This is a genomic window from Bifidobacterium coryneforme, assembly GCF_000737865.1.
GTDB lineage: Bacteria > Actinomycetota > Actinomycetes > Actinomycetales > Bifidobacteriaceae > Bombiscardovia > Bombiscardovia coryneformis.
This window is the reverse complement of record NZ_CP007287.1, coordinates 57672-115342: the sequence shown is the minus strand read 5'-3', so window position 1 is coordinate 115342 and position 57671 is coordinate 57672. Positions and strand designations below refer to the sequence as shown.

Below are 57671 nucleotides of genomic sequence, written 5' to 3'. Positions count from 1 at the left end.
GGCCGAGAAGGGGTTCTCAATCATCATGGCGGCCGCGCTCTGAGTACCGGAGGTCTGTGGCATGGGCACGGCCTGGGCACCATAGGAGATCTTGTTCAGGGCGGACGCCAGGGCGGCCGGATCACCGGTCAGGCGGCTCCCATCCTCATCAGCGTCATATTCACGTGTACGGGAGATGGCCATCTGAATCAGGGAGGCGCCCAGAGGGGCCAGGATGGAGCTGATCAGAACGCCAATCAACCCCAGGGCTCCTGTCGAATTATCCCGGTCACGGTCGCTACCGCCGCCGAAGTACATCAGGGAGTACCCCAGATACGTGATGACCGTGGCCATGGCCGAAGCAATTGCCGAGGTCAGGATGTCGTGGTTGTAAACGTGCATGAGTTCATGCCCCAGCACGCCCCGAATCTCGCGTTCGTTGAGGATGCGCAGGATTCCCTGGGTGCAGCAGACGGCTGCATGGCGCTCATTGCGGCCGGTGGCGAAGGCATTGGGCGATTCGGTCGGGGCAACGTAAATCCTGGGCATGGGCTTGCCTGCACGGCCCGAGAGTTCCCGGACAATCCGATAGAGCTCCGGGGCCTCCTGTTCACTGACCGGCTGGGCGTGCATGGAAGCGATTGCCACCTTGTCGGAAAACCAGTAGGACCCGAATGTGGTGGCCAGACCGACGATGATGTAAACGCCCAGGGTCCCCTGCCGACCTCCGGTCAGCCACCAGATCAGCATAATGACAGCCCACATGAGGGCAAACAGCAAGGTCGTTTTAAGACCGTTGAAATGCCCGTGAACCTTCAGCTTGCCATCCATGAGTCATATGTTAGTCTGCGTTGCTGGATTTTGACTGAATAGAAACTGTGCGGTCCCACCATGCATGGCGAGACCGCACCATCGACCCCGCGGAAAGCAGTGGGGCTGAAAATCCGCCCTAAGCGCCACCCTCCAGGGTCCTCCTCCGGAACTACTCGCCGTGGGCCAAACTTCTGAGCTTATCGGGGTCGGTGACCTTGATGTGCTCACGTCCAACCTTGGCGCCTTCGGCACGTTCGTAAGCGTCAACCCGCTTCCAGCCGGCGAAGTCGATGGGGGTTATCCCCTTGGAGGCCAGGAGACGGTCGATGGAATCGTCGGCACGGTCGGGGGCCAAACGGCCATGGGACTCAGTGGAGGCCAGATCATCCAGCATGTTGCCGATGGTCTCCAGGGCATCAGACTTCGTGGATCCAATCAGGCCTACCGGGCCGCGCTTGGCCCATCCCGTAGCATAGAGACGATCGATCGGGTGACCACCCTCGGCCTGGGGGGCGGAGCAGACCCGACCATGTTCGTTGGCCAGGGTGTACCGGGAGAAGTCGTAGGGGATGCCACTCACCTCGGCAGGCTTATAACCGATGGCATGGTAGACGGCCTGGACCGGGCACTCCTCGTACTCGCCGGTTTCGCCCATAACACCCTCGGGGGTCACCTCGGTCTTCTCCAGGCGAATGCCGCTCACCTTGCCGTCCTGACCCAGAATGGCTGCCGGCATCCGGTTGAAGTGAATGCAGAATCGACGGTCGGCCGGGTTGCCCTCGAAGTCGACGCCGCCATCCGCTTCCATGTCTTCGGCCATGTCCTTGATGGCGTAGAGCTCCTCCAGCATCTGCCTGGTCAGCTTGTCCTGTGCGGCCAGGTCGATGGTCTCCGGATCGAGGTCGAAATCCTCGTCGTCAAGAACAATCTGGACCCCGGGCAGCTTCTCCAGCTCGCGCAGCTCCTGGACGGAGAACTTGGCCTGGGCCGGGCCGCGGCGGATGAACATGTGGAGCTCGCGGGCCTTGTTTCCCTTGATGCCCTCGTACACGTTATCGGGGATATCGGTGCCCAGAAGATCATCTGCGCGGCGCATCAGAATCCTGGCCACATCCATGGCCACATTGCCGCCGCCTATCACCGCCACCTGTTCGGCATCCAGGGGCCACTCCCGACCCGCTGTCGGGTATCCGTCATACCACTCCACGAAGTGGGCGGCACCGTATACGTGATCCAGGCTGTGCCCCTCGATCTCCAGAGGACGGTCGTCCACGGCACCAGTAGCGAAGAGGACCACGTCATAGCGGTCCCTCAGGTCATCAAGGGAGACATCACGGCCGAATTCCACATCCGCATAAAGGTGGATATCGGGGTTATCCAGCGTCTTTTCCAAGGCCCCGGCGATGTACTTGATGCTGGGGTGGTCGGGCGCCACACCGTATCGGACCAGGCCGAAGGGAACCGGCAGCTTCTCGAAGAGGTCGATGCGGGCACGGCTGCCAAGCCCGAGCTCGTCACCCTTCTCCTTGAGCTGACGAAGAAGAATGTCCGAGGCGTAGACCCCGGCAGGGCCGGCACCCACGACTGCAACACGCAACTGCCCATCGGCTACGTCGCCGGTCGGAGAGGCTGAATTGTTGGAATCATTGACCTTGTTATCGCTCATGCCGACCAGCCTAACGTAAAGTCGGAATCCGCAACAGACAGGGTCGGAGTCACTCCCCGGGACTTTCACCAAATTTTGGCAGCCCTGTTTTCCCTGGATGGAGTCGCAGGTGTGCCTCTCCAGTCGGACGAGGGCAGGTCACCGTTTCACCCGCATGGATGCCGCACCCGGGCCCGGGGAATACCGGGAGGGTTCAGTCCCGGTCAAGGAGCGCGGTCAGTGCCCAGAGGATGGAGACCACGTCGATGGCCTCCTGCATGAAGGCGCCGACGACAACCGGAATCAGGTCGAAGGCCGCACAAAGCATGCCCACGGTGGCCAGGGAAAGTCCGGCCAGGACCGCCTGGAGCATGACCCGTTTGGTTCGGCGGGCGATGGCGATGGACCTGGGCAGACTGGCGATATCGTCATTCATGATGACCGCCTGGGCCGATTCGGAAGCCGCCGTCGTGGTTCCGTCGGTAATGGCCATGCCCACATCGGCCGCGGCCAGGACCGGGGCATCGTTAACCCCGTCACCCACCATCAGCGTGATGGATCGGGTTATCGATTCACCAACGAATTTCGAGAGCCACCGGTCCCACCAGGGTTCCCGGTTGGGCTCTGCTTTTGCAGCCTCGGCAATCAGGTCTGCCTTGTCCTCGGGGAAGAGGCCAGCATGGACGTCACTGATGCCCACCTGGTCGGCGATGACCCGGGCCGATTCCTCCTTGTCGCCGGTCACCATGGAGAGGCGTTCTATACCCAAGGCATGAAGGTCGGCAATGGTCTGCGCGGCATCATCCCTGGGTACATCCTTCATGACAATCCGCGCCGTCACATCCCCGTCAATGGAGACGTAAGCAGCCATCTCGTCGGGGGCGAGAGGCGCAAAGGCACTCTCTGAGACAGCCGGGTCACCGCCGGATACATAGGCCATGCGGCCCACACGCACCGTGTGCCCGTCAATGAGCCCCCGGACCCCGTTACCGGCCTCCTCCTGAACATCCTGGGCCTTGAAGCGGGCATCTCCCTGACGAATCCGCCCCTCCTCAACCCGGTTGCCTGCCGCCGTGATGCCGTTGGCCAGGATATGGACCGAATAGGACTCAACGGCCCCGGCCATGGCCAGAACCTGCCCGGTCTCCCATTCGGCGTTCTGCTGGTCGGCCATGTCAACGTGGGTGACCTGGGGCCGCTTGACCGTCAGGGTGCCCGTTTTGTCAAAGAAGATGTGCGAGACCCGGCCCAGGTTCTCAATAACATCCTGGGTCTTGATCAGGAGTCCGGCCTTGGCCAGTCTGCCGGAACCGGCCATGTAGGCCACCGGGGCGGCAATCAGAAGGGGGCAGGGGGTGGCCAGGACCAGGACCTGGGCAAAGCGGGTCGGTTCCCCGGAGATGATCCAGGCCACGCAGGCGATGATGAAGGCCAGAACCGTAAAGGGAACGGCCATCAGGTCGGCCGTCTTGACCACGGCCGCCCGGGAGGATTGGGCCGAGCGTACCAGGTTGAGAATCCGCTGGTACTGGGAATCCCGGGAGAGCTGCCTGGCCCTCATCAGGAAGGTGCCCGAACCGTTGACCGCACCGGACATAATCTGGGAACCCTCGTAGAACTGCCGGGGCATGGGTTCCCCATTGATGGTCGAAAGGTCCAGGGTTGCCGAGGGGCTGACCATCTCGCCGTCGACGGGCACGGTCTCTCCGGGTTTGACCACCAGGAGGTCGTCCAGAGCCACCTGAGCCACCGGGACGGTCTCCCAATCCGATTCCTCGGGCAGGCTGTGCCCATCAATCCGGGCCTCCCTGCCGCCATCGACCACATGGGCCACCTGGGGCGCCGCCTCGACCAGGAGGGTCAGGTTGCCTTGGGCCTTGTTATTGGCGTATTGCTCGATTGCGTCGCCCGAGTAGAGCATGAGGACCACGGCCCAGCTGGCCCAGTACTGCTTGACGGCCAGGGTGGAAAGAATGGCCACCACTGCCAGGATATCCACGCCAACATGACCATGACGGACGTCGTCTATCATTCCGCGAAGGGTGTCAATAAGGGAAATGGCGACCAGGATCGTAACAACCCACTGGGCAATCACCTGATGGGGCCGCCATAGCAGGCCCATGGCCAGACCGCAGGCCAGGACCAGCCAAAGCATGGGTACCTTGGAGGCAAAGGACAGGATTTTCTTCATCACCGCTCCCGGAGGTCGACAGACGACGAGGCGCCGATGGATGCCCCTCGCTTCTCCCGTCCACCCTATATCCAGATGTGTTTCCCCGAGCCGAGCGACATGAGGAAAGACCGACTGCCCGCATGGCGAGCGCCGTAGGACCATTCCGTGGATTCAGACGGGAGGAACTGAGGCGATGAAAACAGGTGGGGTTCCCGGACACCAGCTTATGATGTCCAGGAACCCCACCTGTCAGAGCGCTCTACCCTGCCTTCAGGGTGCGAATCGCCATCCCACGGTGCGAGCGGTCACACTCGGGAAAAGCGTTCTCCGGTTCACTGCCCGAAGAAGAACCCGAAGGGATCCTGCGGGTTGTTTCCGTTACCGCTACCGGAATCATCCTGTCCGGAACCGTCATCACCGGAACTCCTCTTATTGGACTTGGGCCTGCCTTGCACGGCCTGCTCTTCCTGGTCGAGGGTGATATTCAGATCGACGGCCTGGTTGTTGCGCACAACCGTAATCTTGGCCGAACTGCCGTAGGCCGCGGCCCGCACATATCCCAGGAGGGAGTAGTTGTTGTTGACCGCATTGTCGTTGAAGGCCACGATGGTGTCGCCGGTCTTGATGCCCGCCTTTTCCGCGGGGGAACCGGCGACCACCTTGTTGACCTTGGCGCCGCCACGGGTGACCCCATCGGCCTCGACCGTGCCGCTGGTAATGGTCACGCCCATGGAGACGTGCCTTGCCTTGCCGCTCTTGATGATCTCCTCGGAGATCCTCTTCACCAGGTTGGAGGGGATGGCGAAGCCGATGCCGATGGAGCCCGCCTCGGACTGGGAGGAGGCCATGGAGGCGATGGAGGAGTTGATACCGATGACCTGACCGGCGGCATTGAACGTAGGACCGCCCGAGTTACCGGGATTGATGGCCGCATCCAGCTGGATGGCGTTGGTCACGACGGGGTTGTTGTTGCTCTCATCCATGACCGAAACAGGGCGGTTCAGGGCCGATACGATACCCGTGGTGGCTGTGTTCTCATAGCCGAGCGGGTTTCCGATTGCCATGACATCCTCACCGACGGCCAGCTGGTCCGAGTCGGCGTACTGAATCGGTTTCAGGTCACTCGGGGCCTTTTCCAGGGCGATGACCGCCAGGTCGGCCGTGGTATCCACCCCGACCACCTTGGCTGTATATATCTGGCCATTGGACAGGGTTACATTGATCTCCTGAGCACCATCGACCACGTGGTTGTTGGTGACCACATGGCCCTGGTCGTCAATGACCGCACCAGAGCCTGCACCCACACCGTTGTTGACCTTGACCTGAATGGAGACCACGGAGGCGGAGACATCCTTGCTGATGGCCTGCCAGTCGGGGGCCTTCCCGCCCTCGATCTTGGCGGTCCCCTGCCCGGAGGAGTTGGAGGAGATCCCACTCAGGCTGGATGAGCTGGGAAGGCTGACCCAACCGTTGGAGAGGGCGGCCCAACCAAGACCCAGCATCAGGGCCGCAGCGACCAGAGCCGCCACCACGGCGGTGAAGACATACTTGCCGGAGCCACTCAAGGAACCCCCACGCATGGAGCCGTCAGGAGCCTTGCCGTCGCCACCCGGAGGGAAGGACCCCTGACCCTGTGCGGCAGGCCGACCGAAGACGGGGTATGGAGCACCCGGACGGTTACCAGCGGGGGCACTACCATTGGCGGGCTGCCCGAAGACTCCGCGCCCACCGGGCTGGCCCTGTTGGCCCGAGGCGGGCTGTTGCCCGGGTTGACCCTGCTCACCGGGCTGGCCCTGTTGATTCTGCTGGGTCTGCTGGATCCCGGGTGCGGTCTGCCCGGTCGGGGCATAGGCACCATACAGCGGAGCCGGACGATAGTAGGCCTGCCCCGCCTGCTGTGGCTGCGCATCCTTCGACGCTTCGGATGAGGAAGTGGGAGTTGCACCCGCACCCGGAGTTCCAGGATCCGCGTTGAGGGACTGGGCCGACGCCCCGTCCCCGTTCTCCGGGACTATATCCATCGGGTTAGTTGCGTAATCGGTCGAAGCCACTTGCGGCTGGGCGATGGGCTCGGGCCGGCCCATCTGGCCGGCTCCATCCTGCTTGACGGGTTCATTTCGTGCTGCGGACTCCTGCTGGTTGGGTGCCTCAGCCTGCGAATCGGCAGTCTCGTTCTCGATATGGCCGGTCTGCCATGACTGGTTCCCATCCGACCCTTTCCAGGGTTCGGGCCTGTTCTCTTCAGCCATTCCTGCTCCTTCGAATCAACTCTATGCACTGCCTATTGCGTGGCCGCACCTGATAATCTACCCCGGCAACCCGCGATATTCGTTGATTATACGTAGGCTATCGGGTCCTTATTATCATTCGAACCGCTATCAGACTAAGACAGGTGGCCTGGATGATTTCTGAACGTTCCATGAAAGCGGATTGTGACCTTCCATCCAATCTGCCGAGAGTGTGCCTCCTGGAGGCGAATCGCTTAGCCATGCTTTTGGATACAGTGAAACCATGACCTTCCTCATGAATCCCCTGGGAGCGGAACCCGGCCGACCGGGCGACCGTTCCGCCTTCTCGTTCGAAGCCATCACCCAACTGCCCTCCGCCGCAGACGGACTGGGCCGCGAGGGGCGGCGGTACGGCCGGACCGGAATCATCCATACCCCCCACGGCGATATTCATACGCCGGCTTTCATCCCGGTGGCCACCCAGGCCGCCATGAAGGCCGTGCTGCCCGAGCAGATGCGCGAAATGGGCGCCCAGGTGCTTCTGTCGAACGCCTTCCACCTCTTTGAACGCCCCGGCGAGGATATTCTGGACCAGGCAGGCGGACTTGCCCGGTTCATGAACTGGGATGGCCCCACCTACACGGATTCCGGCGGATTCCAGGTCCTCTCCCTTGGAGCGGGATTCAAGAAGACCCTGGCCATGGATGTGACGGGAATGCAGTCCGACGAGGTCATCGCCGAGGGGAAGGAACGCCTGGCCTTCGTCGATGAGGACGGAGTCACCTTCAAATCGCCCCTGAACGGGGACCAGCACCGATTCTCTGCCGAGATATCCATGGGGATCCAGCACAAGATCGGGGCCGATGTCATGTTCGCCTTCGATGAGTTGACCACCCTGATGAACACGCGCTCCTACCAGGAGAAATCAGTGGAGCGGACCTTCCGGTGGGCCAAGCGGTGCGTGGCGGAGCATGAACGCCTGACCGCAGAAAGGACGGGAAAGCCCTATCAGGCCCTGTTCGGCGTCGTGCAGGGGGCCAATTACGAGGACCTCCGCCGCAAGGCCGCCGGTCAGATCGCCTCCCTGGACTTCGACGGGGTGGGCATCGGCGGGGCCATCGAAAAGCGGCTTCTGGGCCAGACCTGCGCCTGGATATGTGACGAGATGCCCGAGTCCCGACCCAGGCACGTTCTGGGCATCGCCGCCGTGGACGATATCTTCGCCGGTGTGGAAAATGGCGGCGACACCTTCGACTGCGTGGCACCGGCCAGGTGTGGCCGCAACGGGGCCGTCTTCACCCGCGACGGCCGTTGGAACATCAAGCGCGCCCAGTTCAAGAACGACTTCAGGCCCATTGAGGAGGACTGCGACTGCTACGCCTGCACCAACTACTCCAGGGCCTATATCAACCACCTTCTGCGGGCTCGGGAATTCAACGGGTTCACCTTGGCCACCATTCATAATGAGCGTTTCTTCGTCCGCCTCCTGGACGAGATCCGCGCCTCCATCGATGGCGGCTATTTCGATGACTACAAGAAGGAGACCCTGGCAAGGTTCTACGCCAACGGCTCCAGAGGGTAAAACCAACACGCTTGCAATTGCGCCACCTGCGGGGACATGCTATCATTTCTGTTTGTCTGCGAACGTGGCGGAATGGTAGACGCGCTGTCTTCAGGTGGCAGTGAGCGAATGCTCGTGAGGGTTCAACTCCCTCCGTTCGCACGGAGACGAAACGCCGTCGACAAGGGTTCTTCCCTGTCGGCGGCGTTTTCCATATCTTCAATCAGTCAGGTGCCGGAAGCAGCACTCCCGGCACCTCACCTTTTATAGACCCTCCGGGTCTTCTTCTATGTCCTGATCATCGAAGACCTTCCGCCCACTGTAGAGGTCCATGTCCAGCTCGTTTTCCGTCCTGGCCACAATGACGGCCGTATTGGCGGCACCAGCCACGTTGACCAGGGTGCGGCCCATGTCGACCAACTGGGAGATGGGCTGCATGATGGCGATGAAGGGAACGGGCAGACCCGCCGCCGTGAACAGGGAGGTGGCGGTAATCGTGGCCGTACCGGGCACACCCACCGTCCCGACGGAAACCACCAGGGCGAAGACAATCAGAAGGGCAAAGCGCACGAAGGAGTACGAACCACCCTGGGCATTGATGGCGAAGACCGCCAGGAGGACCGGCCAAAGACCGGCGCATCCGGGCATACCCAGATTGGCACCCAGGCTGGCCACGAAGGAGGCGGCCTCCTCCGGAACGCCGGCCGAGCGCAGCTGGCGGACGGTGACGGGAATGGTGCCGATGCTGCTCTCGGAGGTGAAGGCCACCACACCCGCAGGCCAGAGGGCCCGGAAGAAGGGCAGGGGGTTGACGCGTCCAACCAGGGCCAGAATCAGGGGCTGGGCCAGGAAGAGCTGAATGGCCAGTCCCAGGTAAGCCACCAGGAGAACACCCAGAAGGGGCAGGAGACTCTTGAGGCTACTGTTCCCGATGGCGGCCGCAATCAGGGAGAGGACAGCGTAGGGGGTAAAGCCGACGATGATCTGGGTGGCCTTGGAGAGCACCACATTGCCGGCTTCGACGAAGGCCTTGAAGGGGGCCACGCTCTTCTCGCCACGCGGAGTAGAGGCGGCCTTGTTCATGGAAACAGCCAGGAGGATGGCGAAGATCACAATCGGAATGACCTGGTTATTGGCCCAGTTATCGGCAAGATTCGACGGGAAGAGCCCTACCAGGGTATCGACCACCCCGGGCACCTCGCGGGGTTTAACCCCCTTGGGCAGGGCCTGGTCAAACCCCTTGCCCACCTGGAAGAGCAGTCCGAGGACCAGAGCAATCACGGCTGCCGTGAAGGTATTGACCAGCAGGAGCACGATGGTCTTCAGGCACGATGGTCTTCAGGCTGATGTTCTTGAGCCTGCCGGCCCCGCCTATCCGCCCGATGCTGGCGACGATGCTGAAGAGCAGGAGGGGGACCACTATGGCCGATATGACCTTGGACCAGATGGCGCCGAAGGCTCCCACGTAAGCGGTGTGGCCCGAGAAGCCAACCCCCACGATGATTCCCAGTACCGTGGCTATGATGACCCGCCAGCTGAAGTTGACCTTGGTCTTCTTGCTCAGCAGGGCCAGCCCTGCAAAAAGGACGACGACGACTATCAGAGCCGCCCAGTCCCAACTCGTTTCCGACATCGGATCTCCTCTTTTAGCAAACCTTCCCAGAGACCGGTCGGCCCAGGGGTGAGGTTTAATCTAGCAGGAGAAAAACGTAAGTTCATCCGGTTCGGGCCTAATGCATATATCTGTTGCTTATGAGGCGTTATTCCCGGACCGATCAGGCCGATTCAAAGGCGGTTGCCGACTAGGAGCGGACCAGACGGGCGATGGCCTCGGAAGCCTCTTCCATCTTCTCGTCGGCCTCCTCCCCGCCCTTGGCGGCAGCCTGACGGACACAGTGGTTCATGTGGTCATCCAGAAGCGTCAGTGCCACCGATTTCAAAGCGCTGGTGGAGGCTGCAATCTGGGTGAGGATGTCGATGCAGTAGGTATCGGACTCTACCATCTGCTCGATGGCCCTGACCTGACCCTCGATACGCCGAAGTCTGGTGATGGTTCTCTTCTTGTCGTTGGCATATCCGGGCAAGGTCCACTCCATTCCTGGTCGGACCATGGCCTGCCGGGCGGGAACCGAGGATTGTCCATGAAATCCGTCTTGAAATCTACCATCAGTATACCCCCCGGGGGTATTATGGAGGCAATCCACTCCGAAAGGGTGATTCATGAGCAGCACTCTCGTTCTCATTGCGGCCCTGGTCATAACGGCAGGCATCATCTGGTATTTCTTCGCGCCCAAGAAAGCCGCCCAGGCCAAGGAAGAGGACGGCGTCCAGACCGTCCGCATCACAGTCAAAGGCGGATACAGCCCCCAACTGATCCAGGTTCAGGCCGGGCGGCCGGTCAAGCTGGTCTTCGACCGCCAGGAGAGCGGAGAGTGCTCCTCGCACGTGGTCTTCAACGACTTCAACATCGACAAGACCCTGCCTGCCTTCCAGACCTCGACCATCCAGCTGACACCACCCAAAGCCGGCGACTACCCCTTTGCCTGCGGAATGAACATGCTCCATGGGATGCTCCGGGCCACCGACGGACCCCGGGCAGGGGATACCGCGGACTCCACCCGGACAGAAGCGGACGAAGCAGTGCCCAATCAGGAGCAGAGGAACCAGGGGCAAATCAACCAATCTCAGGAGGACCAGGGCGAAGCGGACCAGGAACGAACGGCTGAAATCCGCGACCTGACCCGACGGTTCATCGTGGCCCTGATCTTCACCCTCCCGGTCTTCATCCCGGCCATGTTCGGCATGTTCATCCCCATGCCCCACATCCTGATGAACCCCTGGGTTCAACTGGTCCTGATTCTGCCGGTCATGTTCTACGCAGGCTGGCCCATCCACCGCACCGGATGGCTGGCCCTGGCGCACCGGACTCCCGAGATGAACTCCCTGGTCGCCCTGGGCACCGCCACCGCATTCCTCTACTCGCTGGTGGTCACCATAGCGCCGCAACTCCTCCCCGTCGGCAGTCGTGAACCCTACTACGAGGCGGTGGGAACCATCATCACCCTGATGATTCTCGGCCAGATACTTGAGGCACGGGCGCGACGCGGCACCGGTGATGCCATTCGCGCCCTGGTCGGATTGAGGCCGAAAACGGCCACCGTGGTCAGGACCGACCAGGATGGCATGGAGACCACCAGGGAAATCCCGGTCGACGATGTGGCCGTCGGAGATGTGATCCAGGTCCACCCGGGCGAGAAGATGCCAGTGGATGGCCAGGTCATTTCGGGGTCATCCTCGGTCGACGAGTCCATGGTGACCGGCGAACCCATGCCCGTTCTCAAACAGGAGGGCGACTCCCTGGTGGGGGCCACCGTCAACGGGACAGGCTCCCTGCGCTACAGGGCCACCCAGGTCGGTCAGGACACGGTCCTGGCCCAGATCATCCGCCTGGTCAGGACGGCCCAGACCTCCAAGGCGCCCATCCAGAAACTTGCCGACCGGATATCCTCCATCTTCATTCCAGGGGTCATCCTGGTGGCGCTGTGGACCTTCGTGGTCTGGTGGGTCTTCGGCCCCATGCCCCGCGGGGTCTACGGAATAGTGGCGGCGGTCTCCGTCCTGGTCATCGCCTGCCCCTGCGCCCTGGGACTCGCCACCCCACTGTCGGTGACGATCGGAACCGGGCGCGGAGCCCGGGCCGGCGTGCTCTACAGGTCGGCGGAGGCCCTCCAGGGGGCGCATGATGTTGATACGGTCGTGCTCGACAAGACGGGCACCATCACCCAGGGCCGTCCGGAACTGGCCGACGTTCTGACCGCACCGGGGGTGGACGGCCGGCTCCTGATCAGGGCGGCCGCAAGCGCCGAGAGCAACTCCGAGCATCCCCTGGCCCAGGCCATCGTTCAGGCAGCCAAGGACCGCAACCTCGCCATGGTCCAAGCCGACGGCTTCGATTCGGTCACCGGCGAGGGCATCGACGCAACCTTCCCCCCGGGCTCCTTCCAGGAAGACAGGGCGGAAGGTCCCCGTAACGGGGATGCCATCCATGTCCTGGTCGGCAACCGCAGGCTCCTCGAAGGCAGGGGAATCGAGTCGGGTACCGGACGGTCGGACCATGCGGACACACAGTCGCTCTTCGACACCGCCCGCAGCTGGGAAGACCAGGGGCGCACGACCATCTTCGTCGCCATCGATGGACTTCCGGCCGGGGTCCTGGCCGTGACCGACCAGGTCAAACCCGGCTCCAGGCAGGCCATCCATGACCTGAACGAACGCGGCATCCAGACAATCATGTTGACCGGCGACAACCAGGGCACCGCCGAAAAGGTGGGTGGTCAGGTAGGTGTCAACCGGGTGGTGGCGCAAATCCACCCCGAGGACAAGGCGGGCATCGTCAAGGCCCTCCAGGCCCAGGGGCACAAGGTCGCCATGATCGGGGACGGAATCAACGACGCCCCGGCCCTGGCCCAGGCCGACCTGGGTATGGCAATCGGCACCGGAACGGACGTGGCCATCGAGTCCGCCGACGTAACCCTGGTCTCGGGCGACCTGAATGCAGCCGTCAAGGCCATTGACCTTTCGGCGGCGACCATGCGCAACATCCATCAGAACCTCTGGTTCGCCTTCGGGTACAACGGCCTGGGCATACCCATCGCCGCCGGTCTCCTCTACCCCTTCACCGGCCTCCTCCTCAACCCGATGATCGCCGGGGCCGCCATGGCCTTCTCGTCCCTGTCGGTGGTCCTGAACGCCAATCGTCTACGCCGAACCCCGCTCAGGGCCAGACCGGTCAAGGGGGCCACCCCCATCGACATGGATGCCCTTACTACGGATATCAACATTTCCGACCATCAAGAACACAACCAAGAGAAAGGACATGAGATGGGACTCTTCCACCGTCATGACAACAATCAGCAGAATCAATCCGCCAAGGTGACCGACCCGGTCTGCGGTATGACCATCGACCCCGACACGGCTGCGGCCAAGCGCGACTATCAGGGGAACACCTACTACTTCTGCTCGCAGAACTGCGCCGACACCTTCAACAAGGACCCGGAGAAGGTTCTGAACAAGTAGGTTGGGCGGCAGGCCAGCACCCGTGAGGTGGGCCGCCTAGTCCTCCTCGTCGAGTTGGCAGGGCTCATCCAGGAAGGCGAAGATACGGTCCAGATAGGGACCAAGAACCGCGTTCGGCATCTGGTAGAGCTCGTGCATGCTGTCGGGTATCTTCACCAGCTCGGCCTGGCAACTTCCATCTCGCACCTGGGCCACGAACCGTTCCTGTGGTGAGGGAAGAACGAAGCGGTCGTGCTGAGCCTGGAACACCAGCAGGGGTGACTCCACCTGCCCACACTGGGATGGCCTCAGGACCGCCCTGCTCAGTTCCAGGCTCTCCCTTACCCAGCCGAAGGTGGCCGCGCTGGTCTGGAAGCGGACCTGGTCCCGCCTTTGCCGCTGGGTCCAGGCCACCCGGGCCCGGCTTCCCCCGGGGTAGTTGTCCATGTTGATCTCCGGGTTGAAGGGACCGAATCCAGGCGCCATCCGCCTGCTCCACCCCATCAGACATGCACCATTCGCCGCACCCCAGGCCACAGCGGGCATGAGCCCTGTTCTGGGAACAATCATCGGTGAAGAGAGGATGGCCTTGTCGATCATGGCAGGGAACCTCGCCAGGAGCCGCGCCCCCACACCGCCACCCATGGAATGGGCGTACAGGACCAGGGGTCGGTCACCTGCATAGGACCGCCCCACCTGGGAGCAGAAGGCCGCCAAGTCGGCCACATAACGCTGCCAGTGATCCACCCAGACCAGATTGGGATCGGAGACGCCCCGCCCAGAGAACCCGTGCCCCCAGTGCTCCAGGATGCAGACCGAGTACCCCTCCATCAGGAAGTACCAGGTCAGCTCCTGGTACTTGTCGGCGAACTCCGTGAACCCGAAGGAGATGACCACCGCACCACGGCAGCGGGCCTGGCAGGGTTCCGAAGTGCGGTCCTGGAACTCGCCCCGGTCGTAGCAGACATAGTGAAGAAGCTCATCCGACCCGTACCGATCCCGGTCCGCCTCATCCACCAGGATGCCGCCCTTCCCCGAAGCGCTTTGGGAGGTCATCCACCCTTCGTGGCGGCAGAGGGCAATATCCGGCAGGACGGTATCCTGCATGATCCGGTCATACCGTTCCTCGTCAATCAGATCGACGGTCATGGCTCAACCTCCTACATGAGCTTGGTGCTCTCCAGGTTCCGAACAATCCAGTCGTTGAAGCGAATCACGGGCTTGCGCAGAAGAAGGCCCAGCAAAAGGGAGGGAACCAGGAAGAGGGCCAGGGCACCCATCTCCCTCCAGAACTCCATCCCGTAAATACCGGCCACGGCGGATTGCATGGCCCCGATGGCGTGGACGAAGGGAAGGAACGGGTAGACCCCCTGGAAGAAACCGGGCAGGGTCTCCATGGGGAAGGTACCGCCCGAGCCGGCCACCTGCATGACCAGGAGGATGACTGCGATGGCCTTGCCGATATCGCCGAAGGAAACCACCAGGGTATAAATCAGGTTCATGAAGACGAAGGAGGTGAAAATGGCCACCACAATGAACAGGAGCGGATGGACGCACTGGACCTTCAGATAGAAGAGGTCACCCAGACCAATCAGGCATCCCTGAAGTACGGACAGGAGGGCGAAGATCGCGAACCGACCGAAGTACTCCTGATAGAGTTTGAGCCCGAAGCGCCGGGCATTGCCCGGAGACTCGGGGCGGAACTCTCCCCAGGGGTGGGGGTCGCCGGGGTCGGCCTCGTCTGCATCCGCCCGATTCCAGGCGGCCTGCAAGGAGTCGAGGTGGAGCACGGACGCCTTCTTCCTGTCGGAGATGGCAACCTTCATCATGGCCGCGAGAATCGTGGCACCCACCCAGATGGAGAGGACGGTATAGAAGGGGGTCATGGCCGACCCGTAGTTCATGACCGGGAAGACGGCATGACGGTTGACACCGACCGGGGAGGCCAGGAGAGAGGCCAACGTGTCCGAATCGCCGGCCAGGAGAGACTTGACGCTCTCGGCATCCTGACCCTGGTAGGCCTGCGTCAGGTGGCCGCTCAGGTCGGTCAACCGCTTCGCGGCCTGGGCAAGCCGCTGGGAAATGCCGGTCAGCTGGTCCTTGGTATGGCTGATGTCATCGGCCATGGAGCCGGTCAGGCCCGAAGCCCCCTTGATGGTGCCATCCAGGCCGGTCAAGAGCTGGCCTGTAGAGCCGACCACGGTATCGACGGCCCCCGCCAGGTCATCCAGTCGCGGCTTCAGATCCTTCCTGTACTGGTCGCGTACCTGGTCAACCGAGGAACGGGCCTGGCTGATTCTGTCCTTAAGGCCCTGGTGGAGTTCATCCAATTTGCCCGAACCGTCCCTGACCGCCTGCGAAGCCTGGCTGATGTGGTCGGCCAGGTCGCGCTGGGAGGCCTGGGCGGTGCGCATGTTGGCCTGGGCCCGGTCGATGGCATCCAACAGGGCCTGGCGCTGGGCGGGAGTCAGACCCGCGTCGGATTGAACAGAGTCCCGCAAGGCATCCAGGCTGGCAATCAATCCGTCATAGTCGGCGGCCGAGGCGTTGACCCTGTTGCTCAAATCGTCCAACTGACCGCTGACCGCAGCACTCTGATTCCCTACCTGGGCAAAGGCGTCGTCAATCTTGGAAGCGATGGTGTCATAGGCTCCGGAAGCCTGGTCCAGGGCTGTATTGACCGAGTCGGCCGAGCCGGAAAGGGACTTCCCCAGGTCCTTGGTGCCCTTGACTCCCTGGTTCAGGGACTTCCTGGTCTGGGAAAGGGCGGAGTCGGACTGTCCCAGAATCCTGCCGGTGGAGTCGATCATCTGTCCCGACGAGTCCAGCAGACCCGCGTAGGCGTTCACCTGATCGGATGCAGTGGCCAACCTGCCTGATATCTGATTGATGTGATCGGTGGCCCTGTCCAGATAGTCCTGGGCCTGGGGGCTCTTGGAGTATGTGAATACCTGGCTGGCGAGGTCAATCCCCACCTGTCCCACGGTCTTGACGAAGGTCTTGTCGATGGTGGTGGCCACCGTATCCGCACCCTGCTCGGTGACATGAGGGGCGATGGCGTTCTTTTTCTCGTTCAGATAGTACTCAAGCTTGGCATGTTCCATGTCGGGCGAGAACAGGGTCATCATATCCGCACTGAAATCCTTGGGGATGATGATGGCGGCATAGTACTCACCTGAGCGCACCCCATCCAACGCCTGGTCACGGTTGACGAACTTCCAGTCCAGCTGGTCGTTTGCCCGCAGGGTGCTGGTAACCGTCTCCCCCACGTTGATTTTGACCGGAATCAGGTCGGACTTGTACCCCTTGTCGGTATTGGCCACGGCCACCTTGATGGCCTTGGTGTTCTTATAGGGGTCCCAGCTGGCGGCGATGTTGAACCAGGCGTAAAGGGCCGGCACGATAACCAACCCCATCAGAACTATGATGGCGATGACGTTGCTGGTGGCATCAGACAGGTCCTTGCGCAGTATCCTCCAGATGTTCTTCATCGGTTCTCACCACCTTCGGATTCCTCAAAGCCCCTGTGGTCCGGGCCCGAACCGCCCGTGCTCCCGGGTGCGCCCTCGGAGGCGCCGCCCTTTCCCTGGTCCGTTCCGACCCCGTCACGTCTCCGGATGGATTCGTGGGCGGCAGCAGTCAGCCTGGTCGTGGCGGTGTCTCCTGCTCGGCGCCCACGGGCCGCGGGCAGAATCAGGGAACGGAAGTCGTCACCGGACCTCTCGGTCATACCAAGCTGCTGAACATAGCTGTCACAGATGTACTCGACAACAATCAGATAGGTATCGATCAGCACGATGGAGGCGATGCAGGCGATCAGCATGACAATCTTGGCCTCGGTGCTGAAAAGGAGGATGAGGAAGAGAACAGGCAGGAGAACCAGGGCCAGGCCCGCCCTGATCAGGGACGGATAGATTGACAGGAAGCGATGGGCCCGCTGCCGCAGAATCGCATGGTAGCCTTCCTCACCGCCGCCCATGAAGGCCCGGGCCAGGTTGCCGAGGTTCAGTCTCCGATCGGCCGAGTGGTTCTGCTCGGTCAGCATCAGGTCGGTGGCGCCCAGACGCCGGTCGAAGAGGGCATTCAGGTTGAGGAGGTACCGCCGCACCACCAGACCAATCAGGAGGGCAACCGGCAGGTACCAGAAGACGTGGAGCATATCCACCCAGTAATGGGACCCGTACATGCCGCCGATGGTCTCCCTCATGGCATTGATTCCGTAGGTGAAGGGGAGCCAGGGATTCAGGTTCCGGAAGAAGTCGGGCATCATTTCAATCGGATACATACCCGAGGAACCCGGAATCTGCAGGATGACCAGGACCACGGCCAGGGCCTTGCCGATGTGACGGAACGAGGCGGCCAGGGCGTAGATGATATTGATGTAGACGAAGGAGGAGAACACCCCGGCAAGAACGAAAAGGAGGGGCTGCTGGCACTGGACGCCCAACATCAGGTCGCCCACCGTAGCAATCAGGGCCTGGAAGAAGCCAACGAAAACGAGGAGGAGCCAGCGACCCAGGTAGGCCTGGGTGGCGTTGCACTTGCCGATACCCTCCTTGTCGACCTCCAGCTTATAGATGGCGATCAGAATGAAACCACCCACCCAAAGGGCCAGATTGGTATAGAAGGGTGCCACCGAGGACCCGTAGTTGCTGACTGGGTAGACCGTATGGGTTTCCAGTTCCACAGGGGTCGCCATGGCCTTGCCGAACGACTCGGGGTTCAGACCAAGGGTCTGGGATATCCGGTTCCAGGCGGCTGAGGACCCCAGGGCAGCCACATCGGTACGAACCACATCCAGATCCGACCTGACCGAGGCCAGTGAGGTCTTGGTGGTTGCCAGGGTGGTCTGGGCCTGGCCGATGGTCGAATCCAGCTGGTCAAGGAGGGTCGATGTTTGAGCGGCTGTGGTCGACAGGCTGGTCAGGGCACCCTGGAGGGAGCCGTTGGAGGCGTTGAGATTATCCAACCCCGTAAGGAGATTGGGCATGGTGGTTCCGGTCAGTCCACGGCTGGCCGTTGACAGCGCCGCGATGCCCGTATTGCCGGTACCAGTCATGGCCGAGCTCAGGTCCGACGTGGCCTGCTTGCCCGATTTCAGGGCGGCCGACGAGTTCTTCCTGAAACTGTCCAAAGAGGATTTCTGCTGTTGGTTGGTGGTCTTCAGACTGGTGATCTGCCCCTGGATGGTGTCATACACAGGATCTCCCGGTCGCAGTCCGGAATGGTCCAGACCGGACTGAAGTCCATCCACTGCCCTCCCGTTGGCATCGACCAGCTGCCCAAGACTCGAGTTGACACGATCAACCTTGTCCTGGGTGGTGTTCAGGTCAGCGGTGATGCCGCCGGCCACCGTGTTCACATCCGCAATCCCGTTCGACAGGTCTGTCGTGCCGTTGGCCAGAGCCTGGTTCAGAGCGGTGGAAAATCCCAGACTGTCATCCCGAACCTGGGTCATGGTGCCCTGGGCCTTGCTCAGGGTGGTCTGGGTTGAGGCTATCTGGGCCTGCAGATCCTTGATGTTCTGCTTGGAATCCGCCACTGTCTGCCGAGCCTGGCCCATGGTGGAGTCGATCCGATCCAGCTGCGCCGCCATCTGATCGATCTGGTCGATGGTCCGCCCCAGATCACCCACCACCTGGCTCCTGGTCTGCTCGGCCGCCCCTTGGGCATCGCCGGCCGTCTCCAGCACCTTCCCGGCCAGGGCGTCACTGACCGCCGAGATGAAGACCGTATTGATTTCCTGGTCGATTGTGGAGGCCCCCGTATCGGTCACCTTGGGGGCGATGGCGTTCTTCTTCTCGTTGACGTAATAATCCAGGGCGGGTCTGCTTCCGGTCCCCTCGACCACACCGACCAGGTCCGAGCTGAACCGTTCGGGAATGATGATGGCCGCGTAGCAGCGACCTGAGTTCACCTCGTCGATGGCCGCCTTGTCGTCGTCCATGAACTTCCAGCCGAGGCTCTTGTTGTCCCTCAGCTCCTCGATGACCGACCGCCCCGCGTTGAGCTTGCCCGTCTGGGCCGACTGGGCACCCCGATCCATGCTGACCACTGCCACGGGGAGCTCCTTGGTATTGCTGTACGGGTCCCACAGGGCCATGATGTTGAACCAGGCATACAGCGATGGGAGGATGGCCACGCCTATGGTGACCACCAGGGCCACGGGATTGCGCAGTATCCTCCAGAGGTCTCGCCTGAAGATGGCCAGTATGGTCCTCACCGCCAGGCACCTCCTTCTCAATAGTCCGATCCGGTTCCCGACAGGGTGTTTCCTGCCGCCAGGTCCGCCAGCGGTCTCGCCCCGCCCGAGTATAGCCACCCTGCCTTGATGCTTGTCCGGGTCAGCTCTTCGTGAATCCTCAAACGGGCCCCGCCGCCTCGTTTACATATCCATGCCTATTCGACACTAGGATGGCAAGGCGGCACGAAACATGCAACAATAGTGACTTCATCTTATGCATTCACAGCGTTTTTACCGTTTGACCACGCCGTCATGGGGGATGACAAGTTCTTGAAGGAGTGTGTATGAAGCTGGCTGAGCTCTCACGCCGCAGTAGGATTTCGGCAGCCACAATCAAGTATTACCTTCGTGAGGGGATGATGCAGCCGGGGACCAAGGTGAGGGCCCGGCTCAGCGAGTATGACGGATCCCACCTGAAACGACTGGACCTGATCGACACACTGATCCACGTCGTCGGGTTGTCGGTCAACCAGGTCAAAACCATCCTCTCCGCCGTGGATGATCCCGATATGAGCCTGGGCGACGTCCTGACCAGGGCCGCCGTTGCCCTCCCCTCCTATGACAGCAGGGCCAAGAGGTACTCGGAAAAGGACGACAGGGATAAGGACGAATTCGGGGAAAACCAGATTGATAAGGAAACCGAAGCGGACAGGGACGAGCGTCTGAAACAGATTCGTGAGGACCTAAAAACGGTGGGATTCGAGGACCTGCCGGACCTGCCCTACGTACGACAGCTTGAAGATGCCATCGATGCCGCCCGCAAGGCTGGTATCCCCTGGGGCCGGGATGAACTGGCACGCTTTGCGGACCTTGCACGGGAGGTTGCCAAGGTCGACTTCTCCCTTGTGCCCTGGCCCAAGCGCGAGGACAGCATCACGGTCTCGGTCCTGGGCATGGTCATGACCGAACCAATCCTGATTGGCCTGCGCCGCCTGGCCCACCTGCAACTTTCCAAGGATCTCCCCCGGACGACCGAGCTGTCCTGAGCCTTCTGCAAACCGTATGTAGCGTCAGGCAGCAAGCAACCGGATACTTGCTGCCTGCTATCGCAAAATCGACTTCCACGGATGACAAGCCAGGGGTCCGCTTGTCATCAAAGACGGCTTACAAAACAGCCTCTTCCCATTGCGCGGAACTTGGTATTTGCCGAATTGAGCGTGATGTCAAAATCATCAAGGTGCCCAAAAAGAATGTGGAGGAAAATACAATAACTGTTGCGCGGAACCTGATGGCCGTAAGCAGGGTTCCCGCTATAGCACTACAGAACGCCGCTGCCATTTGCGATGGAGCCGTAAGAGTAACACCAATTCTGCCTTGCATCTGGTTTGGGGCTTTCGCAAAAATGAAGCCAACAAGCAAAGAGTTAATGATTGGGAAGGGAATACCAATCAGAGAGTTGCAGGTGATAATCACAAGTTGATTCCCCGACACGACCATGGGAATCATAAAGAGACTGATGCAGGCAAAAGCCAGACACACACTCTTGCCGACAGGTGCGGTATTGCTGATTTTGTTTGCAATGAGCGATCCGGCAATCATACCAAGGCAAATTCCGGCGCCAACGAGACCGATGTAGGTGGAATTTACTCTCTTTCCAGTCAGATCGAGCTGGATGGCATATTGAATTCCATTGATGCCGAAGCTGGCAAGACTGGCAGCGCTGACGGAGAGCACCACGGTCTTACGCTTCAGCGACCACTTCCAGCCCGACAAGAAGTCTTGACCGTAGGACTTCCTATCTGATTGAGTCTTCTCGATCTGCTGATTGCCGGTTTTTAATCCAAAAGCAGCAATTCCGGCGATGGCGTACATGAACGATGCTGTGAAAAACGGGAGCATCGGATGCAGCGAATAGAGAAATCCACTGAGTGGGCTGCCGGTCATATTGACGGTTGAGTCTCTTCCTTCGTTGATGCTTCTGGCCTTCGGGTAATTGCGGACACCGATAATTGACCGAAGCATGGCATCTGTCGCACCCCCCAAGAACCCGTTGATCGCCGATGCAGTCACTGATAGCACAATCAGAACCGTAAAAGAGAGATGGTTGACCAAACCCAGAATCGCAATGGTTCCCCATAAGACGAATCCGGCCAATGCGTTGAAAGCAATCAGCCTTTTCCTATCGTGGCGATCTATATATGTACCGCCGAATATGCTCAAGCCCTGCTGAGCCACCAATGAAAGTGTTCCGAGCCAGCCTGCCGACACCAGCGAACCGGATACAGAATAACCAAGCAACGATAAAGACAAGGTTTTGATGGAGAGACCGACAGCGGAAGCGGTGTCCGCTGTAAACCAGGATAAGTACTCCGGATTTTTCCAGAAGGACTCTGAGCGCGTGGATTCGGCCATCAGTTCACTCTTTCAGGGGTTAGGGAGAAGCCGGTCTCACTCACTGCCAGGTGTTCCATCAACAGTATGGAAGGAGTCTCATCAATACCTCTCGCGGAAGGGTCTTATTACCTTTTCCGTGGCTTCCTTCTTTCCGTATGGTGTGCTGCTCGCCTTATTGGATTGATATGAGAATAACACGTACAAACTATTTGTATAACTTATTTGTACAACTTGCTTGCTATGGTTCTCGAGGGAAAGAGAGGAGCTTTTCTTATGACTCAAGAAGCATCCGCAGATGAAAAGTCTGAAATCCCAAGAGCTTCAAACAGCGAAACACTTAAAGTCCTAGCCAACCCCATCAGGATGAGGATTCTTGGAGTCTTGCGAGTCAAGGGAACGCAGAACGTCGGATCTATAAGCAGCTTCCTTGGGGAGGCGCCAGGCGCAATAAGCTACCATCTCTCTCGGCTGGCAAAAGTTGGACTCGCAGAAAAGGTACGGAACGCCGAGCAAGATAAGAGGCAAAGCTGGTGGAAGGCAAGCCAGACTGCAACACTTGTAGAGTCCTCAGACAGGGATGATGCCACCGAGGAAGAAGCAACAGATCTCTTTAGGCGCTCGGCAGCACTGGCATATGAGCAAACCTACGAACGCTATCTAGACGCATTGCCTGATCTTCCAAAGGAGTGGGCCAGCGCAGGCGTAAGCAGTGATTCCGTATTGATGCTGACACCCGATCAGATGAAACAGATGAATTCCGAGCTTGATGCCGTCGCAAGGAAGTGGGCGAAGAGAGGTGCCGAGCAGCTACCAGGGGCCGAACAAGTGGCCCTGATTGTACAGGCTTTCCGCTGGATTCCGTAAGGGCTGCGGTACAGATGGGCAGGCTGAACCGTCTGACTCGGTTCGCGCCTACGCACCCTTACGAAGAAGGCGGGATACAGCCACTGACAGGGCCACGGCAAACCCCAGTGGCATAAAACCTCCGACCGGGAGGTGGCAGACCTCCATCAGCATGGACATAGCCATCAAGGGAGCCGATTGAGAGGCCGCCAGCAGAGCAGCGGCACCAAGTACGGCGCACTGCCAGAGGGGCAGACCCGGGAACCACCAGGACACGACCAGTCCCATGGCTGCACCCAGGCTGGATCCCAGAGCGATGGAGGGGGTCAGGGTGCCACCCGAAGCACCGGCCCTGATGGTGGCAGTGGTCAGAACAGCCTTGGCCAGAGCCATAATCAGCAAAGCGCATACCGGAATCAGGAGAGCTACCAGAGAGTCTCCCGAAACGGCGTGCTGACTCATGCCCACCTGGGCCAGGGCCCGACCGTTGCCCATGACCTCGGGCATCCAGATGGACACCAATCCGGTCAGGAGGGCCACCCCGGTCAGTTGCCAGATGATGGCAGGCCCCGTGGTGCGGTGGTTCTGAGCCCACGTGGTCAGCCAACGGAAACCGGCACCAGCCAGACCCATGACCGGACCGGCCAAGAGCACAAAAGCCATGAACCAGGGGGAAAATGAGTCATGCCCCACCAGGTAGTAGGAGTCGAACCCCTTGATGGAACCCCCGACCAGGGTGGCCAGGCACGACATGGACAGGGTGACCATGACGGCGGTCATATCAACCCCGGTCAGGAGGACTTCTATACCGAAAAAGGTGCCGGTCAGGGGGGCTATATAGATTCCCGCGAATCCAGCACCTGCCGCGGCCGCCACCAATAGGGACCTGTCATCCTTACGCAGTCCCAAGCGGGATGCCGCCCTCCACCAGATACCACCCAGCATGGCTCCGGCCTCACGAGGAGCCACCTCACGACCGATGGAACCCCCCGTGGCCACCAGGAAAATCTGGGTCAGCACATGCAGAACCGTCTGCCAGACGGGCATATCGGCACCCTTGACCGCCTGACCGACCGAGGGCACCTTACGGGTCCGGTTACGCAAGAACCACCAGATAAGAGAGGCAACCAGGCCTCCGATAAGGACTGATGCAACCCGCCGTAGAGTGGGCACCTGCGAGGGGGTGGAGACCCCCGGGGATTCGACGAAGCCAAGGACGGTACGTTGTATCCACTCGAAAAAGAGGGCCAGTAGGCCCGAAGACAGGCCCACCAAAGACCCCAGAACCAGGACCGATAAGGCAAGACCCCAGAACCTGGGCAGGGAACGACCGACCTGCGGGGGGTCAATGCCTCCCCGGCGGTCCGCACCGAACTCTTCCCGTCCCTGCATCGCTTGGGTCATGGTCTCGAATCTAACGCCAGGGCCTTGTAGAGGAAGTCCCTCTGGAGGACCAGCAGGTTCCTGGCCACGGTCTCATCATTGGTCATATGGGTGATTCCGGACAGGGGAAGGACCGTATGTTCCCTACCGGACGCCATCAGGGCCCCGGACAGGCGCAGGGTGTTCGCCACGGACACGTTGTCGTCGGCGAACCCATGAATCAGCATCAGGGGCCTACGCAGGAGTGGTGCGTCATCGATGATGCTGTTGCGCCGGTACACCTCGGGATCCAGACCCAGATAGCGCTCGGTGTAGTGGGTGTCGTAAAGGGTCCAGTCGGTGGGAGGAGCGCCTGCACAGGCCGCGTGAACCTGGTCGGGAGCCCTGAGGACGGACAGGGCCGAAAGGAAGCCGCCGTAGGACCACCCAATCATGGCTACGTGGTCCAAATCTGCTTCTGGGGCGAAATCAGGCAGGGCCTGGAGGGCCTCCAGCTGGTCATCCAGGGTCACCTGGGCCATGTCTTCGAATATCGCCCTGTCCCAGGCGGGGCCGCGACCCGGAGTACCGCGTCCGTCGGCGGTCAGGACCAGGAAGCCCTGGTCGGCCCACCACTGGGACTCCCAGTAATAGGCCTGATTGAAGAGAACCTGCTGTGCTCCCGGCCCCCCGTACGGTTTCAGGAGTACAGGCAGGTGCTCCGCCCCGGCATAGGGGCTGGCGGGCGAAGGATGGACGATGGCCCCGAAGAGCCCATGGGCACCCATCCGGACGAAGTCGACATCGGGGGTGAAACCGGGCTGGCTGCTGTGGTCCGCCAGAACGGCACTCCTTGCTCCCAGACTGTTCAGATGGCCGGGGTCGACCTGATCACGCCCGACCGCAGCGGCCTGGGTGTCGGCCCCGGGAATCCCCCCGGGGGTTCCGCCCGTCATGGCCTCAACCGTGGAGGCGGGACCGTCGGAGGCCTTCCTCCGGTCATCGGTGATCAGTCCAAGTCCATCCACTCCCAGCCGGTCCAGACAATCGTCCTCGCCCAGGTAGCAGTGCTTGATCTGACCATGGGACGAGGCCATGGTATGGCACTCGACCACGACACCCCGTCCGGCCCGGGAGGCCGTCCAGAGGCCCGGCAGCCGGTTGAGCACATGGACGCTGCCGTCATAGCCCAGACCCATCAGGTCGAAGCTGCGGGGATCGGTGGAGACAATGGCCAGCACGTTATCCGGCCCGACCGATATGACCCGCCTGATCTGACATCCAGCCGGAGAGAAGGCCTTTCCGTTCACCTGCAGGCGGGTGGTATCGCACTGGGTATCGATCAGGGCATCCACCAGCCCGCCGTCGGGGCGGTAGGCCGGCAGTCCTTCCACAATGTCCAACCACTGATTGTTGCTGTGTGCCCCCAGTTCACGGGTCGGCACACGGGATACCCCTTCGGGGGAGAGACGGGGGACGCCGCCATCCGAGACCTCTACCAGATCCTGAGAGGCCCCATCGGTTCCATTCTCGCGGGCCGGAATCTCAATACCCAGAATCCTGTCTTCGGTCTGTCTGCGGTTCTGAACAAGCAGAAGGGGTTGATGCCCATCCTGCCAGCGGACCACGGCCAGGTATTCGAAGGCCTGGTGATCCCAGTCCACCTCACCTACCCGGACGGGGCGCCCTTCCTGGTTCAGACTCACCAAGGCCAGCCCCACCCGGGCATTTTCCGTCAGAGCCTGGGGGTAGCGCCTGGCTTTAGGGGCTTCCTGGGGATTTGCGGGATCGCTGACATACCAGATCGGCTCATTCGAATCATCAGTATGCTCCACCAGGAGGGCATCGGAATCGGGAGACCACCAGAATCCCTGATACCGGTCCATTTCCTCGCCGGCCACGAACTCCGCCAACCCCAGGGTCATCTCATCGCCGGCATCGGCACCCAGGGTCAGTACGGGGAACTCCTGGTCAAGTCCAGTCTCCTGACCAATCAGGACCATCATCATGGAGGAGCCGGTGGAATAGGCCACCTTGGACCCGTCGGGCGAGATGGTCGGGTTGAGAATGGCCTGATCAGCATAGTGCCGGGACCCATCGGCCTCCATCCGCCCCAGGGTCCTGGTCGAGGCACTCAGACCGTCCTGGGCAATCCGAACCAGCCAGAGCTGCCCGCCCAGGGTGAAAACCACCCGGTCACCGGACCGGTCAACGCTGTAGGAGACGATTCCCTCCCCGCCTTCACGCGAGCGCTCACGTCTGGCCCGTTCCTCCGCAGGCACATCCTCCACATCGGCATCAGCAAGGAGGTTACGGGGGTCGGCCAGGAGAATCTCGTGGTGACCACCATCCTTGTCGAAGGAGGAGAGCCATAAGGAGGTCACCAGGTCCTCCGCCCCGTCGGAGCGCAGGAAGAGGGCGCGGGAGCCATCTCCAACGGCCCTGGCCGACCGGGGCGCACCAAGGGTGAACCGCAGTGTCCGGGCCTTCATACGCGGGAAGTCCTCTATTGCCGAGACGGGACCGGAATCCCGTAAACCAGGGTTCTCCTCTTCGACCATGCTCTCTCTCCTGCCGGATGTCTTGCACGGTCCTCCCATCGGGCCATGCATCTGGTCTGATGATAGGCGTCCACTTCCCCAAAGGGGAATCTCGATATCAGCACCACCACGGCCACCCCCGCCCGGATATCCGCCCCGGAATCCGCATGAACCCTTGCAATACCGACCTTTTCAAAGACCGGTCTCGGCTGGTTTCATTGAAGAATTTGCAAGTATCCGCGGGCACATCTGCTGCCCCGCCCACGGTCACGTACTATAAAGGAGTTATATAGAAAGGGTTAACTATGAGCGTTCTCGACCGTTTCGAGAAGAGCGTGGAGGGGGCCGTCAACGGCGTCTTCTCGAAGTTTGGCTCCAAGGATCTTCAGCCTGTCGACCTGTCAAGCGCCCTCGAGCGCGAGATAGACTCACAGGCCATGCCCGTCGGTCGTGACCGCACGGTGGCACCCAATGAGTACCGGTTCCGACTCTCGACCCCGGACTTCGACCGGATCGAACAGTGGGGATCCGAGGCCCTGGCCAACGAGCTGGCCGATAACCTCACCAAGTACGCCGAAAGCCAGCATTACGCTTTTGTCGGCCCGGTCGTGGTCATCTTCGAAGAGGATCTGAACCTCAACAAGGGTGACTTCCACCTGAGCGCGGAGTCTGTCCAGGGGAACGCGGCTCCGGTCACCACACCCAGCGAATCCAAGGATTGCCCCGTTCTGGAGATCAATGGTCGGCAGTACCTCCTGACCGCCCCCAAGACCACCATAGGCCGTGGATCCTCATGCGACATCGTCATTGACGATGCGGGAATCTCACGCCGCCATCTTCAGATTGAAATCACCGACAAGGGCGTAGTCGCCCGCGATCTGGGCTCCACCAACGGAACATACGTGGAAGGGCACCAGGTTCCCGCCGCCACCCTGCTCGACGGCAATACCATCACCGTTGGCCGAACGCGCATCCTGTATTGGGCTTCTTCGCAGGAGCAGGATTCGTAAATAGCCAGGCCTTGACGTAAGGTCGATATCATTATGCTGACCGAACTGACATTCGCCATCCTCAAATATGGATTCCTGGCACTGCTATGGGTCTTTGTCTGGCTGGCAATCAGGTCCCTGCGCAAGGATATCGAGACTTTCTCGCCCCGAACTTCGCACAACCGCCGACGCTGCCAACGTGCAGCACGCCGTCAGGTACCCCCGGCGACCCGTTCGGCTGCTCCGGTGGCTGCCGGTCATTCCCCGCAGGCCGGCCCCACCCTCCTGGTGGTCATTGATGGACCCCTGGCCGGGTCCACCACCCCGCTCTCGGGTCAGCCCATCACCATGGGTCGATCCTCTTCCAACACCCTCGTCCTGGATGACGAATTCGTCTCCGGCCACCATGCCCGGGTCTATCAGGACCCGGCCAGCGGCCAGTGGGCCATCGAGGACCTTGGGTCGACCAACGGCACCATTGTTTCGAGCCAGCGCATCGCAACGCCGACCATCCTGCCGGCCGGAGTGCCCGTTCGAATCGGCGCCACAACCTTCGAGTTGAGGTAGGCGCCATGACCAAGACCGACCAATCCGAACGTCTGTTCCTATATTCCACCGCCGTTTCCGATGTGGGTTATGTGCGTAGCAACAACCAGGACTCCGCCTTTGCCGGAGAACGCCTGGTGGCCATGTGCGATGGAATGGGTGGCCATGCCGGAGGCGACACGGCTTCGACCATCGCCATCAGGTCACTGGCCCATATCGAGCGTGACGACCGTGACCAGGACGTGCAGTCCCTGGCCCAGATGATGGAGACCTCGGTCATTGCCGCCCATGATGCCATCGTGGGCAAGGCCAAGCGGGAGCATCGACTCTCGGGGATGGGGACCACGGTCACCGCCCTGGCCCTGGCCGACGGATCCTGGGTTCTGGCCCATATCGGCGACTCCCGGGCCTACCTCCTGCGCGAAGGTCGACTGGTTCGGATGACCCAGGACCACAGCTATGTTCAGCACCTGATCAACACGGGCCGTATCTCACCTGCCGAGGCAAAGAGCCATCCCCAGCGCAACGTGGTCATGAGGGTCCTGGGTGATTTCGACATCGACCCCAGGCCGGATATCTCCATCAGCAAGGCCCGGCCCGCCGACCGGTGGATGCTCTGCTCAGACGGCCTCTGCGGCGTTTTGGAGGATTCAACCATCGCCGAGGTTCTGGAGTCGGTCTCCGACCAGGCCGAGTGCGCCCAGCAGCTGGTCACCATGGCCCTGAAGGCCGGCAGCACCGATAACGTGACCGTCGTCATCGCCGACGCCACCCTTGCACTGGATGCGGATGCCTTTGATCTGCCCCACCAGACCCCTCTGGTCGGTGGAGCGGCAAGCTCCAACCTGGAAGCCCTGGCCGACATCCTCGACGAACCGGTGGCCGCCACACCAAGGTTGCGCGACGAGTCCAACGAGTCCCCCGCCAAGCGGGCCGCCGTCCTGACCCAGGGCGGGGAACCGGAAGAGGAGGAGACCCGGGGGGTCATGGTCCAGCCCTCGGCCGCTCGCGAGGAAAGCGGCGAACGCCACGTGCTCGATACGAGCGAGATTCCGGTTGTTCTCAAGAAGGATGGGTCGCAAACGGATGACCCTTACGACCCTGAAGTGGCAGATGCTATCCACAAGGAACAGCTGGAGCAACGCAAGCGCGACCGCTCCCACCGATTCCGCATGCGTCTCGTACTGGCCGCCATTGCCGCCATGGTGTTGGCGGGGCTGGCGGGAGGAACAGCCAGCGCCTATGGATGGAGCCAGAAACAGTACTATCTGGGTCAGGAGAACGGCAGGGTCACCATCTACCAGGGTGTGCCCACCAAGGCCTTCGCGGTCTCCCTCTCCCACCCGGTCAGGTCAACCGACATCGAGGTAAACAACCTGCCCCAGTCCTGGCGCGATCAGCTCGACGCGGGAATCACGGTCTCCAGTCTGGCAGATGCCGAGGAGCATGCCACCCTGATCAGGCATGAGGCCAGAAGCCTGAGCGAGGAGCGGAACAAGGGGGGCGACCGGATCAAGCCCTCCGCATCCCCGACCCCTTCGGACAATCCAGAGGATGGGCAGCACTCCTCATGATCTCCACACGCCTGCGACGCCTGTCGCTGTTGCTCTTCTCCCTTTTGGTGGGGTTCGTCGGTTTCTTCCAGATGTTCGCCCGGACCAACGGGGGCCTGCCTGGTCCCTTCATGGTCATGCTTGCGGTCACCGCGGTTCTCTTCATCGCCCTCTGGGTACTTTTGGAGATATTCCAGCCTTACGGGAGCCAGGTCATCCTCCCCAGCGTGGTCATACTGAGCTCATTGGGAACCACGTTGATTACGCGCATCGACCTGCGCAATGCCAAAATCGGCGAACCGACCAAGGTTGGCATGACCCAGTTGGTCTGGCTCAGCCTGGCCCTGGTCCTCTGCGGGATTCTGGTGGTCACCCTGCGGGACTACCGGGTTCTTCGGCGATTCTCGTATGTCAGCATGGTTGTGGGCCTGGTACTCCTCCTCTCCCCCATGCTGCCGGTGGTCGGCCGCGAAATCGGTGGGGCTCGCATCTGGGTGGGCGTGGGTTCCCACACCATCCAGCCCGGTGAGTTCGCCAAGCTCTTCCTGGCCTTCTTCTTCGCCGCCTACCTTTTCGACCACCGCGACCAGCTGGCCGTTGGCGGCAAGAAGTTCCTCGGCATGCGGATGCCCCGCATCAAGGACCTGGGGCCCATCATCATCGTCTGGATGATCTCCCTGGGCGTCTTGGTGCTCCAGCATGACCTGGGTACCTCCCTTATGTACTTCGCCATGTTCGTCTCCATGCTCTACGTGGCCACGGGGCGAACCAGCTGGATCGCCATCGGCGCGGTCTTCTTCATCGTCGGGGCTGTCGTGGCATCCATGGTCTTCGCCCACGTAGGGGCCAGGGTCGACGCCTGGCTCCATCCTTTCAGCGACGCCGAGTACGGCAAGGAATTCGGAGGGTCCGGCCAGCTGGTCAGAGGCATCTTCGGATTGGCCGCAGGTGGACTGACAGGAACCGGACTGGGGCAGGGCAGGCCCTGGATCACCCCCCTGGCCAACTCCGACTTCATCTATTCCTCCATCGGCGAGGAACTTGGGCTCACCGGCCTTCTGGTTGTTCTGGCCCTCTACCTGATCATCGTGGCCTCCGGAATGATAACGGCCATGAAAATCAAGGATGGGTTCGGTAAACTCCTGGCCTCCGGCCTGGTCTTCACCATGGCCTTCCAGGTCTTCACGGTCGTGGGCGGCATCACCCTGGTCATCCCCCTGACCGGTCTGACCATGCCGTACATGGCGGCCGGCGGGTCCAGCCTGGTGGCCAACTGCATCCTGGCCGTCCTTCTGATCATCATCTCCAACGCAGCCAACAAGCCTGCCCCGGAAGTCTCATCCGATACCTTCCAGTACGAGGCCCTGGCCGTTCTGCGTCAGCATGAGGCCGAGGAGCAGACCGAAGGCAAGGGCCACCGGTCCTCACGCAGCACCGGCAGCGAGAACGAAAGTCGTCATGCCCATACAGACACCAGCAACTCCCCGACGCAGCAGATGAAGGGAGGGGCGGAATGAACAAGTCCTTACGGCAGCTTTTCAATGCCGTCATCGTCCTCTTTGTCATCCTGGGTATTTCCAGCACCCTCATCATGGTGGTCCGGGCCAACTCCCTGAACGCGGATTCGCGCAACATGCGGGCCCTGTACCATGAGTACGCCGCGCCACGAGGGGCCATCCTGGCCTCGGACGGAACCGTCATGGCCATGTCCGACCCCATCGACGACTCCTTCCAGTACCAGCGCAAGTACATGAACGGAAACGTCTACGCTCCGGTAACCGGCTACTACTCGATCACCAGCCCGGCCGACCGGGGCATCGAGGCTTCCAGGGATCGCCTCCTGAGTGGTCAGTCCGACAGTCTCTGGATGGACCGGGCCAAGTCGCTCTTCACAGGCACCCAGAACAAGGGGGCCTCCATCGAGACCTCCATAAATCCCCGCATGCAGGAGACCGCCTACCGGATGTTGGGTAGTATGTCCGGCTCGGTGGTGGCCATAGAACCCTCAACCGGGCGAATCCTGGCCATGGTCAGCACCCCCAGCTACGACCCCGGCGCACTGACCGGGCACGACAGCTCCGACGCTTCAAGGGCCTACCAGGAACTTGCCAGACGCGCCGACAACCCCATGCTGAACAGGGCCACTTCACAGCTCTATCCGCCTGGGTCCACCTTCAAGGTGGTCGTGGCCGCAGCCGCTTTGGAATCCGGCCAGTACAGTCCCGATAGCGAAATCCCGGCAGGTGCTTCGTACACCCTGCCCGGCACCGCGTACGATATGACCAATGCCACGGCCGCCGGGGACGGGGTCAACGGCAAGATCAGCATGCAGGATGCCCTGGCTTACTCCTCGAACACGGCCTTCTCCCAGTTGGGGGTTTCCCTGGGTGGCAAGACCATCGCCGACCAGGCCAAGAAATTCGGGTACGGGTCCACAATCACCCTGGACGGGACCAACTCCTCCGGTTCCCCCATGCGGGCCGTGGCCTCCAAGTTCCCGGGCGAGCAGACCCCCGATAAGATAGCCCTCGCCTCCATCGGTCAGGGCGACACCCTTGCCACCCCCCTCCAGGACGCCATGATTGCGGCGGCCGTGGCCAACGAGGGCAAGCTCATGCAGCCCACCCTGGTGGACCGGGTCCGCTCCAGCGATCTGAGCGTCATCAGCGAGACCACGCCCTCCGTCTATTCTCAGACCTTCTCGGCAGACACGTCCCAGGCTCTGACCGAGATGATGGAGGGAGTGACCACCAAAAGCTATCCCGATCTGCAGATTCCCGGCATGCAGGTGGCCGCCAAGTCCGGCACCGCCCAGATCGGTGCGGGCAATACCTCCAATGACGGGTGGATGATAGGATTCGCTCCGGCCGACAAGCCCAAGGTGGCCGTCGCCGTGGTGGTCCACGGCATCTCCTCCTATGGCATGGAAATCGCCGGCCCGATCATGAAGAGCGTGATGCAGGAGGCTGCCAAGTGAAGCTGATAGAGGGACAGCTCATACATCGTCGGTACCGTCTCGACCGACGCCTGGCCCAAGGTGGCATGGGAGAGGTCTGGAAGGGCTATGACATCGAGCTGGGCCGCGTGGTCGCCATCAAGGCCCTCCGTGGCGACCTGACCAACGAAGAGTCCAAGCTCCTTCGCTTGCGGGCAGAGGCCCATAACTCGGCCAATCTGGCCCACCCCAACATCGCGGCCCTCTTCGAGTACTACGAACACGACGGCATCGGCTTCCTGATCATGGAGTACGTCCCCAGCGACTCCCTGGCGGACATCTACCGATCACGGGGTTCGCTGGAGCCGACAGAACTCCTGCCCATCCTGATCCAGACGGCCCGAGGCCTTTACGTGGCCCACTCGCATGGTGTGATTCACCGGGACGTGAAACCCGCCAACATCATGGTCTCCGAGACGGGCGAGGTCAAAATCACCGACTTCGGAGTCTCCTACTCCACCAACCAGGGTCAGATCACCCAGGATGGGATGGTGGTGGGCACGGCCCAGTACATATCGCCCGAGCAGGCCCAGGGGCTCCAGGCCACCCCCCAGTCCGACATCTATTCCCTGGGTGTCGTCGCCTACGAGGGCTTGTGCGGGCATCGGCCCTTCACCGGGGCCACTCCGGTGGACATCGCGGCCGCCCACGTGAACGACCCCGTACCGCCCCTGCCGGATTCGATCGACACCCAGCTGACCAGTTTCATCATGTCCATGCTGGCCAAGGACCCACGTGACCGTCCGGCAAATGCCCTGGTGGTATCCCATACCCTGGCCAAAATCGAGCAGCGCCTGCTTGACCAGCAAATCGGCCAGACGGAGATAATGGACCCCGATGCACCCCGGCCACGGCAAATCATCAGCAAGCCGCACATGGCGAAAAACCTGTTAAGACTTCCCTGGACGCAAAGTGGAAACAAGACTGCAGACGTTCCTGAAGGGATGAACGGAAGGGAAACCCTATGAGCATCACACTGCCGCCTTCCTTGGCGAACGGACGTTACCAGCTCGAACAACTGATCGGGCGCGGCGGTATGGCCGAGGTCTACACAGCGCTGGACACCCGGCTCGGCAGGATCGTTGCCATCAAGATCATGCGGTCCGACCTGACCAACGACGAGATATTCCTGTCCCGGTTCAGGCGCGAGGCCCATGCGGTCGCCCAGCTCAACAATCCCAACATCGTCTCCATATACGACTCAGGCGAGGAAATCCTGGTCGACAGCCAGGGCAACCATGAGCGGGTGCCCTACCTGGTCATGGAGTATGTGAAAGGCCAGACCCTGAGGGCCATCCTCAAGGAAAACGGCGCCCTGAGCCAACGTGACGCCGAGCAGGTGATGCTGGGGGTCCTGGCCGCCCTGGAGTACTCCCACCATATGGGAATCATCCACCGCGACATCAAGCCCGGCAACATCATGATTTCGGAGCAGGGCATCGTCAAGGTCATGGACTTCGGCATCGCCCGCGCCCTGGATGACTCCGCAGCCACCATGACCCAATCCCAGGGTGTGGTGGGCACGGCCCAGTACCTGAGCCCCGAGCAGGCCAGGGGCGAGAGCGTCGATATGCGCTCCGACCTCTACTCCGCCGGCTGCGTGCTCTACGAGATGCTGACCGGACGGCCGCCCTTCAACGGGGATACGGCCGTGGCCATCGCCTATCAGCATGTGTCCGAGGTGGCGACCCCGCCCAGCAGCATCGTGCCCGGCCTTCCCCGGATGTGGGACTCCATCTGCGCCAAGGCCATGGCCAAGGACCGCCAGAACCGCTACGCCACGGCAGGGGCCTTCAAGAACGACATCATGGCCTACATGAACGGCGGCACTCCCGTGGCTGCCGCCTTCAACCCCCTGACCGACCTTTCGAACCTCAAGGCCAGGAAGGACGCCGAACAGGAGGCCGCCACCTCGGCTCTGCCCTCAGAGGACGAGGCCACGGCAGCCACCCAGGCCTTCAGCCCGATTGAGGATGAGGCCCGAGCCGCCGCCCCCATCGCCACCGCACAGAAGGCCAAGCAGGCCGCCCAAAAGGCCAAGCGCAAGAAGAAGATCATCATCGGCTCCGTTCTGGGGGTCATCCTGGTCCTGGCCATCGGTCTGGGCGCCTGGGCGTTCTTCAGCAAGGACCGCACGCAGACCACCACTGTGCCGACCATCACCAATCAGATGTCCAAGGTCCTGGCCAGGGAGAAGATCACAGCCGCGGGGCTCAAGTACCAGGAGAGAGAGGACAACGATTCCTCCGAGCCCAAGGGCACCTTCACCAAGCAGAACCCCAAGGGTGGCAGCCAGGTCCCCAAGGGTTCCACGGTGACCGTCTGGTTCTCGGCAGGACCCAAGGATTCCGCCATCCCCGATGTCAAGGGGCAGAACCAGGACAGCGCCAAGAGAACCCTGGAAAAGGCGGGCTTCAAGGTATCGCCCGCTGCCTCCGTCGAAGACAGTACGGACGTGCCCAAGGACCATGTGACCAGAACCGACCCCGCCAGCGGGCAGAGCATCCCCAAGGGGAGCAACGTCCTGCTCTATATCTCCTCGGGCATGACCAAGGTGCCTGACCTGACCGGCAAGTCCAAGGATGAGGCCACCAATATCCTGCAGAGCCAACGTTTCAACATCACCATCCAGGAGGAACCCTCCAAAACGGCGGCCAAGGGCACGGTCATCAGTTCCAATCCGGCCCCCGGATCATCAGTCCAGCAGGGAACCATGATTACCCTGTCCGTCTCCAGCGGGATGAGTATGCCCAACCTCATCGGCAAGACCCTGGCCCAGGCGAGGCAGGAACTGGGCGAAGGGGTGAAGATCAATGTCAACGGCCCCAACGATGACAACGCCAAGGTAACAGAGCAGAACCCGTCCGCAGGAACCGTCATTGACAAGTTCAGCGACGCGGTGAACCTGACCACCTCCAGTGGTCTGGCCATCCCCTCCTACAATGGCGACACCCTGGGCAGCTACAAGCACAAACTCGCGGAACTGGGCATTACCAGTGTTTCCGTGAACGGGCCGACAACGGATAACGCCAAGGTGGTCGGTGTCGACCCGGCCCCGGGTGCCCCGGTCGACAACAAGCCACCGGTGACCATCTCGACCAAGAGTTAACCCCGGGAGAGATATCGGGGTCTCCCAAACAACGAGCGGCTGTCCTGCAATTCAAGTTGCAGGACAGCCGCTTGCATATCGGTCGGGAACCGGAAACATAAGTCGAAGGCCCAGAATCCGACCAGGATACCTTTAGAAGGCGGAGTAGTTGGACATCTGCCTGAGGTAGGGCACGTTGGTGGCCAGCCAGGGGAAGCCCCACTCCAGCAGGGCACAGGCGATGACCAGAATGAGCAGAATCATCAGTATCCAGCGAATGGGTGCGGTGCCGGACTGATGACGCAGAATCCAGCCATAGATGCTGGCCACCGGGCGGGGCCTGGTCCCGTTCTTGATTTCCCGTAGAAGGGGATAGCGCCAGGCCAGCAGGGCGGCCAGGTAGATGACCAGGTAGGCGGCAATCAGCACCAGAATCGTTGTCTGGAGAGAACCGACCCTGACCAGGGGTGTCGAGGCCTTGTCGGCGAAGAGCACATCGGTCCCCTGATCCCCCATCAACTCCCTGGGCACACCATCGGAGACTTTGGCCCAGTAGTCGAGTTCGCCCCAGCTGACCCAGCGATGGGTGGCCGTGGAATACTTGGGTTCGCAGGTGGTCAGGGTGATCATCCGTTTGGTGGCAGGATCGTCCGGCCGCTCGGGATTGGGCGCAATCACATCGACCTGGTCAGGCAGGACGATCTTGTAAGAGGTGTAGCGGTACACGTACCAGTAGTTCTTGGTCCGAAGCACGATGGCATCGCCGGGCTTGAACTCGTCAACATGGGCCAGGGGTTCACCGTATCCGGCGCGGTGGCCGGCAAGAGCTACATTGCCCAGTTCACCAGGCATCTGCGAGGTGGGGTAATGCCCGATGCCGGCATAGGCCAGCTGGGAGGGCGAGGTGCCCTGAACGACATTGCGCTCCCAATGCTCGCCGAAGCGAGGAATGTAGAGCTGGGCCATCAATTCGCCATCGGCGGCCGATTCCGGTTCGACCGGGGGATTACCGTGCTGGGGCTGGGCCACGCGCTCGGTATCACCGGAGGCGGGTTTGCTCCAGGAGGAGGCCTCACGGGCCTCCAACTGCCGGTGCTCCGACTGTACGCCCGTCCACCAGAGTTGCCAGACAACATAGAGCGCGCAGAAAACAGCCAGGGTTATAAGCAGCTCTCCCAGAATCTCTGCCACGGAAACCAGTTTGCTGGGGCCTTTTTTGGGGCTGTCCCCGGCCTCATTCCTCGAATCGGGGGCGTAGTCGTTTCCCGGCTCTTCTGATGTCATTCTTGCGCTTTCTCGTCCACTGATGCGTATTGGAGGGGCTGGAGCACCGCGGTGGCCTCGGCGAAGCGGAGGTTATCGGAGTTCTCCACCTTCCACCCCAGGCCCAGCGTATTCACATACTCCTTATAGACCTTGACTGACGGCGAATCATCCAAGGCCTTGTTCATGCGATCAGTCGGACCTATGGCAGCGATTTTATATGGCGGCGAGTACTTTCTTCCATGCAGGAGGAGCACATTGCCCACGCAGCGCACAGCCGAAGTGGGCAGGACCCTCTGGTCCTGAATCTGCATGGACTCGGCCCCGCCGGCCCAGAGGGCGTTGACCACACTCTCCACGTCCTGCTGGTGAATCACATAGTCGTTGATATTGGCTGAGGATCCGTCCTGCCCCACCTTTTGCTGCCAGAGGGGGGAATCGTTCAGGGTCACCGTCAACCCAGGTCCCTGGACGGCCTTGAGGACCGTTCCCGCCCCGGCATCCTCCCTGGAGTCGGATCCGTCCTTGTCGTCAGTCAGGTTTTTCAGAGCGTTGATCTGGGAGCTCATGGAATTGATGTCCTGGCGCAGACCGGAGGCCTTGCTCTCACGTTCCTCCACCAGGCCGGCCGTATCCGATGTGACGGTCACGGTCCTATTGACCCGGATATTCACAGTCAACATGTACCCGACAAGAGCCAGGACCACAGCCACCGCCACCGTACCCACCAGGGACTTGCGAGCACCGTGCTTGCCCGTCCTCCTGACCATTGCGCCCCTCATTCCCGTCTGCGATAGTATTACGTTCGAGTCTAACCGCTACTATGTCTTAGTAGACCGAATGAAGGAGAATATTCTCATGGCAGAGCATCAGCTCCATGACACAGACGAGGCGGTGGACGAGGAGCCTGTCAAGGCCGAGGAGACCGTCGAGACCGGGGAACCCACGTCCGAGTCGGCACCAGACAAGTCGGAAGAGGCCGAGGCCAAGGCCGGAGACACCGATGTTGATGCGTCCGGCGATTCAGGCGATAAGGACTCCGACGACGACCTGGATGACGAGGAGTACGGTCTGTCCATGGACAAGGTCGAGGCGGTTCTCAACCAGAGCGTCGACAAGAAGCACATGACCCCCCAGATGCGTCGTATCATCCAGCGCCAGGAGGAGAACACCAAGCGCGTGGAAGAGACCATCAAGGGCACCAAGGCGAACCCCCGTTGGTTCGTTCCCCTCTTCGTCACCCTGATGTTGCTGGGTCTGATCTGGATCGTGATCTACTACATCTCCTCCACCCGAGGCAATGTCTACCCGATTCCCACCATCGGCAACTGGAATCTGGCCGTCGGCTTCGGCATCCTGCTGGTCGGCTTCCTGATGACCATGTGGTGGCACTGAGCCGATTCATCTTCCCGAGAGCCCCGGAATCGCAGCCTCTATGACTTGCGCTTCCGGGGTTTTCCATATCCGGCAGACTATCCGTGGTCACATCCGTACTCAGGAATTTGACTTATCCACACCCTTCACCCTGTAGTTACAAACACTTTGTACACAACCCAGAATCGTCCTATTTGCAACGATTTTGGGTTACTTATCCACACTTTTACCCAGCATATGCACCAGAATCAGGGACTTATACGCAACTTATCCACACTTTTATCAACAGTTGTGGATAGATTACACGTGTGTAATTTGCCGCCGGCGCTCCTTACATGAAGGGGATGGGGTTGGTCATATTGCAGAGGAAGGCCAGAGCGGCAATAACCCCCAGGAAGACAATCGCGATGCCAATCCACCGCACGGTAAAGGACCTTGCGGTCCTGGCCCGTCCCGCGATGCGGTCCAAGGCGACCATATAGAGGAGACCTGCCAGGAATCCGCCTACATGGTCCTGCCAGGCGATTCCCGGCACGATGAGGGGCATGCAGAAGTTGAGGACCATCCAGATCACCATGGATCGAATGTCCATTCCCATACGGCGGTAAATCACCAGAATGGCGCCGAAGAGCCCGAAGAGGGCCCCCGAGGCACCGATGGCCGACGTGCTCCATCCGCTCGGAACCAGTGCGGCATAGACCATCAAGCCCAGATCGCCGCCAAGTCCGCTCAAGAGGTAGAGCACCAGGAAGCGACACCTCCCCAGGAAGCGCTCCAATACCGGTCCCACCACCCAGAGGGTGATCATGTTGAAGAGGATGTGGGTCACATTGGTCGAGTGCATGAACATGGAGGTGACGAACATCCACGGGCTCCGCAGGGCCAGGGCCGGGGCGAAAGCCAATCGGTTGACCAGGACGGTCAGATAATCCTGCGGCCGGAGCAGGTAGGCAATCATCTGAACCAGCCAGACCAGAATGCAAATCAGGGTAATCCCCACCGTCGCCAGGGGAAGGTCGCTCCCCCACCGCCTGCGCATGTAGGCCAGGGGCCCACTCGACCCCCTGCCCGAACCTCCCGGATTGGTGTACTTGCCGTTGAGCATGTGCCCACTCTACCCCGGCACCTTGGGCCCTGTGTGCCTTTTCCGTGCTTCAATCGGCCCGTCGTCGCACCCGTTCGCTTCCATCCACTAGGATGGAAAGGGAGTCGGCCATAACGGGCAAGGCCGGCATATCGTCGTCGAAAGGAGCCAAACATGGAGAACAAATCTTCAAACGGCTGGAAGTTCTTTGCTCTGCTCTTCGGCACGCTGCTGGCTGGCGTTGTCGCTCTGTTCATATACAAGCAGCAGAACCCGGATTATGATCCCTGGGAGGAGCCCTGGGAGAACAGCTCATCGCCGGTTGACCTGGGCCTGACCAAGGATGAGGGTGAGGAGTCCACGGACACCATTTCCCCTCTGCAGGAAGGCGCCACGGCCTGAACCGTTCCGGCCGGAGGGGAGCCTGACCCAGCGTTCACGCAAGGCACCGCCCGCTCATGTCAATGAGCATGAAGCGGCGCGCTTCGTTTGCGGACGTGCGGGCAACAGGCTCCTCTTTTTGTATATTCATGCTCTTACGAGGACTCCCACTCGTTTTGCCCGGGGATGGACCACGCCAGGCGGAAATGGTGACACGCCAGGTTCCCAGCTGGGCCACAATGGGAACATGAGTGTCATACGAGAAGCTGACGTGGAAGAGGGTCGTCGGGATTTCCTGTCCTGGCGGGATATGGCCAAGGAGATCAGGCAGGGCCTGACCGACCCCGATGATGTGTCCGCACGAATGGCCATCGACCCGAAAGTACCCCGACGCCAGGCTGCCATGGCCGTGCGATACTCCCTGCATATGTTGGAGATCAAGGCCCCCGGACCAGGAGTGGAGGTAAGGGTGGCTCCTTGGGGGGCCATCAAGATTCTGGACGGTCCGGCTTCGGACCCCCACAACCTGACCCCGCCCGATGTCATCGAACTGGACCCGGAGGTCTGGCTGCGCCTGGCCACTGGAATAACCAGTTGGCAGGAGGAGCGAGAAGTCGGACACATAACCGCCGTCGGCGAACGCGACGACCTTCACGAATTGCTGCCCCTGGTCTGATTGACTCACCTAAACAGGTGACAGTCACCAAAGCAAGAAGGCCTCAGGCGATTAACCCGGTTGCCCTGCAACCGGCCTATAGGTCACTCGGCCTTTTTGGAACCAGCCTTTGCCGGACCCGATGCCTTCGTGCCTGCCTTGGTTGAAGACTTGGATGCCGTGGACTTCCTGCCCGAGCCGGACCCGGCCGTGGCCTTGGAAGCACTCTTGGCCGAAGTCTTACCGGATGCCTTGGTCTTGGCCTTGGTTGCACCCGTCTTGGAGGCGGATGTCTTGTCGGCCACCTTGGCACTCGAGGCCTTGCTACCCGCGGTCTTGGTGGATACGGCGTTCTTGCCTGTCTTGGTCGCCTTGGAGCCTGACTTGGCGCCGGCCTTCTGGGATTCCGTCTTTACGGCTGCGTCCTTCGTGTCCTTCTTCGGGGCACCATGCCCCAGGATGCTGGGAACGGGAATGGGGATACGCTTGCGGGGCTTGGGCGTCACCGGCATCTCACCGGATGTGGCCTTGGCCGCAGCCTCGGCAGCCCAGCGCGCATAATCGTCCAGATCATCGTCTGCGGGGGCTGATGCCGCATCCGCCGTATCAGGCAGAGCACCAACTGTGTCGGAGGACTTTTCGGCTGAATCCGCATGCCCGTATTCGGCCTCGACCACCGTAAAGGGATCGGCAGGCCCCTCACCGGGCTCCTTGCCACTTAGTTCCTTGGCCAGCTCGTCGTAATCCGTATCAGTTGTCAGATACTTGAGCTTACGGGCTATTTTCGTCTGCTTAGCCTTCTGACGTCCGCGGCCCATCCGACCCCCTTCGCCAGGTAACGTGCACGTTAGGCACAATGATTGTAAGTTTGCATCACATAAGAGATTACCACCTGCTTATCTTGTCTACTCGGACTTTTACGATAAAAGCAATTTCCAACGGCATTTCGGCATTTCGACAAGGGCGGGTCCATGCAGAGCGAAGAGCAGGTCACAGCGGCAGGCAATGAGATCAGCGAGAGCTTCAAAACCGCCAAAAAGCTGTCGGACCAGGTCCTGGCCAAGCTGAAGGAGAACCCCGGACAGTACACGATGCTGACCGGAGACAGGCCCACGGGGCGTCTCCACCTGGGCCACTATTTCGGCTCCATCCGCGAGCGCGTCCAGATGCAGGACCGAGGGGTCCATACCAATATCATCATCGCCGACTATCAGGTCATCACCGACCGCGATACCACCGAGCACATGAAGGACAACGTCCTCAACCTCGTCCTGGACTACCTGGCGGCCGGCATCGACCCCAGCAAGACCATGATCTTCACCCACTCGGCCACCCCATCCGAGAATCAGCTCATGCTCCCCTTCCTCTCCCTGGTGACGGAGGCCGAGCTGCATCGCAATCCGACAGTCAAGTCCGAGATGGAGGCCAGTGGCCACGCCCTGACCGGACTGCTCCTGACCTACCCGGTCCACCAGGCCTGCGACATCCTCTTCTGCAAGGCCAATGTGGTCCCGATCGGGAAGGACAACCTCCCCCACGTGGAGCTGACCAGGACCATCGCCCGCCGTTTCAACGAGCGCTACGCCGGTGGGAACACCGTCTTCCCGGAGCCGGCGGCCATCCTCTCCGACTCCCCCGAGATTCCGGGCCTGGATGGACGGAAAATGAGCAAGTCATACGGGAACTCCATCATGCTGGGAGCCACCGCCGAGGAGACCGCCAAGCTGATCAAAAAGTCGCCCACGGATTCCGAGCGCAGAATCACCTTCGATCCGGTCAACCGTCCCCAGGTCTCGGCCCTCCTGACCACTGCCGGCCTGGTAACCGGACGCGACCCCAGGGAAATCGCCGAGGAAATCGGTGATTCCGGTGCAGGCGCCCTCAAGGCCTATGTGACCGATTCGGTCAACACCTTCCTTGCCCCGCACCGTGAGCGCAGGGCCGAACTGTCCAAGGACATGGATTACATCCACGACGTGCTGGACGAGGGCAACAGGAAGGCCGAACGCATCGCCGAGGAGACCCTGGACCAGGTCCGCTCGGCCATGGGAATGCGGTACTGAAAAGACCGAAACCTCCAGGCAACAGGTCTGCGGAGCCGGCAAGTCGCTCCGCAGACCTGTTTTCATACGTCGTAACGCCAGGACTTATCGGTGATGACCCTGGCCACCACCAGTCCGATGGGCAGGCAGATGATGACCATGAAGGCCCGGAAGGCCCAGTCCAGCGCCTCCAGAGTATTGAACTGCCCCAGGTAGAACATGGCCCGGTACATGTAAAGCCCGGGCACCATGATGACGATGGAGGGGACGGTTAGGCTGATACGTGGATACCCCAGATCCGGCGGCAGGTATCCATGGCGGACCGATGACCGCCAGACCGTGGCCAGGATACCGGCCACGAAGGCCCCGAGGAAGGCACCCATCTCCGGCGGGACGTTGAGCAGATCCTGCATCTCCAGACGCATCGTATCGGTCAGGGCCCCGATGGTGGCAGCAACCAGGGCCATGCGCTGGGGAGAATTGAAGAGGACCGAGAATCCCCATACCCCGCAGAAGGCCGCAACCATACGCAGACCGGCAAGGACCCAGGCGTTGAGGACCATGGGCTCGAAGCCCTGCGGGTTGAGCATGACCATCCTGGCAACGGCCCAGCCACCCAGGGTGGCGACCAGGATAATCGAGAAGGCGTAGGTGATGCGCTGTATCCCCGAGGGAAAATCCAGTTTGGCGATATCCAGGCCACCGGTGACCAGGGGGAAGCCCGGAATCACATAGAGGATGGCACCAATGTATGCGGTGTCGTGCCTCAGGGCCACCGGGTCGAAGAACCCGACCAGACGTAGGGTGCCGATGCAGGCCAGGGCGGCGATGATCACCGAGGCTCCGGTGGCGAAGAACTGGTTGATTCTACGGTCCAGCATCTGCCGGCGGAACCACTGACCGATGCCCGCGCCGACAAAGGCGCCCGCCATGTCATATGGGCCACCGCCAAGAAGAAAGACGAATGCGGCGCAGGCCACCGCCGCAGCGAAGCCGTAGAAGATCGGAGAGTAGAGGGGCTTTCTACGCTCAATCAGATTCAGGCGTTCATGGGCCTGACGGACCGTAATGCCTCTATCGGCGGCGACGGGTTCCACACCGGAGGATTCGTCCCGCTCTATATGTTCGGCGGTAATCTCAGCCGCCCCGTCGCCCCCATCAAGGCTGGAGGCCGCCTGATTTCCGACGGCACCCAGACCAACGGCCGTCATCGTGTCCATCTGCGCCGCCTCAAGCCGGCTCTGCTCAATCTGGTCCAGGTTCTCCACCGCCTCCGCAGTGGTCTCCTTCAGGGCCTCAACCGCTGCGGCATCGTGGGCCAGCAGATCCTTCAAGGCCTTGCGGGCAACCGCATACACGTGGGGATCATCCAGATTATCGACCAGCTCCTCGGAAACCGAAGGCATGACATGGTACGTGCTGCTCTGCCCACAGTTGACGCTGAGCCAGTCGGCAAAGTGCTCCAGGAGCCAGATTCGCTCCGTATTGACACCGGTGGTGGGAAGGTCGACCACCTCGGTAATCCGCGAAACCCCATCGGTGCAGGAGGCTTCGATGTCGGTCAGGTTCACGTCGGCCCGGACATGGACCCCCATCGGATAGGCGATTCGGTGCATCATCTGGCGCACACGGAAGCTCCCGGTGCCCGCCCCCAGTTCCAGCATCCCCACCCGTACTATGAGGCTGGTCTTGGCCGCTATGCAGGCATCGAGGATGGGCTTGTCATAGTCCCGCTCGATGTCTTCCATATCCAGGGGAATGGAATGGGTATGGTACTTGCTGACCCTCCTGGCACCCGCTTCCGTACGGCGGGGATCGTGATGCGGCAATCCGCTGCTCTTGGTTTTCACCCTTTCATTCATACTCCCTCCCACGTCACGCTGGCCGGTCATGACCAGGTAAACCACCCTGTATGCAGGAAACCCGTCCATATGTCAGGCGAGCCACACCCATTCACAACGTGACGGATGCCGGATGGACCATGAAATACAAATATGCCGTAGGCGACCTAGAATGAAGAGTGAGCCGCTAATTCGAAGGCTGTGGGCCTGCAACGCCAACCACCAATAACCGCGGAGGTGCCGCGGAATGGTTGATGACCGGGCAACCGGAGATTCGGCAAGGAGGACTGATGACAGATAGTAATCAGCAAATCACGGCGGCGGATGCGACCCTGGTTGCGTCCGGTACCGGCACAAAAGGCCCGGAGGAGCGCGATCTTCCCCAATCACTGGGTGAGGATATGGCATTGTGCCTGCGACTGCTTCGGGATGTTCTGGGGGAATTCGACAAGGAACTGCTCAACCGGTTCGACTCGCTGCGCGAAGATGTGGTGGCGGCCAGTGCCGAGCATTTCAACAGACACCCCTCCGACCCCCTCCCCGACGAGGACGGTCTGGCCAAGGCGGTCGCCCTGATTGACGACACATCCATACAGGACTCGCAACTCCTGGCCCGGGCTCTGACTACATACTTCCACCTGGCCAACCTCTGTGAGGAGAACTACCGGGTGCGCGTCCTGCATGAGCGCGAAGGAAAGATCGACCTGGGTGTCAAGGGCACCGACCCCATCAACGAAATGACCAGCGCCTACAGCCAACTCCTTCAGGAGATGGGTCCGGCCAAGGCCTCGGAACTGCTGGAAAAACTGGAGTTCCATCCGGTATTCACCGCCCATCCCACCGAGGCGCGACGTAAGGCCGTCGAGGGCAAGATACGCCGCATCGCCAACCTGCTGGCCGTTCGCCGTGGACTGGGCGGTTCCGAGCGGGTGGAAAACGAGCGTCTGCTCCACAACGAGATCGACGCCCTCTTCCGCACCTCCCCCATCGCAACCAAGAAGCCGACGCCCGTGGAGGAATCCAACACCATCCTCGACATCTTCGATGCCACCCTCTTCCAGACCATCCCCAGGGTCTACCGCAGGTTCGACGACTGGATGTTGGGCAAGAAGGCCGGTACGGTCAAGCCCGTCTGCCCCGCCTTCTTCCACCCCGGCAGCTGGATAGGCTCCGACAGGGACGGTAATCCGAACGTCACCGCCAAGGTCTCGCGCAAGGTGGCCCGCAAGTTCTCCGACCACGTGCTCAAGGCCCTCCAGGAGGCGACCTCCACCGTCGGCCGCAACATGACCATGGAAGCGACTACCACCCCGCCCAGCAGCGAACTGCGAAGCCTGTGGAGCCACCAGAAGGAAATGAGCGAGCGCCTGACCGACCGCGCCGAGGTCGTCTCCCACAGGGAGTTGCACCGGGCCGTGGTCCTGGTCATCGCCGACAGGCTCACCGCCACCATCAAGCGTGACGCCGACCTGATGTACCGCAGCTGCGACGATTTCATCGCCGACCTGAAGATTGTCCAGGACTCCCTGGCCGCAGCCGGGGCCGTCCGCCAGGCCTACGGCCCCCTCCAGGACCTGATATGGCAGGCCCAGACCTTCGGTTTCCACATGGTCGAGATGGAGTTCCGTCAGCACTCACTGGTCCACGCCCGCGCCCTGGAGGACATCCGCGAACACGGCCTGCACGGCGAGCGCGGCGAATTGCAGCCCATGACCCACGAGGTGCTCGACACCTTCCGTGCCCTGGGTGCCATTCAGAAGCGCAACGGGCAGAAGGCGGCCCGCCGCTACATCATCTCCTTCACCAAGTCGGCCCAGAACGTCAAGGACGTCTACGAGCTGAACCGTCTGGCCTTCGAGCATGCCGAGGACGTTCCCGTCATCGACGTGATCCCCCTGTTCGAGCAGCTGGAGGATCTGCAGAATTCGGTGGATGTGTTGGAGGAGATCATCAAGATCCCCGAGGTCCAGGCCCGCCTCAAGAAAACCGGCAACAAGATGGAGGTCATGCTGGGATACTCCGACTCCTCCAAGGATGCCGGACCCGTATCGGCCACCCTGGCCCTGCACTCCGCCCAGGAGCGCATCGCCAAGTGGGCCCAGAGCCATGACATCGACGTGACCCTCTTCCACGGCCGCGGCGGCGCCGTGGGTCGCGGTGGCGGCCCGGCCAACAGGGCGGTCCTGGCACAGCCGGTGGGCTCCGTGAACTGCCGCTTCAAGCTGACTGAACAGGGCGAGGTGATTTTCGCCCGCTACGGCAACCCGGTTCTGGCCATCCGCCACATCGAGTCCGTTGCCGCAGCCACCCTGCTCCAGTCGGCCCCCAGCGTCGAAGAGCGCAATACGACCATGACGGAGAAGTACTCTGACATGGCCGCCAAGCTGGACGATTCCGCCCACCGGCGCTTCCTGGACCTCCTCCACACCCCCGACTTCGCTCCCTGGTTCTCCATCGTGACGCCTCTGAACGAAATCGGCCTCCTCCCCATTGGTTCCCGCCCCGCCAAGCGTGGTCTGGGAGCCAAGTCCCTGGATGATTTGCGGACCATACCCTGGGTCTTCTCCTGGGCACAGGCCCGCATCAACCTGGCCGCCTGGTACGGCCTGGGAACGGCCTGCGAGGAGTTCAATGACCTGGATACCCTGCGCCAGGCCTACGAGGAATGGCCCCTCTTCAGCACCTTCATCGACAACATCGAAATGAGCCTGGCCAAGACCGACGAGCGCATCGCCAAGATGTACCTGTCCCTGGGTGATCGTGACGATCTGAGTCAGAAGGTCCTTTCGGAGATGGAGCTGACCCGCAAGTGGGTTCTGCAAATCGTCGGCGACGAGTGGCCCCTGCAGCATCGCCACGTGCTGGGCCAGGCCATCCGTATCCGCTCTCCCTACGTGGATGCCCTATCGGTCACCCAGGTACGCGCCCTGCGAACCCTGCGGCGGCGCAACGACAAGGAGGAGCTCAGCAAGAGCCAGCAGGCGGACTTCATCTACCTGATTCTCTGCACCGTTTCGGGAGTCGCCGCCGGCCTCCAGAACACTGGCTGATGCCCTGCCCCCTGGGCAGTTCCGTGGCCCTGCTCTGATTTCTCCGGAGCAGGGCCACGCTCGTTATGGATGTTGGTCTACACACCCTGTCTTCCCAATCTTGGGGTTCTGGCGTGTGCAGTCTTCGTCTCTCCCGGTGACATCGCTGATTCTTTCATCCGGTCCATGGTTGACCAAGACACAAGAGCTCCTCAGATAGAGGTATACCCCACAGGAAGACACTCTGAACGGACCGGTTCTTACTTCTACCTATTCCCGTCATTTCAAACTGCTATATCAACAAAAATGAGGGGCAGTCCCTAGAATTCCGCATGCTTCAAACTCAACAGTTGCATCCGGAGGAGTACCCGGGTTAAGAACAACCGTTCCTGAATCAAGATGAACGCCAGGCGCATATCCACCTGTGCCACCACCCGAATAACCACCACCGGTATAGCCACCACCAGAGTAGCCACCACCGGTGTAGCCATTTCCAGTGATACCGCCACCTGCGTACGCACTTCCTGTCCCACTTACCGCGGAAGCTTGGGCGGCAGCTGCCTCATCGGCGGCCTGCTTCTGGCCAATCGAGTCGTTCACGGCATTGATGGCCCCATCGAGCGCCTGCTTCGCATCCGTATAGGTCTTCGGGTCGGTGATGCCTTTCTTACCACTGACCTGCCTGGCGTCATCCAGGGCCTTGCCCAGGCTCTCCCTGACGGCATTGTCGGCAACCTTCCCGTCCGAGTCGCCCAACAGTGCGGCAGCCGCACTGATCGACGCATCCAGGGCCTGCTTTTCATCGCTCAGGGTCTTGGCCTTGGCCAAGGCCTCCACCTTGGCGGCACCGTCCTTGTTCAGGCGGGCCAGCCGTTTGTTGACTGACGCGGCCTTGTCAAGCCTGTCCTTGTTCCGGTTGAGTTCCGTCGTGCTCTGGCTGGCCGCGCAGGAGACGGTGGTCCGATCCGCCTTCTTCAGAGCGGTCTGCTCCAGGCTCGCATGGGTCTTGGGGTCAGCCGTATTCTGGGCGGGCGTAGCCGCCAACACCTTCTGGGCCTGCTCCTGGTTACGCTTTAGATCAGCGACGCTCGTCTCATAGGCTTTGCCGGATCGAGTACAGTCCTCCAGGGCGACGGTATGCCGTTCCCTGGTAGCCAGCACACCTGCCACGACAGCCGCAACCACCAGCAGGAAGACCACAGCAGCCACGATGACAACGATACGCCGTTTACGATTTCCCCTACTCTCGGTACCAGCCCCCTTCTGCTGATCCGTCGCCGGGCCAGTGTTCGTGTTTTCCGTCGTGTCCTGCTCACTCATGATGGGTTTCCTCCCCTTTGCATGAAACTCCGTCTCCTCCATTTTCCACCATTGGCCGGATGATTTGGGAGACCAGGCCGCCAGGGGCGGATTGCAACAGATAGGAGCGCATCTCCTGTTGAGAGTGTGCGTCCATCAGCGTGAAACCATGCGGTCATCAAACCTGCGACACCGCGTGCGCCGCACCGTAAAAACCGAGAGCTGTCTGAACTCGAAGGTGCAGGATGCCCGACCCATCTCGACATCACATGCTCCAGCGGAGCTCTTGAGGGAAAAGAGAACTCCGACATTGGGGGCGGAGCATGCTCCGTCAGGATGAGCCGGTATCCCACCCCGATCGTGAGTGCCAACCGTCATCAGCCGACCTCGAATCGGGATTGTCTCTCGCTCCAGTTTTACCGCATGAAGCAGGGGCGGGCGACACAGGGGCGTGCATTCGGACCAGTTCCGGCGACAGCATCGTCGACCAAGTGTGTGGGAGCCCAACAAGTCAGTTCAAGGAACTTCTCCATCGGCCAGCCACCTTTGCTCAGTTGGTCCGCACATCTCCCCTGCAGCAAGCATCCCTCAGGATGCACATTCAATTATAGGCCTTGCCGTAAAGGCAGGCCCCGGGCGTTCCAAATTGAGCTACATGGCCCTCTTACACAACCCCAGAGGAGGCTCGGCAGGTAGGCGGCACCGGCGTTTCGGCCGGTGCCGCGCCGTCTCTACGCCCCAATCAGATCCAGCATCTCCGGCACTGATTTCTTACCGAACTCCACAGTTTCCTGGCCGCCCTTCCGAATGACGATACAGGGCACACTCATGACCTGGTACTGGTCCTTCAGGGTGGGGAAGTGCGAGAGGTCATAGGCCTCGGCACGAACCTTCCCGTTCTGGGAGGCCACCCGCTGGGCGGAGAGGACCGTGGTGGGGCACATGGTGCAGGTCAGCGAGACCAGCATCATGATATCGACCTGGTCGTTGATGGCATCGATCCTATCCGAGGTTGCCTGGTCAACCTGCTGACCGGGGCCTGCCGCGTTGTACAGGGCCAGGACGAAGGAGTTGAACTCATGCCCGCTGGGCACACCATGGAAGGCCAGACCTGTCTCCTCGGCCTCGCCATCGGCGCCAATCCGGCAGATGCGCACGCAGGGACGGGCACCAGGCAGATCACCTGCCGGGTCGAAGTCCTGCACACCCGAAGCGTTCTCGACCTGGCTGCTCAGGAGACCGTCGGAGAGGGAGACCAGCTCGTCGATGAAGGTGCGCAATTCCCCGGAGACCGGGCTGTCGTCCAGCTCCAGCTTCAGAATCAGCCTGGCCGTCATCCGTCCGAAGACCACATCCAGCTGCTTCCTGATATCGGGCCCAAAGAAGCCGGATGTCTTGGCTGGGGCATTTCCCGCACCCTGGGCCACGGGAGCCGGCGAGGTACCAGAAGCAGCAGCCGACTCGGCAGCCTCCTTTTCGGACTTCTCATAGGGGGTGTTCTCGGGTCTGGGCGGCACCAAACCGGTCCGGGCGGACATATCGGAGGCATAGCGCTCCAACTCCACGGCCGCCACAGCACCGTCAGAGGTGGCGGTGATGACCTGGCGGAGGTTCTTCACCCGCAGGTCGCCAGCGGCGTAGACGCCCGGGACCGAGGTCTCCAGGTAGCCATGGGTGATGACGTACCCGTGATCGTCCAGGTCAACCACGCCTTTGACCAGGCCGGTCTGAGGCACATAGCCCGCGAAAACAAAGACACCGAAGGTGCCCTGGTCGGCCGGCTTCCAGGCCCTGGTCTCCCCGGTGGTCCTGTCCAGGAGGGTGGCCTCGACCAGGCCGCCCGGACCGGCGGAGACACCCTGGAGCTCGGTGGAGTAGTGAATCTCGATCTTGTCGTTGTTCCTGGCCTCGGCGGCCACGGAGGCGTCACAGGTGAAGTCCTCCTCACGCACGAGGAGGGTGACCTTGGTGGCGTACTTGGTCAGGAAGACGGACTCTTCGGCGGCGGCGAATCCTCCGCCAACAACCAGGACCTCACGCCCGGAGAAGAACTCCCCGTCACAGGTGGCGCAATAGGCCACTCCTCTGCCGGCGTACTCCTGCTCACCTTCGAACCCGATCTTACGGGGGCTGGCTCCGGTGGCAATCAGGACGCCGAAGGTCCGCAGATCGCCCCTGGATGTGTGGACCACCTTGATGTCGCCATCCACATCAATCCCGGTGGCCTCGGCCGTCATGAACTCCGCACCGAAGTCCTGGGCCTGCTGACGCATGGTCTCGGTCAGCTTGCGCCCATCCGTCCTGGCCACTCCTGGGTAGTTGACCACGTCCGCAGTGATGGTGATCTGCCCGCCGAAATCGTCCTTCTCCAGAATCAGAGTACGGTACCGGGCACGGGCCAGGTAGAGCCCGGCGCTCAGTCCGGCAGGGCCACCACCGATGATGACCACGTCATAGAGATTCTTGTCTTCCGTCATGTTCCTTATTTCCTTGTCGATGAAGTGCATACAGTAAGGGGAACCCCTCAATCGCAACGGCGACCTGGCGACCGGAGGAACCGGCCCTCCGGAAAGGCGGATGCACTCCGCCAAGCAGCGCCGCTCCGATGAGCAGGTTCCCCTGGCTCACTGGAATGGTCCGTTCAGGACGCTTGAATCAGAGCTGACCCACCAGGTCCAGGCTGGGCTCGATGGTGTCATCGCCCGGCTCCCACTTGGCAGGGCAGACCTGATCGCCGTGCTCATAGACGAACTGCGAGGCCTGGACGCGACGCAGCAGCTCGTCGGCGTTACGGCCCACGTTGGAGGAGATGACCTCGTAGGCCACGACCTTGCCTTCGGGGGACAGGATGAAATCGCCTCGCTCTGCCTTGCCTTCGGCCTCGTTGTACGTATCCAGGTCCTTGGCCAGGGTGGCTGTGGGGTCGGCAAGCATCGGGTACTGGATCTTGGCGATCTTCTCGTTGGCCTCATGCCACGCCTTGTGGACGAATTCGGTGTCGCAGGAGACCGAGTAGATCTCACAGCCGGCCTTCTTGAAGTCCTCGTACTTGATGGCCAGGTCCTCAAGTTCGGTCGGGCAGACAAAGGTGAAGTCCGCGGGGTAGAAGAAGAGGACTGACCAGTGACCCAGCAGGTCCTGCTTGGTCACCTCGTGGATGTCATCGCTCTGGAAGGCCTGGGTCTTGAAGTCGGTGATTTCATGCTGCAGTAGCGTCATGGTTGGTTCCTTTCGGGGAATTATCGGATACCGTCAATCCGACCACCCGGAACACCCTCGGATTGTCGAAGATTCAGAACCTCGTACAAGAGGCGACGGGCCGGGTCGGATACCGATTCCATGCTAGCGACCGAGACTGGGCACCGAAAGGTGGGTATCATCCCAGCCTGTGTGATATACGGCACAGAGCCCCCTGATGGCCGCCTATGATAGAGGGATATGCCAGAGCAGCCAGAAGGAGTCCCCGCCATGAGCGAAAATCGCACGCCCGCATCAGAGGGAGAGCCCCGCGCCAACGCGACCTGGAGCAGGATGCTGGCCGGCAACCGCCGCTTCTTCGAAGGGCAGGCTGAACACCCCTGGCAGGACGCGGAAACACGGGAGTCTTTGATTGATGCCCAGTCTCCGGATGCTGTTGTTCTCTCCTGTTCGGACTCCCGGGTTCCACCTGAAATCATCTTCGACCAGGGGCTGGGTGACCTCTTCACGGTCCGCACGGCCGGTCAGACCTTGGACCCATCGGTTCTGGCATCCCTGGAATTCGCCATTACCGAGTTGAAGATCTCGCTTCTGGTGGTGATGGGGCATGAGCACTGCGGAGCCGTGACCGCCTGCCTGCGGGCCATCGAAGACCACCGTTCGGAAACAGGAAGGACCCGAATCGAACCCGGAGACGAGGCCCTGGATGAGACCTTCGTCCACGACAGCCCCTCACCAATCGTCAACCAGGTGGGCACTTCGATTCTGGCGGCTCAGGAGGCCGGCCTGGAGACCACTGACGAATACGAATCGGTGCATATAGCCCGGACCATCGAGGTCCTGGTCGACAGGTCCGAGGTCATCCGCCAGGCCGTTGCCGAGGGACGGATCATGATGGTGGGGGCCCGCTACAGTCTGACCAGCGGCAAGGTTCAGGTTCTCTCCTTCTGACCAATCCACGGAGTCCCGCCTGCCCAAGGTTGGGGATCCCCTCGGACCCACCATCCGGCCGAGCAGGCACCCTGCCACTCGCACCAGCCGGAACCCCGTGGGCGGCGCCAGCCGGTTTGACCTCTATGGCACTGGATACCCCGGATAGAGAAGACCATAACGTACATTGGAGGCATGTCATTATGGCTCAACATCCTGCTTATCTTCGTCTTCCTCCTGATCGGGTCCGTCTTCTCGGGAACCGAGCTGGCATTGGTCTCCCTGCGCGGATCGCAGCTGGAACAGATGGAACAGCAGGATGCCCGCGGCGCCAGGGTGGCCCGAATCGCCCGCGATCCCAACACCTTCCTTTCGTCCGTCCAGATAGGCGTGACCTTGTCCGGATTCCTCTCGGCCTCCTTCGGCGCCTCATCGATAGCGCCCTACGTGGTTCCGGTGGTGACCGGCTGGGGCGTCCATGCCGGACTGGCCTCGACCCTGACCACCATCGTATTGACCCTGATCATCTCCTACTGCTCCATCGTCATCTCTGAGCTGGTGCCCAAGCGCATCGCCATGCAGCGCACGGAGAAAATAGCCCGGGCGGTGGTACCGGCCATCGACATGTTCTCGACCATCTGCAAACCGCTTATTTGGCTGATTGCCAAGAACACCAACGGCATCGTGCGTATCCTCGGTTTCGACCCCCAGCAGACCGACACCCAGGTCAGCGACGATGAGCTGCGCGTCCTGGTCTCCTCCAACACCAACCTGAGCAAGGATGAGCGGATGATTCTGGGCGATGTCTTCGACGCCTCGGAGACCAGTGTGGCCGAGGTCATGCGCCCCAGGGCCGACGTGGTCTTCATCTCGGGCGATATGCCCCTGAAGGAGGCGGCCGACTTCGTCCACAACGAGCCTTACTCACGCTACCCGGTGACCGGCCGTGACTTCGATGATGTTCTTGGATTCGTCCATGTGCGCGATCTCCTCGATGTGCGCAACCGGCGCGCCCGGACCGTGGCTGATGTAACCAGGCCCGGCATCTCCCTGCCCGGAACCTCCAAGCTCCTTCCCAGCCTGGAACGCCTGCGCAAGAAGGGAATCCACCTGGCCGTGGTCATCGACGAGTATGGCGGCACCGATGGCATCGTGACACTGGAGGATATGACCGAGGAGCTCGTGGGTGATATCCGCGATGAGTACGACCTGCCCGAAGAGAAGGGGTCGGCCCAGTCGGGAGCCTCCGCCTTCGTGAACGGGGTGGCCAAGGTGGATGGCGGCATGACCATCGAGGACTTCGCTGACCTGACCGGAATAGAACTGGAAGACGGGCCCTACGAAACCCTGGCCGGGTACTTCCTGGCCCAGACCGGGCGGATGGGCAGGGTGGGCGATGTGGTCCACTCCGACGACGGGTACGACATGGTCGTTACCAGGGTTGATGGGCGGCGTATCGAGACCATCGAGGTCAGACACCGCGAAGCGCTCCCAAGCGACGGCTCCGAGGATGACGATGGCAGTAAGTCGGAGGCAGCGAACTCCGATACTTCTGATGGAGACAAGGAATAGCGCCGGCCCTCCTCGTCGAGAGGGACATGTGCCCCAGAAGGTCTGAATAATCACACTAATCTCCCGGGAAATCCCCATACTCGCAGGTATCCATGGCTAGGGTTGAAGTAAGGGTCGGTTTGGAAACCGGCCGAATGGAATCGCTGACGATACGCCGACGAACGAAGGAGAGATTATGGCACTGAACTTTACCGTACCGGGGCTGGACGAAGCCACCAGTGAGAAGGTCATCGCAATCCTCCAGGAGCGCCTGAGCCAGGAGCAGGAGACCGCCCTGGTTCTCAAGCATGCCCACTGGAACATGAAAGGCAAGGAGTTCATCGGCATCCACGAGATGATGGACCCCGAGGTCGACTCGGTTCTGAACATGGCCGACGAGACCGCCGAGCGCATCGCCACCCTGGGTGGCTCACCCGCCGGACGCCCAGACGACATCGTGAAGAACCGCAACTGGGAGGGCCTTGAGCTGACCGGTCGCCAGGATGCCCTGGACTATCTGAAGGCACTCGACAAGTACTACACCACCTTCATCAAGCTGGACCGCGAGGCCATCAGCAAGCTGGATGACCTGGATGTCATCAGCTCCAACATCCTCCAGGACCACGTCCAGGAGCTGGAGCACTTCCAGTGGTTCATGAGGAGCCACCTGTTCTGATTCCTCCGGAATCACCTCGGCTGTTCCAAGCCGGTTGTTCCGTCAATCGATGATTGGCGACAGTCCGGCAGGTAGCACGGAGAGCGGGATGATTGGTAAAACGCCAATCAGCCCGCTTTTTATTGCGAGCCATCAGCCCTTGCGATAGAGCTTGGTGTAGGAACCCTCGGCACGAGGACGAACCACAATCTGGTCGACATCAACCGTATCGGGCTGCTCCAGAGCCCAGGAAACACATCCGGCGACATCATCGGCGGTCAAGGGATCCGGCACCCCGGCATAAACGGCATCGGCCTTGGAGGAATCGCCACCGAACCGTTTCAGGGAGAACTCATCGGTATGGACCAAGCCAGGTGCGATATCAACCACCCGAACCGGCTCACCGACCAATTCCAGACGCAGAATACGGGCCATGACCCGTTCCGCTGCCTTGGAAGCGCAGTATCCGCCACCACCCTCGTAGGGTTCGATACCGGCGGTCGATGAAACAACCAGGACCGTACCCTCGGACTCCTTTAGGGCCGGCAGGAACTTCTGGATGACCCTCAACGTACCCAAGACGTTGAGCTCATACATGCCCCGCCAATCGTCCAGGTTCGAGGTGGCCACGGCATCCTTGCCGAAGGCTGCCCCCGCACAGTTGACCAGGGCCTTGACCGGACCTTCCGACAGCACGGCATCCACGGCATTCCGTGTTGAATCCTCGTCGGTCACATCACAGACCTGATAGGTGAATCCCTCGCCCAGCTCCTTGGCCAGGTCCCGCAGGTTCTCCTCGCGGCGGGCCAGACCCACCACCTGCCAACCCTTACCCACCAGGGCCCTGACACTGGCCTGCCCGATGCCACTTGATGCACCGGTGACCACTGCCCGCTTGATCGTATTCGTTGAATCCGTCATCATCGCTCCTTCATCTGCCGTCCTTGAACAGCGCTCACCACCCACGCTAGCGCGGAAACAAGCACCCAAGCGCATTCCCACCCCGATGTGGTCGGATATCAGCCAGTCGTTCATTCATCTCTGTGCGGTCCCCGGCGTAATCCGAGCCGCCGTAGAATACAGGCCTGGGATATTCAGATAACCACGTACTGGTTGAGTTGCTTTCTGCGTTGTCGCCAATCCGGCATGTACCTGGTCATCAGCTCCTGGAACAGGGGGCCATGTCCATGGGCATGCAGGTGGGTCAGCTCGTGAACGAGCACATACTCCAGAAGTTCAGGATCCAGCCAGGCCAGCTCAGTATTGAGCCGAATCCGGCCCGTGGAAGGAGTACAGGACCCCCAGCGGGTCTTCATGTGGCGCAGAGTAATGGCCGTGGGGCGCTTACCGACGACCGGCACCCAGGTTTCAACCAACCGAGGCAGCCGCTCTTCGATGATTCGCCTGGCCCTATCCTCGGATCGGTCCTTCTCCTGCGGTTCATCCCCGCATCTGCTCTCACCATCTGCTTTTCGGTCATCGGCAGAATCGTTGGAATCACTCGCAATCTCCGAAATGGAGTTACTGATACGCCCTCGGGTCCGGCCAATCCAAACCCTCCTGGCCCGGACGAACTCCTCAAGCTGCTTATCCGAGAGACCGACCGGAGCCGTGACTTCAAGCCCTCCTTCAGGCGGTTTCACCCGCAGGTAGACGTTCTTGATTCGCTTGCTGATGACCAGGACCTCTTCACCATCCAACTCAAGCAGGCGGCGCTTGACCGTCGATCCGGCACCCCGGCCCCGTCTGCCGCCACCAATTGTCTTGGTCATATACGAATCTCCGTCATACCTGCATTCTTCACCACCCCCGCGATGTAGCTTGTAATCTTGCAACTCACGACGCGACGCGAATTGACTTACTCTGCCCACATGGTATGCTAATCATTTGTGTGATTCTCCGGAGTCACATGGAATGGGCCTGTAGCTCAGCTGGTTAGAGCGCATCCCTGATAAGGATGAGGTCGGAGGTTCAAGTCCTCCCAGGCCCACGCACTTCTGCTTTTTGAAGTTCATTCCAATCACGGGGCTATGGCGCAGCTGGTAGCGCATCTGCTTTGCAAGCAGAGGGTCGCCGGTTCGAACCCGGCTAGCTCCACAAAAATATGAAGCGTCGGACTGATCTTCTTCAGGAACGAGCTTGGACTTATTTATCGATTTAGAGAGCGCAATGTAGGCACTCCTTTTCCGCTTTTATGGACTAGAAAGCCCGTATTATCGTTTAAGCTATTTCCAGCCCTTGGACGCGCAACATCGTCTACTGCCGGAGCCCGCGGCAACCGCAGGCACAAGACTCAAGCGCTCCGCCATCTCCGTGGACGGCCGTGGCCCCGCGGCCAAGACGTTCGCGCGATGTGCGCCAAGGTGAGAACGCCCGCCGGTATGCCGTTCGGACGGGTAAAGCTGAAGTAGAACAAGACTG

General features: G+C 61.1%; 41 protein-coding genes, 3 tRNA genes and 1 pseudogene (1 of these 45 only partly in view). 22 read left to right on the top strand and 23 right to left on the bottom strand.

Annotated features, from left to right (window positions below; genetic code table 11):
- The 4 genes from htpX to bcor_RS00390 all read right to left on the bottom strand — a co-directional run.
- Positions 1-810, bottom strand: partial view of a zinc metalloprotease HtpX gene (gene htpX, locus bcor_RS00405; RefSeq protein WP_033498592.1) — the 5' portion only. 135 nt of this gene lie to the left of the window's left edge; the window shows 810 of its 945 coding nt (coding positions 1-810); it begins with the start codon at positions 808-810; the stop codon falls past the left edge of the window.
- Positions 811-961: 151 nt separating this feature from the next.
- Positions 962-2458 (bottom strand): FAD-dependent oxidoreductase, encoded by a 1497-nt coding sequence (locus bcor_RS00400; RefSeq protein ID WP_081870286.1) that lies wholly within the window; start codon positions 2456-2458, stop codon positions 962-964.
- Between the two features lie 193 nt (positions 2459-2651).
- The gene (locus bcor_RS00395; RefSeq protein ID WP_033498593.1) at positions 2652-4628 is read right to left on the bottom strand and encodes a heavy metal translocating P-type ATPase; all 1977 of its coding nucleotides are present in this window, start codon (positions 4626-4628) and stop codon (positions 2652-2654) included.
- Between the two features lie 314 nt (positions 4629-4942).
- Positions 4943-6859: a S1C family serine protease gene (locus tag bcor_RS00390; RefSeq protein WP_033498594.1), complete on the bottom strand. Its 1917-nt coding sequence runs from the start codon at positions 6857-6859 to the stop codon at positions 4943-4945.
- A gap of 262 nt (positions 6860-7121) precedes the next feature.
- Between bcor_RS00390 and tgt the strand changes: the two genes are divergently transcribed.
- Complete coding sequence (gene tgt / locus bcor_RS00385; protein ID WP_033498595.1) at positions 7122-8420, top strand: tRNA guanosine(34) transglycosylase Tgt; 1299 nt, start codon at positions 7122-7124, stop codon at positions 8418-8420.
- Between the two features lie 58 nt (positions 8421-8478).
- Positions 8479-8561, top strand: a tRNA-Leu gene (locus tag bcor_RS00380).
- 102 nt (positions 8562-8663) lie between these two features.
- On the opposite strand, the gene bcor_RS00375 is transcribed toward bcor_RS00380, so the two are convergent.
- The 3 genes from bcor_RS00375 to bcor_RS00370 all read right to left on the bottom strand — a co-directional run bounded on the left by bcor_RS00375 (position 8664) and on the right by bcor_RS00370 (position 10483).
- On the bottom strand, positions 8664-9680 hold the full coding sequence (locus bcor_RS00375) for a dicarboxylate/amino acid:cation symporter (RefSeq protein WP_274518301.1): 1017 nt from the start codon (positions 9678-9680) through the stop codon (positions 8664-8666).
- Positions 9631-10032: a cation:dicarboxylate symporter family transporter gene (locus bcor_RS07695; RefSeq protein ID WP_241435137.1), complete on the bottom strand. Its 402-nt coding sequence runs from the start codon at positions 10030-10032 to the stop codon at positions 9631-9633. The genes bcor_RS00375 and bcor_RS07695 overlap by 50 nt, the downstream gene beginning before the upstream one ends.
- A gap of 169 nt (positions 10033-10201) precedes the next feature.
- Entirely contained in the window at positions 10202-10483 is a 282-nt protein-coding gene (locus tag bcor_RS00370; protein ID WP_033498596.1) for a metal-sensitive transcriptional regulator, read from the bottom strand.
- 136 nt (positions 10484-10619) lie between these two features.
- Between bcor_RS00370 and bcor_RS00365 the strand changes: the two genes are divergently transcribed.
- The gene (locus bcor_RS00365) at positions 10620-13475 is read left to right on the top strand and encodes a heavy metal translocating P-type ATPase (protein WP_033498597.1); all 2856 of its coding nucleotides are present in this window, start codon (positions 10620-10622) and stop codon (positions 13473-13475) included.
- Positions 13476-13511: 36 nt separating this feature from the next.
- On the opposite strand, the gene bcor_RS00360 is transcribed toward bcor_RS00365, so the two are convergent.
- From bcor_RS00360 to bcor_RS00350, 3 genes are read right to left on the bottom strand one after another with little or no spacing between them, the layout of a single operon-like run.
- Complete coding sequence (locus tag bcor_RS00360) at positions 13512-14603, bottom strand: alpha/beta fold hydrolase (protein ID WP_033498598.1); 1092 nt, start codon at positions 14601-14603, stop codon at positions 13512-13514.
- Positions 14604-14614: 11 nt separating this feature from the next.
- Positions 14615-16945, bottom strand: coding sequence for a YhgE/Pip domain-containing protein (locus bcor_RS00355; RefSeq protein WP_033498599.1), 2331 nt, complete (start codon positions 16943-16945; stop codon positions 14615-14617).
- A complete protein-coding gene (locus bcor_RS00350) occupies positions 16942-19677 on the bottom strand; it encodes a YhgE/Pip domain-containing protein (RefSeq protein WP_081870285.1) in 2736 nt (911 codons plus the stop codon). The genes bcor_RS00355 and bcor_RS00350 overlap by 4 nt, the downstream gene beginning before the upstream one ends.
- A gap of 305 nt (positions 19678-19982) precedes the next feature.
- Here bcor_RS00350 and bcor_RS00345 point away from each other — a divergent pair, with 305 nt between their 5' ends.
- Positions 19983-20684, top strand: coding sequence for a MerR family transcriptional regulator (locus tag bcor_RS00345; protein ID WP_033498600.1), 702 nt, complete (start codon positions 19983-19985; stop codon positions 20682-20684).
- A gap of 118 nt (positions 20685-20802) precedes the next feature.
- On the opposite strand, the gene bcor_RS00340 is transcribed toward bcor_RS00345, so the two are convergent.
- Positions 20803-22050: an MFS transporter gene (locus bcor_RS00340; protein ID WP_033498601.1), complete on the bottom strand. Its 1248-nt coding sequence runs from the start codon at positions 22048-22050 to the stop codon at positions 20803-20805.
- Positions 22051-22305: 255 nt separating this feature from the next.
- Here bcor_RS00340 and bcor_RS00335 point away from each other — a divergent pair, with 255 nt between their 5' ends.
- A complete protein-coding gene (locus bcor_RS00335; RefSeq protein ID WP_051875555.1) occupies positions 22306-22896 on the top strand; it encodes a winged helix-turn-helix domain-containing protein in 591 nt (196 codons plus the stop codon).
- Between the two features lie 48 nt (positions 22897-22944).
- On the opposite strand, the gene bcor_RS00330 is transcribed toward bcor_RS00335, so the two are convergent.
- Both bcor_RS00330 and bcor_RS00325 read right to left on the bottom strand, forming a co-directional pair.
- Positions 22945-24279: a chloride channel protein gene (locus tag bcor_RS00330; protein WP_202961032.1), complete on the bottom strand. Its 1335-nt coding sequence runs from the start codon at positions 24277-24279 to the stop codon at positions 22945-22947.
- Positions 24276-26798 carry a S9 family peptidase gene (locus tag bcor_RS00325; protein ID WP_051875554.1) on the bottom strand — a complete coding sequence of 841 codons (2523 nt, stop codon included), beginning with the start codon at positions 26796-26798 and terminating at the stop codon, positions 24276-24278. Before bcor_RS00325 ends, bcor_RS00330 begins: the two co-directional genes overlap by 4 nt.
- A gap of 284 nt (positions 26799-27082) precedes the next feature.
- Between bcor_RS00325 and bcor_RS00320 the strand changes: the two genes are divergently transcribed.
- Genes bcor_RS00320 through pknB form a run of 7 tightly spaced genes read left to right on the top strand, consistent with a single transcriptional unit; the run spans position 27083 to position 35969 of the window.
- Complete coding sequence (locus bcor_RS00320; protein WP_033491473.1) at positions 27083-27787, top strand: FhaA domain-containing protein; 705 nt, start codon at positions 27083-27085, stop codon at positions 27785-27787.
- Between the two features lie 36 nt (positions 27788-27823).
- Complete coding sequence (locus bcor_RS00315; protein ID WP_148302005.1) at positions 27824-28333, top strand: FHA domain-containing protein FhaB/FipA; 510 nt, start codon at positions 27824-27826, stop codon at positions 28331-28333.
- A gap of 5 nt (positions 28334-28338) precedes the next feature.
- The gene (locus bcor_RS00310; RefSeq protein WP_033498602.1) at positions 28339-29886 is read left to right on the top strand and encodes a PP2C family protein-serine/threonine phosphatase; all 1548 of its coding nucleotides are present in this window, start codon (positions 28339-28341) and stop codon (positions 29884-29886) included.
- Positions 29883-31382 carry an FtsW/RodA/SpoVE family cell cycle protein gene (locus bcor_RS00305; RefSeq protein ID WP_081870283.1) on the top strand — a complete coding sequence of 500 codons (1500 nt, stop codon included), beginning with the start codon at positions 29883-29885 and terminating at the stop codon, positions 31380-31382. The genes bcor_RS00310 and bcor_RS00305 overlap by 4 nt, the downstream gene beginning before the upstream one ends.
- Positions 31379-32842 (top strand): peptidoglycan D,D-transpeptidase FtsI family protein, encoded by a 1464-nt coding sequence (locus bcor_RS00300; protein WP_033498603.1) that lies wholly within the window; start codon positions 31379-31381, stop codon positions 32840-32842. The genes bcor_RS00305 and bcor_RS00300 overlap by 4 nt, the downstream gene beginning before the upstream one ends.
- Positions 32839-33828: a serine/threonine-protein kinase gene (locus bcor_RS00295; protein WP_033491478.1), complete on the top strand. Its 990-nt coding sequence runs from the start codon at positions 32839-32841 to the stop codon at positions 33826-33828. Before bcor_RS00300 ends, bcor_RS00295 begins: the two co-directional genes overlap by 4 nt.
- On the top strand, positions 33825-35969 hold the full coding sequence (pknB, locus tag bcor_RS00290; RefSeq protein ID WP_033498604.1) for a Stk1 family PASTA domain-containing Ser/Thr kinase: 2145 nt from the start codon (positions 33825-33827) through the stop codon (positions 35967-35969). Before bcor_RS00295 ends, pknB begins: the two co-directional genes overlap by 4 nt.
- A 132-nt stretch (positions 35970-36101) precedes the next feature.
- Here pknB and bcor_RS00285 read toward each other — a convergent pair whose 3' ends face one another.
- Positions 36102-37232: a class E sortase gene (locus bcor_RS00285; RefSeq protein WP_081870282.1), complete on the bottom strand. Its 1131-nt coding sequence runs from the start codon at positions 37230-37232 to the stop codon at positions 36102-36104.
- Positions 37229-37981 (bottom strand): DUF881 domain-containing protein, encoded by a 753-nt coding sequence (locus bcor_RS00280; protein WP_033491481.1) that lies wholly within the window; start codon positions 37979-37981, stop codon positions 37229-37231. The genes bcor_RS00285 and bcor_RS00280 overlap by 4 nt, the downstream gene beginning before the upstream one ends.
- 88 nt (positions 37982-38069) lie before the next feature.
- Here bcor_RS00280 and crgA point away from each other — a divergent pair, with 88 nt between their 5' ends.
- Positions 38070-38606, top strand: coding sequence for a cell division protein CrgA (crgA, locus tag bcor_RS00275; RefSeq protein WP_238548556.1), 537 nt, complete (start codon positions 38070-38072; stop codon positions 38604-38606).
- A gap of 310 nt (positions 38607-38916) precedes the next feature.
- Here crgA and bcor_RS00270 read toward each other — a convergent pair whose 3' ends face one another.
- On the bottom strand, positions 38917-39690 hold the full coding sequence (locus bcor_RS00270) for a rhomboid family intramembrane serine protease (RefSeq protein ID WP_033498606.1): 774 nt from the start codon (positions 39688-39690) through the stop codon (positions 38917-38919).
- Between the two features lie 153 nt (positions 39691-39843).
- On the opposite strand from bcor_RS00270, the gene bcor_RS00265 reads away from it, so the two are divergent.
- On the top strand, positions 39844-40071 hold the full coding sequence (locus bcor_RS00265; RefSeq protein WP_033491484.1) for a hypothetical protein: 228 nt from the start codon (positions 39844-39846) through the stop codon (positions 40069-40071).
- A gap of 226 nt (positions 40072-40297) precedes the next feature.
- Positions 40298-40726 carry a sterol carrier family protein gene (locus bcor_RS00260; RefSeq protein WP_033498607.1) on the top strand — a complete coding sequence of 143 codons (429 nt, stop codon included), beginning with the start codon at positions 40298-40300 and terminating at the stop codon, positions 40724-40726.
- Positions 40727-41139: 413 nt separating this feature from the next.
- Here the strand turns inward: bcor_RS00260 and bcor_RS07600 are convergent.
- Positions 41140-41523: pseudogene (locus tag bcor_RS07600) on the bottom strand (DUF3073 domain-containing protein); the annotation flags it as partial.
- Positions 41524-41676: 153 nt separating this feature from the next.
- Between bcor_RS07600 and trpS the strand changes: the two are divergent.
- Positions 41677-42768, top strand: a complete 1092-nt coding sequence (gene trpS / locus bcor_RS00250; protein ID WP_033498608.1) for a tryptophan--tRNA ligase — start codon at positions 41677-41679, stop codon at positions 42766-42768.
- A 62-nt stretch (positions 42769-42830) separates the two neighbouring features.
- Here the strand turns inward: trpS and bcor_RS00245 are convergent, their stop codons facing one another.
- Complete coding sequence (locus bcor_RS00245) at positions 42831-44609, bottom strand: threonine/serine exporter family protein (RefSeq protein WP_033498638.1); 1779 nt, start codon at positions 44607-44609, stop codon at positions 42831-42833.
- Between the two features lie 269 nt (positions 44610-44878).
- Here bcor_RS00245 and bcor_RS00240 point away from each other — a divergent pair, with 269 nt between their 5' ends.
- Entirely contained in the window at positions 44879-47638 is a 2760-nt protein-coding gene (locus bcor_RS00240) for a phosphoenolpyruvate carboxylase (protein ID WP_033498609.1), read from the top strand.
- Positions 47639-47914: 276 nt separating this feature from the next.
- Here the strand turns inward: bcor_RS00240 and bcor_RS07140 are convergent, their stop codons facing one another.
- From bcor_RS07140 to bcor_RS00225, 3 genes are all read right to left on the bottom strand, one after another.
- The gene (locus bcor_RS07140; RefSeq protein WP_148303920.1) at positions 47915-48937 is read right to left on the bottom strand and encodes a hypothetical protein; all 1023 of its coding nucleotides are present in this window, start codon (positions 48935-48937) and stop codon (positions 47915-47917) included.
- Positions 48938-49647: 710 nt separating this feature from the next.
- Positions 49648-51393 (bottom strand): FAD-dependent oxidoreductase, encoded by a 1746-nt coding sequence (locus tag bcor_RS00230; protein ID WP_033498640.1) that lies wholly within the window; start codon positions 51391-51393, stop codon positions 49648-49650.
- 178 nt (positions 51394-51571) lie between these two features.
- Positions 51572-52135, bottom strand: coding sequence for a redoxin domain-containing protein (locus tag bcor_RS00225; protein WP_033498610.1), 564 nt, complete (start codon positions 52133-52135; stop codon positions 51572-51574).
- Between the two features lie 312 nt (positions 52136-52447).
- On the opposite strand from bcor_RS00225, the gene bcor_RS00220 reads away from it, so the two are divergent.
- From bcor_RS00220 to bcor_RS00210, 3 genes are all read left to right on the top strand, one after another.
- Complete coding sequence (locus tag bcor_RS00220; protein WP_162472397.1) at positions 52448-53065, top strand: carbonic anhydrase; 618 nt, start codon at positions 52448-52450, stop codon at positions 53063-53065.
- A gap of 174 nt (positions 53066-53239) precedes the next feature.
- Entirely contained in the window at positions 53240-54616 is a 1377-nt protein-coding gene (locus bcor_RS00215; RefSeq protein WP_033498612.1) for a hemolysin family protein, read from the top strand.
- Between the two features lie 175 nt (positions 54617-54791).
- The gene (locus tag bcor_RS00210; protein WP_033491521.1) at positions 54792-55271 is read left to right on the top strand and encodes a Dps family protein; all 480 of its coding nucleotides are present in this window, start codon (positions 54792-54794) and stop codon (positions 55269-55271) included.
- Positions 55272-55403: 132 nt separating this feature from the next.
- On the opposite strand, the gene bcor_RS00205 is transcribed toward bcor_RS00210, so the two are convergent.
- Both bcor_RS00205 and bcor_RS00200 read right to left on the bottom strand, forming a co-directional pair.
- Positions 55404-56174, bottom strand: coding sequence for an SDR family oxidoreductase (locus tag bcor_RS00205; protein ID WP_238548555.1), 771 nt, complete (start codon positions 56172-56174; stop codon positions 55404-55406).
- Between the two features lie 170 nt (positions 56175-56344).
- Positions 56345-57022 (bottom strand): M48 family metallopeptidase, encoded by a 678-nt coding sequence (locus bcor_RS00200; RefSeq protein WP_033498614.1) that lies wholly within the window; start codon positions 57020-57022, stop codon positions 56345-56347.
- A 144-nt stretch (positions 57023-57166) separates the two neighbouring features.
- Between bcor_RS00200 and bcor_RS00195 the strand changes: the two genes are divergently transcribed.
- Positions 57167-57240, top strand: a tRNA-Ile gene (locus bcor_RS00195).
- A 34-nt stretch (positions 57241-57274) separates the two neighbouring features.
- Positions 57275-57347, top strand: a tRNA-Ala gene (locus bcor_RS00190).
- Positions 57348-57671 lie beyond the last annotated feature (324 nt).

Bases quoted from the DNA above. Each gene is read 5' to 3' on its own strand.
- bcor_RS07140 (WP_148303920.1), bottom strand. From the start codon at position 48,937: ATGAGTGAGCAGGACACGACGGAAAACACGAACACTGGCCCGGCGACG.
- pknB (WP_033498604.1), top strand. From the start codon at position 33,825: ATGAGCATCACACTGCCGCCTTCCTTGGCGAACGGACGTTACCAGCTC.
- bcor_RS00265 (WP_033491484.1), top strand. From the start codon at position 39,844: ATGGAGAACAAATCTTCAAACGGCTGGAAGTTCTTTGCTCTGCTCTTC.
- bcor_RS00365 (WP_033498597.1), top strand. From the start codon at position 10,620: ATGAGCAGCACTCTCGTTCTCATTGCGGCCCTGGTCATAACGGCAGGC.
- bcor_RS00200 (WP_033498614.1), bottom strand. From the start codon at position 57,022: ATGACCAAGACAATTGGTGGCGGCAGACGGGGCCGGGGTGCCGGATCG.
- bcor_RS00225 (WP_033498610.1), bottom strand. From the start codon at position 52,135: ATGACGCTACTGCAGCATGAAATCACCGACTTCAAGACCCAGGCCTTC.
- bcor_RS00215 (WP_033498612.1), top strand. From the start codon at position 53,240: ATGTCATTATGGCTCAACATCCTGCTTATCTTCGTCTTCCTCCTGATC.
- bcor_RS00210 (WP_033491521.1), top strand. From the start codon at position 54,792: ATGGCACTGAACTTTACCGTACCGGGGCTGGACGAAGCCACCAGTGAG.
- bcor_RS00260 (WP_033498607.1), top strand. From the start codon at position 40,298: ATGAGTGTCATACGAGAAGCTGACGTGGAAGAGGGTCGTCGGGATTTC.
- bcor_RS00325 (WP_051875554.1), bottom strand. From the start codon at position 26,798: ATGGTCGAAGAGGAGAACCCTGGTTTACGGGATTCCGGTCCCGTCTCG.
- bcor_RS00205 (WP_238548555.1), bottom strand. From the start codon at position 56,174: ATGATGACGGATTCAACGAATACGATCAAGCGGGCAGTGGTCACCGGT.
- bcor_RS00355 (WP_033498599.1), bottom strand. From the start codon at position 16,945: ATGAAGAACATCTGGAGGATACTGCGCAAGGACCTGTCTGATGCCACC.
- bcor_RS00240 (WP_033498609.1), top strand. From the start codon at position 44,879: ATGACAGATAGTAATCAGCAAATCACGGCGGCGGATGCGACCCTGGTT.
- bcor_RS00220 (WP_162472397.1), top strand. From the start codon at position 52,448: ATGCTGGCCGGCAACCGCCGCTTCTTCGAAGGGCAGGCTGAACACCCC.
- bcor_RS00390 (WP_033498594.1), bottom strand. From the start codon at position 6,859: ATGGCTGAAGAGAACAGGCCCGAACCCTGGAAAGGGTCGGATGGGAAC.
- bcor_RS00330 (WP_202961032.1), bottom strand. From the start codon at position 24,279: ATGACCCAAGCGATGCAGGGACGGGAAGAGTTCGGTGCGGACCGCCGG.
- trpS (WP_033498608.1), top strand. From the start codon at position 41,677: ATGCAGAGCGAAGAGCAGGTCACAGCGGCAGGCAATGAGATCAGCGAG.
- bcor_RS00270 (WP_033498606.1), bottom strand. From the start codon at position 39,690: ATGCTCAACGGCAAGTACACCAATCCGGGAGGTTCGGGCAGGGGGTCG.
- bcor_RS00340 (WP_033498601.1), bottom strand. From the start codon at position 22,050: ATGGCCGAATCCACGCGCTCAGAGTCCTTCTGGAAAAATCCGGAGTAC.
- bcor_RS07695 (WP_241435137.1), bottom strand. From the start codon at position 10,032: ATGTCGGAAACGAGTTGGGACTGGGCGGCTCTGATAGTCGTCGTCGTC.
- bcor_RS00310 (WP_033498602.1), top strand. From the start codon at position 28,339: ATGACCAAGACCGACCAATCCGAACGTCTGTTCCTATATTCCACCGCC.
- bcor_RS00280 (WP_033491481.1), bottom strand. From the start codon at position 37,981: ATGGTCAGGAGGACGGGCAAGCACGGTGCTCGCAAGTCCCTGGTGGGT.
- bcor_RS00305 (WP_081870283.1), top strand. From the start codon at position 29,883: ATGATCTCCACACGCCTGCGACGCCTGTCGCTGTTGCTCTTCTCCCTT.
- bcor_RS00395 (WP_033498593.1), bottom strand. From the start codon at position 4,628: ATGAAGAAAATCCTGTCCTTTGCCTCCAAGGTACCCATGCTTTGGCTG.
- bcor_RS00230 (WP_033498640.1), bottom strand. From the start codon at position 51,393: ATGACGGAAGACAAGAATCTCTATGACGTGGTCATCATCGGTGGTGGC.
- bcor_RS00245 (WP_033498638.1), bottom strand. From the start codon at position 44,609: ATGAATGAAAGGGTGAAAACCAAGAGCAGCGGATTGCCGCATCACGAT.
- crgA (WP_238548556.1), top strand. From the start codon at position 38,070: ATGGCAGAGCATCAGCTCCATGACACAGACGAGGCGGTGGACGAGGAG.
- bcor_RS00400 (WP_081870286.1), bottom strand. From the start codon at position 2,458: ATGAGCGATAACAAGGTCAATGATTCCAACAATTCAGCCTCTCCGACC.
- tgt (WP_033498595.1), top strand. From the start codon at position 7,122: ATGACCTTCCTCATGAATCCCCTGGGAGCGGAACCCGGCCGACCGGGC.
- bcor_RS00285 (WP_081870282.1), bottom strand. From the start codon at position 37,232: ATGACATCAGAAGAGCCGGGAAACGACTACGCCCCCGATTCGAGGAAT.
- bcor_RS00320 (WP_033491473.1), top strand. From the start codon at position 27,083: ATGAGCGTTCTCGACCGTTTCGAGAAGAGCGTGGAGGGGGCCGTCAAC.
- bcor_RS00335 (WP_051875555.1), top strand. From the start codon at position 22,306: ATGACTCAAGAAGCATCCGCAGATGAAAAGTCTGAAATCCCAAGAGCT.
- bcor_RS00300 (WP_033498603.1), top strand. From the start codon at position 31,379: ATGAACAAGTCCTTACGGCAGCTTTTCAATGCCGTCATCGTCCTCTTT.
- bcor_RS00345 (WP_033498600.1), top strand. From the start codon at position 19,983: ATGAAGCTGGCTGAGCTCTCACGCCGCAGTAGGATTTCGGCAGCCACA.
- bcor_RS00360 (WP_033498598.1), bottom strand. From the start codon at position 14,603: ATGACCGTCGATCTGATTGACGAGGAACGGTATGACCGGATCATGCAG.